This is a genomic window from Mediterraneibacter glycyrrhizinilyticus (genome assembly GCF_015560805.1).
Classification (GTDB): Bacteria; Bacillota; Clostridia; order Lachnospirales; family Lachnospiraceae; genus Schaedlerella; species Schaedlerella glycyrrhizinilytica_A.
On sequence record NZ_JADMSO010000017.1, the window covers coordinates 1 to 48,043 of the forward strand.

Here is a 48,043-nt window from a genome sequence, read left to right on the forward strand (position 1 = left end):
TTTAAGAAGTACCGCTTTATAGCGGACCAGTAACAATGCTTGCGATACCCGCCCTTTTGGGCGAGCATGTAACCGGCCCTTATTAGGGCCAATTCAAACCACCACTTGAAGTGGTGGTAATGACTTAGAGCTTGCATTTTCTGCGTTACGTTCTACAAACCAGATTTCGTCTCTCCTAAATATAGCCTGATCCATAATGGATGATTCATGTGTGGTAAACAATAGCTGCATACGCTGCTCATCATGTAACTGCATAAACAATTGCAAAAATCGCTCTGTCAGCTTCGGATGTAAGCTTCTCTCCAATTCATCCACAACATAAAGAACATCTTCTCGTTTATTCAACAGCATATCCATCAAATCAAATAATCTTCTTGTTCCATCTGATTCTTCATCAAATCCAAACTCATAAAATGACTTATTATGATGCAACCGGATTGTTGTGACCTTCGGTTCAGAATGTCCTTCAACTTCGATATTAAAGAAAGTTTCCTTCGACCTCATCGTCATTCTGAATGATGGTTCTTCCTGCTCTTCCATTCTATTTTTTACATGCTGCATCAGCTTATCAAATACTGATTTTGGCAATGCATTTGATAACTCATCCAATGTAATTTCTTCTATTTTCACCTGGCTGATACCCGTATCAAATGTTTTGATCAATTTGTTAATCAGCTTCAGCGAATTATCATCATAATAATATTCCAAATCAATCAATGGCGTATCCGGTGTGATAATCGAAATATGATTCTGAATCCAATCATATACATCTCGAAAGAACAATAATTTAGATCGTGTGCTATATTTTTTCCCGCGATTCATTTCTGTCAGGAACAAAGATGTTTCATTTCCTTCAAAATCATCTGCATAGGTTTCAAATTTATTTTTTTCTGTGTTTGTCAGCGTAATGCCATCATTTAACACCGGACGTTTGCTTCCTTCTCGTTCAAAGAGACATTTTGCTGAACCATTCTGATATAATTCATATAACCATTCTCCGGTTACTTTTCGTCTGCTTAAAACTGCAGAAAAACCATAGGCATAAAATTTGTCACCTACAGTAATCTGAATTTCAAAACTACTTTCTCGTTCCTTATTCTCTTTCCGATTCTTACAAAACATCTGTGTAGCTTCTATCGGAATACCATTGCAGACACTATCTTTAAAAAATTTAAAGAACAATGCCAGATTGGTCTTTCCAGATGCATTTGCTCCATAAACTACTGCATATTTTAATAACTGGGTACTTTTTATCTTTAACCTGTGATTTGCATTTGTTCGTATTTTATTTGAGGAAATCATTGTCAGCTCTGCTGCTTTATCAAAAGATTTAAAATTTTCAACACTTACTTTTACTAACATTCTTATACACCTCCACCTTTATTATATGTTTTACTCTTCTCTCAATCAATATATATTCTTATTTAGAGATTTTTTCGTTATATATTGTTTCTTTTTTCTATTTTTAACAATTTTATTTTGAGTTATGCATATAATATCAATGTATAAGTCAGCTTTTCGTAGCGACACTATTTTAATAATGCCGCTACATGAAATATTACAATAAATAAAAACTTCTAATTCTTTTTTCTTCTATCTCTCCCAATCCATCCTTCCTGTCATATTCAGCATCTTTCCATTAGTTCCACCGACAATGATATGATCCAGCAATTCTATTCCCAATAGCTGTCCACACTTCTGCCGCTTTCTCGTAACAATCATATCCTCTTTTGATGGTTTCACATTACCACTGGGATGATTATGAAGTCCGATAATTGCAGAAGCATTTGCCAGAATACTGCTCTTAAAAACTTCCATGGGAATTACTAATGATGCATTGATTGTTCCCACACTAACCAGATTCATATTGATTATCTGTCCATTATTTTTCATATTCAGGATACAAAATACTTCTCTGTCATATTGAGATAACTCCTTCGCCATCAATTCTACAACAGCCTGTGGACTATCCAATATCTGCTCCTCCAAGAGTGCTGCCGTCGAAAGTAAACTCAATCTGCACTTCCATTTTTCCCTTATCAGCAATAAATTCATAATCATTGGTAACTTCTTTTCCATCAATGAGCAGCTTTGTATTTTCTGCCTTAATCATCTGCCCGCCAGACAACTTATAGTTCGTACCGATTCCAATCCATCTAAAGTAACCGTATCCACAATTGTCAAATCTTTTCCAGCTTCGATTTCTTTCTTACCATTCTTATCAGTTGCTGTGGTATGAATCGAAATCTTTCGCTCCGAAATCAGTACTGTCTGTCATTCATCGTCAATGTCCTTATGTTCTACAATTCCTAATTCCCTTTTCATTTGCACACCTCCGCAACTTCTAATTTGTTTATTTCTGTCATTCTATCACATTCCCTAGCCTTTAGCATTACTTTTCTCAAAAATTTAAGGACATATTGTACTTACACAATATGCCCTCAATCACTCACAGCGTTCCCTTTCTATTTTAAACAACAAGCACATTCCTCGTTAAGAGGTTGGGTAAATTTCTTTACCCAATACCCTACCCAATCTGTACCCAAAATAGCACGATATTTTGTGAGATTTTACAGTAGTTTATAACACTTGTCAAAATAGCCAGAAACCGCTTAAATACGCTATTTAATTCGCTTTTTACCAGTCTTACGATTGATAAATTAGTTTCCCATCTGTGCAGCTACTTCTGCAGCAAAATCTTCCTGTTTCTTCTCCAGACCTTCGCCTGTCTCGAAACGAACGAATTTCTTAACTGTTACGTTTGCACCGTTCTCTTTTGCAACTTTCTCTACATATTTTGTAACTGTCAGATCGCTGTCCTGAACGTATGTCTGGTCTAACAGACAGATCTCTTTCATCTCTTTGTTCAGACGTCCGATGATCATCTTCTCGATGATGTTGTCCGGTTTCTCCGGATTCTCTTTCTTAGCCTGAGCAAGAAGAATCTCTTTCTCATGATCCATGTATTCCTGAGATACTTCTGCACGGGATACATACTTCGGATACATCGCCGCTACCTGCATAGCTACATTTCTTAAGCATCCTTTGATCTCATCATTCACTACGTCTGTCTCAGCTTCGATCAGAACACCGATACGTCCGCCGCCGTGGATGTAAGATACAACACATCCGTCTGTCACGATCTTCTCAAATCTTCTGATGCTCAAGTTCTCTCCGATCACTGCGATCTTCTCTACCAGAGCGTCTTTTACAGTCTTGCTCGGATCAGCTGCCCATACCTCTGCCATGAAAGCATCCATGTCTGCCGCATCGCTGTCTGCTGCCTGGTTAGCAACTTCCTCAACGAATCCCTGGAACTCTGCGTTCTTTGCTACGAAGTCTGTCTCAGAGTTAACTTCTACGATTGCTGCTACTTTATCATCTTTTACAACAGTTTTAACGATACCCTCTGCTGCGATTCTTCCAGCTTTTTTCTCAGCTTTTGCCTGTCCGTTCTTTCTCAGGTATTCAACTGCTGCATCCATATCTCCGTTTGTTTCGTTCAGAGCTTTTTTGCAGTCCATCATGCCTGCGCCTGTCATTTCTCTCAGTTCTTTTACCATGCTTGCTGTGATTGCCATGATTGTGTCCTCCTCAACATTTTTTCAGTTTCACATCAACTCAAAATAATCCCCACGGACTATTTTCGCATACATTCAACTAAAAATGCCCCAGCCTGTACCTTTAACAGGCTGAAGCATTCAAGTCGTTCTTACTCTTCTACAGCCTCTTCAGCTACTGCTTCCTCAGCATCTTCATAATATGCTTCTTCTGCTGCTCCCTGATTTGCTTCGATAACAGCATCAGCCATCTTAGAAACGATCAGTTTCACTGCTCTGATAGCGTCATCGTTACCCGGGATTACATAATCCAGTTCTTCCGGATCACAGTTTGTATCACAAATACCGATCAACGGAATTCCCAGTGTATGTGCTTCCTGAACACAGATTCTTTCTTTCTTCGGATCAACTACGAAGATTGCGTCCGGGATTCTCTTCATCTCTTTGATACCGCCAAGGTTCTTCTCAAGTTTATCCCATTCTTTTTTGATCTCGATAACTTCTTTCTTCGGCAGTACGTCAAATGTTCCGTCCTCAGCCATTCTCTCGATATCTTTCAGTCTCTGGATACGGCTCTGGATCGTCTTGAAGTTTGTCAGCATACCTCCAAGCCATCTCTCGTTAACATAGAACATTCCGCAGCGCTCAGCCTCTGTTCTGATCGCATCCTGTGCCTGTTTCTTTGTTCCTACGAACAGGATCGTGCCGCCCTCAGCTGCGATATCAGCAACTGCCTGGTATGCATTGTCAACCATTCCTACGGATTTCTGCAGATCGATGATGTAGATTCCGTTTCTCTCTGTGTAGATGTACGGAGCCATCTTAGGGTTCCATCTTCTTGTCTGATGTCCAAAATGAACACCGGCTTCCAACAGCTGTTTCATTGAAATAACGCTCATGTTTCTTCCTCCAATTGGTTTTAATCTTCCGCATACTGTTCCCTGTCTCCAAACCGTCCTGCCTCGCAGGATTAGGCACCTGTGGAGTTGCCTGTATGCGTGTTTTTTTGCAACGTTCACATTTTATCATAACCATCCTGTAATTGCAAGGCTTTTCCCTATAATTTTCTTGTGATAGAATGGATACGATTATCACAAACACTGCATTCAGCAACAAGATTGCAGAAAGGAGTACAGTCATGAACTTTACATTTGCACATAACAACCTGAACGTATTCGATCTCGACAGATCTCTCTCTTTTTACAAGGAAGCTTTGGGATTGACCGAGACAAGACGGAAAGATGCCGAAGACGGCAGTTTTACGCTCGTATATCTCGGAGACGGCGCAACGCCGCACCTTTTGGAACTCACATGGCTCAGAGACATGGATCGCCCGTATGAACTCGGAGACAATGAGATCCATCTCGCATTTGAGGTCGATGATTTTGACGCTGCCCTTGCGAAACACAAAGAGATGGGATGTGTCTGCTTCGAGAATCCGGCAATGGGAATTTATTTCATCGAAGATCCTGACGGATACTGGCTGGAGATCGTACCTGCGAAATAATCCATATACCATTCAAGTCTGTGATCAGATATCAACTATCAGCAAATCCAAAACAGCCGCTTCCCGAATCTCACGATCCAGGAAATGGCTGTCTCTTTTGTATTTCGCAAAGTCTTCTGTACTTTAAATATTCTTCTGTACGTTACATATTCTTTTGTACTTTATCTATGTAAAAAATCTTTAGTAGCGAACATAAATCATACCGCTCTGAACCGGTCCTACAATGACACCAACTCCATATGTGGCTGCATGGATCATCTGACCTCCGCCGATATAGATACCGCAGTGATCTGCATTTACACATACATCCCCCGGCTGCGGATCGCTTACCTGCGGCCATGTCAAAAATGTGTAGGTTGTCCCAAGTCTGCTATAAGCGCCTGTCAGACAGTAGGATACGAATCCCGAACAGTCAAACGCTCCCGGAGAGCACGCTCCCCATACATATTCCGCATTGCCGACCCAGCTATATGCCCGGTCTACGATCGCATTCCCTGTATTCACATCATAATTCGGCTGTGGTGCCGGATCCGGTTCCGGTGTCGGAGCTGTGTTTCCGCCTGCATCCGGCGTCGGAGTCTCTTCCGGTGCCGGAGTATTCGTTGTTCCGCCGCTGTTCGTTCCCGTACCACCGCCTGCCGGGTTATTATTATTCACCTGATTCTGCTTTGCCGCTTCCTCAGCCGCTTTCTGCTCTGCCGCCGCTTTTGCCTGTGATGCCTCCACAGCAACACGAGCCGCTTCCTGAATCATGGAATCCAGATTTGCGATCTCGGAACTTTTGGAATTGATCGTATTGTTCAATTCTTCCGACTGCGACTGATACTGGCTTTCCAGACTCTGCAGATTCGCACGATCCGTCTCCAATGTCTGTTTCAGTTCTGCGACCTCATTGACAGTCTCCTGATAAACTTCCAGCTGATCTCTGTCATACTCATGTACTTTCTGTACATACTCAGCCTGCGTTAAAACTTCTGCGATACTTCCGGAAGAAAGGATTCTCTCAAGTGCGGATCCTTCGCCTTCCTCATACATATATTTGATACGAAGCTTCAGATCTTCATACTGCTGCTGTTCTTTTTCTTCTGCCACCTGCAAATCTGCCTCAGCCTGTGTGATCTTCTGACCATTCTCGATCAACTGGGTCTCCAGTTCATTCATCTTCGTCATCAAAGAGTTCAGCTGATTCTGTAAAGCACTGACTTCTCCCTGTGCACTGGCTTTCTGAGATTCGAGATTTGCCTGGTTCGCTGCTGCCTGATCTGCCGCTGCTGTTGCCTCTTCTACGGTCGGTGCCGCCAGTACCGGCGTTACGATCATAGAACACGACAAAGCAAGTACAAGCAGGATACTGCGTACTTTCTTAAATTTCATTTTTCCACCTGTCCTTATACAATTAATTATCTATGTCCCCACATATCTGCTTCATCATACAACATTTCCCAAAACTTTTCAATCTTTTTACTAAAAAAAGCAAAATACGCGGGATTCTTATTATCACTGTTTACTATTCAAACAGCATTATACTAGAACTCCGCATATTTTGCAATAAGTTTTTAACATTTTTGTAACAGTTTTTAAAGCTGTTTTTGCAGCTTCTTCCAAGCATTTTGCAGTAGTTTATCTTCGCCCCTCTTTATTGCCATCCTGTCGGTTCGTCCGGCGGCTGTGGCGTCCGCTGCTCTTTTCCGATCCGGTTATCCGAACACTTTTGGATATTCACAAACACGACCGCTCCGACAAACGCACAGCCGATCACACCGAATGCAAGACGTCCCGGCGACATGCAAAGCCAGGTTAAAAGCCCTGCTTTTGTAGCGATAAGCGATACCATATTGATCGTAATATGAAGCAGCACCGACGCTTTCAAAGATCCGAATTTCTCATAGGCATAACACAGGAACATTCCAAGTGCGAGCGCATACACCATCTGGATCATATTGCCATGGATCATGGAGAAAAAGAGGGAAGACCAGATCGCCGCCCGGTAAAATCCCATTTGCTCCCGGCAGCGTCCAAACAGCACACCGCGGAACATCAATTCTTCCGCCAGCGGTGTGACAATTCCCAATCCTACGATCTGCACGGCAAATGCTGCCGAATAAAATACATCCGACGCCTGCTGATAGGATGGATCCACAAACGCAAGCTGGCTCATCGCGATCAGCATATTTGCCCCTATACAAAATACAACGCCAAATAATACGATCCACAGATATTTCGGCAAAGCTGCTTTTTCCTGATCGAACAACGGATTTTTAACGTCCGGCTTATGCCCTCTCCGAAACAGGAACCAAGTCAGCGGAATTGTGCAAAGGGCCGCAAATGTCATGATCTCCACCTGATACTGCATAAAGATCTCCACTGCTTTCATATACATCGGAAGCATAGCCTCCTGCATTTGTTCCTGCGACTCCCATTCCAGAGAACCGCCCCCCGCACTGACAATTTCCATTGCATGCGGGATCATCACAAAAAGTTCCCCGATCATTTGTGCCCCAAACTCTATGATCCAATACAAAAACAACGGTCCGGCGAAATACAGGAAACCTCGTCTCTGCGGTGATCTATTCATCTTTCAACATCCTCGCTTTCTTCTGTATCCACGCCCTCAATTCCTCTTCTTTTCCATGAAGAGTTCCTTGCACCATCTCCGGCTTTCCGCCGCCTCTTCCTCCAAATTCTGCATTCAGCTCCCGCACCAGTTCCCGCAGGGAGAACACACGGCTGCCGATCACATAACGGTATGCGCCCTCCTTGCCGCCGCAAAATACCGCGCACAGGGCGTGTCCCTGATCCAGTACCTGATTCATCAGCAGACGGGGAGCTTCTCCCTCCAGCTCTTCTTCAAACAGACAGACAAACTCCTCGTCATCCGCAATCTCTTTTACCTTATATTTCAGCAATTCCAACTGCTGCTTATGGAGCTTCTGTTTCAACTGTGCGCATTCTTCCTGTAAATGGGCAACTGCTTCCGCAGTCTCATCTTCTTTCGCACAGAGCGCCGCTCCGATCTGTTTCACTGCCGTCAGCTTCCGGTCATAATCCCGAAGCGCTCTGCTGCCACAAAGCATCGTCACACGGACGCCTCCTTTATACCGCTGTACATTGGTCAGCTTGATCAGTCCAATCTCACCGGTACGCTTCACATGCGGCGCGCAGCATGCACAGACATCATATCCGGGGACAACGACGATCCGCACCTGTCCCTCGATCTCAATCTTGCTCCGGTATTCCATCGCCGCAAGTTCTTTGTCCGACGGATAGAGGATCTGTACTTCCAGATTCTGAAACACCGCTTCATTTACGCATAATTCAATTTCATGGAGTTCTTCTTTTGTCAACTCTCCGTCGAAATCCATCGTACAGTTTTCACTTCCGAGATGAAATCCTACATTCTTATAATGAAATCTCTCATGCACAAGCCCGGATACGATATGCTCTCCGGAATGCTGCTGCATCTTCATAAAACGTTCCGCCCAGTCGATCTCACCCTCAACACAAGTTCCCGGTTCAATCGCATATTTTGTCTTGTGATAGATTTTCCCATCCTTTTCCTGCACATCCGTCACACAGATCTGATTTAAATGTCCGCGGTCTGCATATTGTCCTCCGCCCTCCGGGAAAAACGCTGTCCGGTCAAGGACGATCTGATACCCCTCCTCATCCGGACAGCATTCCAATACTTGTGCAGAAAATGTTTTCATAAAGCTGTCTTCATAAAATAACTTCTGCGTCATCTTCTTTTTTACATCCTCTCCGGCGCTTCAAATCCAAGCAGATCGATACAGGTCTCCAGCACCTCTTTTGTCAGCTTCAGAAGCGCGATATATCCGGCACGCTTTTTCTCATCCTCTTCCGTCAGGATCTTTGTCTCATGATAAAATTTGTTGAACGCGTTTGCCGTATCATAAATATACGCGCAGATTTTATGCGGCGCGGTTTCTTCATAAACGGTGTCGATCATATCGTTGAATTTCGCGGTCTCAAGCATCAGCGCTTTCTCAAAATCACTTCCCGCCTCGCAGATGGAGAGTCCGTCCAGAGAAGCGCCGCTCTCGACATATTTATTCAGGATCGACTTGATCCGCACGATCGTATACAGAATATACGGACCTGTATTTCCCTCAAAGGATGTGAAACGATCCACATCAAACACATAATCTTTGGACGCCTGATTGGAGAGATCTCCGTATTTGATCGCCGCAAGCCCGACTGTCTGCGCCGTCTTCTTCGCCTCTTCTTCGGATACCGTCCGGTTGTCGGTGATCTTTTTGAGCATCTCCTCGTTGATCTCACGGATCAGATTTTCCAGACGCATCACACCGCCCTCTCTTGTCTTGAACGGTTTGCCGTCTTTTCCGTTCATCGTACCGAATCCGAGGAATTTCAGATCCACATCCGGACGCACGATCCCGGTCTTCTTCGCACAGCGGAATACCTGCACAAAATGAAGTTCCTGCCGCTTGTCCACAACATAGATCACCTCATCCGGCTGATACAGTTCTTCTCTCTCTACGAGCGTCGCAAGATCCGTCGTATCATACAACGCGGCTCCGTCTGATTTCAGGATCATACACGGCGGCACTTCTTTTTTGTCCGTCTCTTCCTGAACATCCACAACAAGCGCGCCCTCATCATAATGAGCAAATCCTTTCTCTTTGAGCATCTCTACCATGCCCGGGATATATTTCTGCGCATCCGCCTCGCCTTTCCAGAGGTCGAATTCCACATTCAGATTCTGATAGTTCTTCTTCAGATCTTCCACAGACACATGCATGATGTGTTTCCAGATCGCCCGGTATCCACGGTGTCCGTTCTGCAGCAAATAGGTTGCTTGCAATGCTTTTTCCCTATATTCTTCATGCTCTTTCGCATATGCGCTTGCTGTCGGATAAATCTCTTCCAGCTCGCCGATCGTAAACGGGGCTTCTTCCGGATACTCTCCCGCAAAGTTTTCGTCAAAATACGGAAGTTCCGGCTGACGTTTCTGCAGTTCGGTGATGATCAGTCCCATCTGGTATCCCCAGTCTCCCAGATGGATATCTCCGATCACTTTATTCCCTTTCAGACGCGCGATCCGTTTGACACTCTCGCCGATGATCGCGGAACGTAAATGTCCGACATGAAGCGGCTTTGCCACGTTCGGTCCGCCGTAATCTACCATGATCGTCTTCGGGTTCACTTCTTTCTCCACGCCAAGCGCCGGATCCTGAGCCATCTCATTCAAATATGCCGCCACATACGCCGGACTTACTTTTAAATTGATAAATCCCGGGTTGACCGCCTCTGCTGTTTCAAAGCATTCGCATCCCTTTAAATGTTCTACTACATCGTTTGCTATCATGATCGGCGCCTTTTTATAAGCTTTTGCGGCTGCCATTGCACCATTACACTGGTACTCGCAAAGATCCGGTCGATTAGACAGAGTCACTTTCGCATAAGACGGATCATAGTCTGCCGCCTGAAACGCCTGCTCCATCTCCGCAGTAATAAGATTCAGCAATGTTTTCATATCTTCACTCCTTCTCAGAGAAATCGCTTCCAACTCTCTTTCTTAAATCTCTTCTTTTCCTTTGCTATTTTATCATCTATAATAGTTTCTAGCAAGTTGAAAAATATTGTTGAGGATGCCCCGTTCCGGAGTCTTGCTTTCCCCTTGATCCGGGGAATTTCCGGCACGAAAAGGCATCCGGAAAGGATACAGGATATGAAACCATTAAAAATCGGATCCCATGTCGGCATGAGCGGAAAAGAGATGCTGCTCGGCTCAGTCAAAGAAGCCGTCTCCTACGGTGCCAACACATTTATGTTTTATACCGGTGCACCGCAGAATACCCGCCGGAAAGAATTAAGTGAACTGAATATCGAACCGGCCTGGGAATATATGAAAGAACACGGCATCGATGAGATCGTCGTGCATGCCCCTTACATCATCAACCTTGGAAATTCCGTCAAACCGGAAACCTTTGAACTGGCAGTCGAATTTCTGAACAAAGAGATCCAGCGTACGGTCGCATGCAAAAGCCACACGTTGATCCTCCATCCGGGCGCACATGTGGGAGCCGGAGCAGAAGCCGGCACAAAGCAGATCATCAAAGGATTGAACGAAGTGCTGACTGCCGGCACAGACTGCTGTATCGCGCTGGAAACCATGGCCGGAAAGGGTTCTGAAATCGGACGGACTTTTGAGGAGCTGGCACGGATCTACGATGGCGTCGTTTACAACGACAAACTCCGCGTCTGTTTCGATACCTGCCACACGAACGACAGCGGCTACGATATTGTCCATCAGTTCGATGACGTCATCGGAGAATTCGACCGGATCCTCGGAAAAGATCAGATTGCCGTCTTCCATATCAACGACAGTAAAAATCCACGCGGTGCTGCCAAAGACCGTCATGCCAATATCGGCTTCGGAGAGATCGGTTTTGACGCGCTTCATTATATTGTGACACATAAAGACTTTGAAAATGTCCCGAAGATTCTGGAGACGCCGTATATCCCGGATCCCGAGAACAAGAAAAAGTCTTATGCGCCTTATAAATATGAAATCGAAATGCTGCGCAGCGGAACATTTTGCCCGGATCTCCCCGAACAGATTTTGCGCGCTTTCTCTTGACAAATCTGAGGAATGACCATATTATTGTATTATATAGTTAATACAGCTTTCTGTGAGAACTGCCGAGAAGCGCTCCAGTATGCACTGGAGCGCTTCCCGGCAGCAAGTCTCGCAGATGCGCAGATGCGGGACTTTAAATCGAACGAATTTTAGAAAATGAGGTGAATTTGATGCCATGGGATTTAGAAAATGACCGACCAATTTACCTGCAGCTTATGGAACGAATCCAGCAAGATATCATCAAGGGAGTTTATCAACCTGGCGGTAAGATCCCTTCCGTGCGCGAACTTGCGCTGGAAGCCGCCGTCAATCCAAATACAATGCAGAAAGCACTGTCCGAACTGGAACGCAGCGGACTCGTCTATTCTCAAAGAACAAGCGGACGTTTTATTACCGAAGACAAAAAGCTTCTGAGTCATATGAAAAGTGAACTGGCAAAAACACATATCCACGATTTCTTTACAAGCATGAGACAACTTGGTTTTTGCGATGAAGAAATCCTCGAACTTGTCACGGAAGCGATAAAAAAGGAGACAGAACAATGAATGAGAACGTAATACTTGAGTGTCAGTCTCTGACCAAAAAATACGGCAATTTTTATGCCTTATCCAATCTGGATCTGACACTGGAAAAAGGACAGATCGTAGGACTTTTAGGTCCCAACGGAAGCGGCAAGACCACACTGATCAAGCTCATCAACGGGCTGCTCACGCCGACTGCCGGTCAGGTCATGATCCGACAGATGGCGCCCTCTCCGGCAACGAAAAAGATCGTTTCCTATCTTCCTGAACGCAGTTACATCAATCCGCATATGAAAGTACAGGAGATGCTGACGTACTTTGCAGCATTTTATGATGATTTCAGTCTGGAAACAGCAACCGGCATGCTCCGCGACCTTGAGATTGATCCATCCATGAGACTTCGCGCGCTTTCCAAGGGGACAAAAGAAAAAGTACAGCTGATCCTCGTCATGAGCCGCGACGCCCAGCTTTACATTTTAGACGAGCCGATCGGCGGTGTCGATCCGGCTGCACGGGATTATATTCTAAGGATGATCCTGAAAAATTACAACGAAGACGCAACACTTTTGATTTCCACACATCTGATCACAGATATTGAAAATATCCTGGATCGGGTACTGTTTATCCAGAACGGACAGCTTGCGCTCAACGCTTCTGTCGATGAGATCCGTACCGACCGTGGAAAATCTGTGGACAGCCTGTTCCGGGAGGTGTTCAAATGTTAAAAAAACTGATCAAATACGACTTGAAATATGGTGCAAAAATCTTTATCGTCATCCATGCTCTGCTGTGGATCGCAGCGATCTTCGGACGTGTTTTCTTCCTGGATCGGATCGATTTTGACGCGCCTACCGAACAACTTGTATCCGTACTGGTTTTGTTCTTCTCCGCATTTGTCCTGTTATTCAGCGTAGTTTCTCTGGCAACCGCCCTGCTGATCGCCGCCAGGTTTTATAAAAATCTGTTTACGGACGAGGGCTACCTGACCTGGACGCTTCCGGCTTCCCCGGTACAGCAGCTTTGGGCAAAGATCCTCTCCGGATGCATCTGGAACATCCTGGATCTGATCCTGTTGTATTCGGCTACATATTTTATGTGGATTTCCCCGAACGTACAAAATGCCTATCGGATGATCGCAGCGGAATTTACAGCCTCCCTCGGCATGCCGCTTTCAAAATTTTTCCTGCTGATGGTCCTGTTATCCATCATCGGCGTCGGCAGCAATGTGTTGATGCTTTATGCCAGTATTTCCATCGGTCAGCTTTTTCCGGCGCATCGGCTTTTACTCAGCGTGATCGTCTACTTTATTTTTTACATGATCATTTACGCACTCAGCATGGGCGCGCTTATCATCTTCAAGCTGCTGCCCGGAATTGCCTTGTCCGCAAATACGGTCAATGAAGCCGCTTCCATGTCAACCTATTTAACCGGGACGTTTCTGATCAGTCTTGTGCTTTCAGCCGTCATGGCAGTCATACAATATGTGATCACCCATCTGATCCTGACAAGAAAGCTGAATCTGATCTGATCTTTCACACAAAGCAGTTCCTCAGATCCATTGACCGGACTGCTTTGTCACAACAGACAAAAGCTTCCGTAAAAGAGTTTTCTCATCCAATCCTCTTTTACGGAAGCTTTTTTGTTTCCCGCTTTTTATTTTTATGATCCGGACATATTAAAATACCGTCTGCACAAGAACCATATATAAAATCGTCCCGCCTCCGATACTCAGCAGATTGTTCCGTTTCCACAAATGCAGTGCCACTACCGTTCCTGCTGCGATCAACTCCGGCAGCCCATGCGGCGCCGTCATCACCGGCGTATCTTTCAGACAATACACGACCAACATTCCGATCACCGCCGGGGTCAGCACACTTCCAAGATATTCTATCGTCTTCGGAATCGCCTTTCCTTTTGGAAATACAAGGAACGGCAGCGCTCTCGTCGCAAACGTCGTTACCGCAACCGTCAGAATGATCGCCAAAGATACTCCCACACTTACCGGCATGTTTCCACCTCCAGACGTTTTCTCAATAAAAATAAAATCCCGATACATACGATCATCGTCGGCAGGACAAAACTTCCGCTTCCGAAGATCTGCAGGCATACGACCGCTGATACAACGCCGATCAACGCAGGAATCCGGTTCTTTTTCTCCATCCACTGTTCCAAAAAGATCACGATAAACAATGCGGTCATTGCAAACTCGATCCCCTCGGCATTAAACGGCAGAACACTTTTTAATACGCCGCCGATAAAAGAACCGATCACCCAATAACTCTGATCCAGGATCGCGATCGCAAACAAAAATTTTTCCTCATCCACTTCCTCCGGCACTTTTGTCGTACACAGAAGAGAATACGTTTCATCGGTCAGTCCGAAGATCATATACCAGCGCTTCTTCCCCATACGGTTGAATTTCCCAAGCAGCGATAAACCGTAAAACACATGACGGATATTCACCATCAATGTCATGAAGATCACCTGAAAAAACGAAATCCCCGGAACAAAGAACCGGACTGCCAGATACTGTCCCGAACCAGCATAGACAAGCAGACTCATAAGAACCGCCCACCATGCGGAATATCCTTTTTCCGCATACATCACTCCAAACGCAATCCCGATAAACAAGTATCCTGTCAGCACCGGGATCGTATACGGAAACGCCTTTTTAAATGCATTTTTATAACCGTGCAATTTCCTCGCCCCTCAACTTTTTATAAACTTTTCTCTTTATCACTTTTTCACTTCACAGAAGTAAAGTGTATGCGCATAAAAAATACACGTCTGGGCGGAGTCGAACCGCCGCACATGCCTCCGGAGGGCATCGCTCTATCCACTGAGCTACAGACGTATAATCTTTACCGTTCAAAAATCTTAACGATCACTGAACGCATCATTTATATTAGCACATACGCACCAAAAAGTAAAGAGGTTTTTTTATCAGTTTTTCAGTATCAGTTTTTCGGTCCCGGTTTTCGTGCCACAGATTTCCTACCGGGAATCTATAGCAAGATCCTGTTCCGAAAACAAGGCTTCCACCGCTGCCTCATAAGCATACAGCCGTTCGGATTTTTTGATCTTCTTGGCATATTTTTCATAGTGTGTAAATGCTGGCGCCAAAAATCCCCAGAACTCTTTCATTTTAAACAGGATCGTCTTATCTCCGCTCAGCACGTTCTGATATCCGAGATATACTTTGTCATGGTAAGCTTTCAATTCCTCTTTCCGAAGCTTTTCTCCCGTCTTGATCTGCCTTGTCAGCCCCGGATCCATCAAAAGCCCTCTCCCGATCATCACCGTGTCCACATCCGGGAATTGTTCCGTAAATGTTTTATAATCCGCGTAAGAAAACAGATCGCCGTTGTAGCAGATCGGATTTTTGCTGTTTTTCATCACCTCGGCAAACACCTCCAGATTCGGATGGTTTTTATAAAAATCCTGCTGTACCCGCGGATGGACGATCAGCTCTTTCATCGGATATCGATTGTAGATTTCCAGAATCTTTTCAAATTCTTCCGGCTGCTCTTTTCCGATCCGCGTCTTGACCGAGATTTCTGTCTCCGTTTCAGAAAAAATCTTATCCAGAAACCGGTCCAGTTCTTCCGGAAATGCCAAAAAACCGGATCCGCGTCCTTTTGTCACTACGGTCTTGGACGGACATCCCAGATTCAAATTGATCTCCGTGTATCCATACTGGGAAAGTTTTTTCGCCGTACGCAGAAAATCTTCCGCGCAGTTCGTCAAAATCTGCGGAACTGCGTACATCCCCTGATTATTTTCCGGCAGGATATCCTGCCGTTCCCTGCTGCTCAAATGTCCGTGCTGGTTCGGATTGATAAACGGGATAAAATATTTGTCCACACAGTCAAAACAACTGTGAAAGGCATTGCGGAACACATATCCTGTGATTCCCTCCAGTGGCGCGGCATATATTTTCATATGTTTCTCCTCTTCTTTACGACTCTTCTTTACAACTCTTCCTTACGACAAAATGAGATGGCTTACGCCATCTCATCATATAACTGCGCCACGTTCAGCGCGTAATCTCCGATCCGTTCAAAATCGGTCAGCATCTCAGAGAACATAATTCCGCACTCTGCTTTGCTTTCTCCTTTTTTCGCACGTTTGATCTGACGTTTCAGATACTTCTTCTGCATCTCGTCGATCTCTTTTTCACCCTCGGAAACCCGTGCGAGGATTTCTGCTGATTTCGTCTCGTCTTCCAGAGACAAGGCTTCCAACGTCTGGCGGCTGATCTCTTTCATCTTCACGATCTCTTCTTTTTCTTCTTCTGTAAGACGGATCTCCCATTTTTTCATAAACTGGGTGTATTCCGCAATATTGATCGCATGGTCTCCGATCCGTTCCACATTTCCGAGCATCAGATAATAGCTGTTGATACTCTTTGTGTCCCGTTCCGACATTTCCACTGACATCAGACTTACGATATAGCGGGCGATCTCACCGTTCAGATAATCGATATAATCTTCCCGCTCCTGTATCTCTTCCAGCCGTCCCGCGTCTCCTGCGAGCACCGCATCATAACTCTGCTCCACATTCTTTCTTGTTTTTTCGAGCATACGGTCGATCTCACGCTGGATCTGCGAGATCACCACTGCGGCATGTCCCACCGGATAGTTGCTCTCAAACGGACGGATATACATCAGTTTCTGGATCGTCTCTTCCTCTTTTTCATTGTCAGGAAGAATCTTCACGGCAATCTCTGCCAGTTTGTTTCCGAACGGCAGAAGCAATAATGTGGTCACGATGTTAAATGCCGTATGTGTATTGGCGATCTGCGCTACCGGATCTGCTGTGATAGATTCCATCAGCTGTACGAACGGCGTCACCATACATATGATCGTAAATACCGTCGTTCCGATGATATTGAACAGCAGATGGATCACTGTCGTACGTTTGGCATTCGTCTTTGTTCCGATCGAAGCGAGTACGGCTGTGATACAAGTTCCGATATTCTGACCAAACAGAATATACACCGCACTGGACAGCGGGATCATCCCCGTCGCGGCAAGCGCCTGCAAAATACCGACCGATGCGGAAGAAGACTGGATGATCGCGGTAAATACCGCGCCGACGAGAATTCCAAGCAGCGGGTTGGAAAAGCTTGTCATAAAGTCCATGAACATTGCCGAATCCCGGAGCGGCTGCATCGAACTGCTCATCATGTCCATTCCGATGAACAGCACACCGAGTCCCGCAAAAATCTCACTGATATGTCTCGCTTTTTCATTCTTCATAAACATGATGCAGGCAACGCCGAGAAATGCGATCAGCGGCGCGATCGCTCCGATATCAAGTGCGATCAACTGACCGGTGATCGTTGTACCGATGTTGGCTCCCATGATGATCCATACAGCCTGGTTCAGTGTCATCAGTCCCGAGTTTACAAATCCGACTACCATGACAGTCGTTGCGGAAGAAGACTGGATCACCGCCGTGATCACAGCTCCGACCAGAACCGCTTTGATACGGTTGGAAGTCAGTTTCTCGAGGATCTGCTTCATCTTGTTGCCGGCAGCCGTTTCCAGACCGTTGCTCATCATCTGCATTCCGTACAGGAACAACGCCAGTCCGCCAAGCAATGACAGTAAATCTTTCAATTCCATTTTCTCATTCTCCTAAAATCGAATTCTTTTCTCCTTTTTAAACCGGTGCGTTTCCCTTTGGAATCGACACCGGTTCACATTGTAACACGATTTTACAAGAACTTAAACTAGATTTTCGTTTATTTAACCATGATTTTACATAGATTTAACATTCCGCAAATATATACTTATTCAGTCTGTCAAATGCCTCTTCCACGAGCACACGCGGAAGCGCCAGATTCATCCGGATTCCGCACGGACTGTGGAACGGACGTCCGTCCTGCCAGATCACGCCGACTTCCACGCCTGCGCGCTGTACTTCGTCGATCGTCTTTTTATGTTCCTCACACCACTGTGTACAATCCAGAAGAAGCATGTAAGTTCCCTGTGGTCTGGAAACAGATACCCCTTTAAAATGTTCCCGGATATAATTCCAGGCATAGTCCACATTGCCGCTCAGCACTTTACAAAGTTCGTCCACCCATTCCTGTCCCTCCGGTTTGTACGCACCGATCAAGGCATGCATGGAAAGAACGTTCATCATATTATAATGAGACAATGACGATTCTTTCATCACCCGGTCGCGGATCTGTGGATTGTAAATAATATGATAACTTCCGATCAGACCTGCCAGATTAAATGTCTTCGACGGCGCATAAAGTGCAACCGTGCGCTGTTTGGCATCCTCCGAAACTGACTGTGTCGGGATATGCGTATATCCGTCCAGAATGATGTCTGACCAGATCTCATCGGACACGACCATCACGTCATATTTACGGTACAGCTCCATCACGCGCTCCAGTTCCCAACGCTCCCACACACGTCCGCATGGATTATGCGGGGAACAGAATACCGCGGCATGGATATGCTGTTCTTTTAATTTCTGTTCCATATCCTCAAAATCGATTCTCCAGATCCCGTCTTCATCCCGTTTCAGCGGACTGTGGACGATATCGTAACCGTTGTTCTCAAGCGCATGGGTAAACCCTACATAAGTCGGAGAATGCAGAAGCACTTTGTCTCCTCTGGAACAGAACACATTTAACGCGCTGACCACACCGCCCAGCACGCCATTTTCATATCCGATACATTCTTTTGTAAGTCCCTCGACATGATTTCGTGTCTTTTGCCAGTTAATAATTGCGTCATAGTACTCTTCTCTCGGCATAAAATATCCATATGCACGATGTTTGGTTCTCTCGATGATCGCTTCCGCCACGGTCGGGACCGTCTGGAAGTTCATATCCGCAACCCACATCGGGATCCGGTCAAATCCCTCTTTTACTTCCACGTTCTCAAATGGGATCTCGTCCACTGCGATCGCATCTTTTCCGCGCCGATCCATGATCGTTGTAAAATCATATTTCATCGGCTGCGTCTCCCTTTCCGCATCCCGTCCCGGTTCTGCGCAGACGCATTCCGGATTCTCAATATTTTGCTCTTCCAGAATAGCCTCCATAAATTTTTTCACCTTTTTCTTGCATTTACCACAGCTTTTTCCCGCTTTGGTCAACTTTTTCACTTCTTTAAATGAAGCTGCTCCATCTTTTACCGCATCTTCGATCTCCCCTGCCGTCACATGATGACAGGCACAGATCACTTTCTCCCGGTTCATAATTAAAGTACCAGAGACGGTGCGGAATATACCCGTGCGCCAAGTTCATTGTCCAGCATATACAAGCTCTTCGGATCTCCGCCGAACAGTTCGTATTTTTTCACGAGATTATCTGCGTTTGTCTCTTCCTCTCCCTGTTCTTTTACAAACCAGTCCAAAAACTGCATAGTGCGGAAATCTTTTACAGAATATGCCGCATCATAAATATTGTGGATCAGACCGGTGACATACTGCTCATGTTTGAGTCCCTCCGCCAACACTGCTTTTGCACTTGTCAGGTCGATCTGCGGTTTATCGATCGCTTCCAGTACGACCTGCTCACCGTTGTTCTGCAGATACTGGATAAACAGCATGGCATGATCCCGTTCTTCCTGTGCCTGGATCTTGTACCAGTTACCGAAACCATCCAGCCCCTCATTATAATAATAGTTGGAAAAATCCAGATACAGATATGCGGAATAAAACTCCTTGTTTACCTGCTGATTTAACAATTCTACTACCTTTTTATCTAACATCTTTCTTCCTCCTGTTCTTACACTTTTTTGTTTTTATCTTTCTTCTTTTTGCACTGCTCTTTCATTATACGCGTTTGTGATGCCAATGTCCATACTTCCGGAACGGAACCCCTCCAGATCAAGCGTGATATACCGGTATCCGATCATTTTTAACGTTTGGACTATCTCCAGCCTCCGCGCTTCCAATATGGGAAATGCTTCCGGATCCGCCTCGATCCGCACAAGATCTCCGTAAATCCGGAGCCGTACGTTGTAAAGTCCTAGCCCTCTGAGATATTCCTCTCCCTGCTCTGCTTTTCGCATTTCTCCATAAGAAAGCGTCGTACCGTAGGGAAAACGTGTCGCAAGACAGGGCATCGCCGGACGGTTGGAAACCGACAGTCCCAGTTCTTCCGCCCATGCGCGTACCTCTTCTTTTGTAAGTCCAAACTGCACCAGAGGACTGTGGATCCCCAATTCCCGTACCGCCAAAAATCCCGGACGGTATCCGTTCAGGTCTTCTGCATTTGTCCCCTCTAAAATCATGGATATACCATATTCCGCCGCTTTTTCTATCAGCTTTGTGAACAACAGTTTCTTACAACGGTAACACCGATCCACCGGATTTTGTTGCATTCCCGCCTCTGCCAGTTCATCCACAGGCGCGACCAAATGTCTCGCTCCGATTTCTTCCGCAACCTTTTTTGCGTGGGTGATCTCCGCCGCCGGATGTAATGTCGTCTGCATCGTCACTGCGTAAACATTCGTCTTACTTCCCTTTGCCGCGCCACAGACCAGTTTCAAAAGCAGGGCGCTGTCCACACCTCCGGAAAATGCCACCGCACAGTCTTCCTTTATCTCTTCCCGCAGCCACTGTTCCATTTCATTTCTTTTTGATGCAAGTGCTTCTCTCACTTTTGATTTCCCCTGCTTTCTTCCGCACTCTGCCTAATCTGACGATAAACTTCATCGTAGCTGATCCCCCGACGCTTTGCGATTTTTTTTACATCCTCATATTCCGGATAACAACGGTGCTTTCCATTCGGAAGCGTACACATCTTTACGCTTGCCTCCCCCAGTTCTGTCTTCATTTTCATCTGTTCCCGTTTTAAAACGGTTCGCTCCATCTCCATACGGCGGATCCCGATCGTCGTTGTTTCCTCAAAAATGATCTGCTCCATCTCCGGAATGTCACATTCCTCACATAAGACAACCAGTTCATATGCCGGTCGGTTCTTTTTCATAAACACCGGGATGTAATGAACATCTTTCGCTCCCGCTTTCATCAGCCGCTTCATCACATATCCCATTGCCTCGCCGCTGCAGTCGTCAATGTTCGTCTCCAAGCGGAAAATCCAGTCTTTGTCCGTTCCTGTCTCTTCGATCAGCATTGCCCGTAAGATCCCGGGGCTTTCATAGTCCCGCTTTCCCGCGCCGATCCCGATCTTTTTCACGTGAAAATGTTTCGGAAGCTGCTCATCCGTCCGCACGGCTGCCACGATCGCCGCTCCCGTCGGTGTCACCAGCTCCCCCTCCACTTCCGTCAAGTGGAGTTTCAGATCATGCGCCTGCGCAATGTTCACAACAGCCGGAACCGGAACCGGAATCACGCCGTGTTGACAGCGGATACAGCCGCGTCCCTCATACAGTTCCGGAACGATCACTTTCCGAATGGAGAGATCATCCAGACAGACGGATACGGCAAGAATATCAACGATCGAATCAACCGCCCCTACCTCGTGAAAATGTACTTCTTCCGCCGGAACGCCATGTGCCTTGGATTCTGCTTCAGCAAGAACCTGAAAAATCTTTTTTGCCGTCTCCTTTGCCGCTTTGGTCATATCCGCAGCGTCAATGATCTGCCGAATCTCGGAAAGCCCCCTGTGTACATGGGAATGCCCGTGGGCATGTGGATGCTCATGGTCGTGCGGATGCTCGTGATCGTGCGAATGTTCGTGGTCGTGCGGATGCTCGTGGTCGTGCAGATGCTCGTGGTCGTGCGGATGCTCGTGTCCATGCAGATATGTCATATCATGATCATGGTTTTCATGCGCCGCATCCAAGAGAACCCGGAAATCGCAGGCGTCCAGTCCCGATTTTTTCACCCGACCGATCTCAACTTCAAATCCATCTACCGGCAGACTTTTCAGCGCTTTTCTCAAAACCGTTTCATCCGCGCCCAGATCCAAAAGCGCCGCCACGGTCATGTCGCCGCTGATGCCGGAATAACATTCAAGATACAATGTATTTTCCATAAATAAAACTCCTTTCCAGCAATATCTGCTTCTTCTGATATGATAGTACATTTCCCCATTTTTGTCTATTCGCCGCACTTTACAAATCTGATAAAAAGTGGCATACTATGGTTTTAAAAAAGAAGGAGGTACCCATGAAAAAAGTCGCTTTATTTTTCCTGAAACCACTTTCGTTTCTGCCCGCACTTCTGATGATGTATCTCATCTTTCAGTTTTCAGCGCAAACGGGAGAACTTTCCGGAAACCTTAGTTACGAAGTCAGCTATAAAATTGTAGAAATTGGAAATGAGATCCTCGATAAAGGACTCGATGAATGGACGATCGGACAGTATGCTTATGAGATTGAATATCCGATCCGGAAACTCGCACATATGACAGAATATTTTCTGCTTGCCGTCGCAGTATCGTTTCCTTTTTATGTCTACGGACTCCGCGGTTTTCCGCTGATGCTCGTAGCCGGACTCATCTGCGTTGCATTTGCCTGCGGCGATGAATATCACCAGTCGTTCGTGGAGGGACGAGGTCCGTCTGTGAAAGATGTGTGCATCGACAGTATCGGCGCGTTCGGCGGAATCCTGACCGTCCGGCTGATCTGCTGGCTTTTCCTGACTCCCGCCCGCGTAGCAAAGCGTCAGGAAGCCTATGCCTACCGGAAAATGGAAGCAAGACGGCGCGCCCAGAGAGAACGCCGCCGCAGATATTAAATTCTATATAGATCAGATTCCAAAGTTACCCGATTCCGAAGATTTCCTAGGTGATCGCTTTTCCACCCGGAAGTTTTCGGATCAGCCAGACACTTAAGAATGATACTAAGAGGATCGAGACTGTCAGCATCGGCACTGCAATCCAAGCCGAGACAGCCTCCGCCTCTAAGTGTTTTTTGTAATTATCCAGAAATAAAATATGGATCAGATAAATTCCAAACGAACAGGAGCACAACGCGTCGATCCGCTTTTTCCATGGACTGCTTATCCGGATCTGTCCGTTTCCGGCACGCACCATCAGCAGAAAGAATGCTCCTGCACTCGCCATCACAAAAGGACATCCATATTCCAATGTCCGTTCCAGATGTTCTCCTGTTCCCACACTGACCATCGCCGTCAGGCAAATATTTATCACATTGCTTACAATGAAAATGATCCAGAGATTCCTCGTATGGATCCGAGGCGAGTCTTTATATTTCCATAAAATATACCCCAGCATAAAATAATACGCATAAATCCGGTCTCCGAAGAGCGGAACATCGTAGTAAGGTTCAATCCCGAAAAGTGACAGCACATACATCACGATCTCCACGCCTGTTCCCAGAACCGCAAGTAAATAAAACAGTTTATCGTTCATCCCCCGGAACATAGCCTGAAAAAACGGGAGTACGAGATAGATCGGGATCATCGCATATAAATACCAGAGGTGGGGTTCCGCCGGCACAGCTAAAATCTCCGAAAGTTCAAAATCACTTCCCATATAATATATATTGAACAGATAATATACAACACTCCAAAACAGAAGCGGCGGCAGAAACCGGATCAGTCTGTTCCAGTTTTTGGCTGCTGATTCTGTTCTCCCCAAAAGCATCGCTCCGCTGATCATAAAGAAACACGGAACGCTCACTCTCGCAAAAGTATCCAAGATCAGCGCAAACCCATATTCTCCCATATTGATCTTCCCAAATGCCCTGCAAAAATAATTCGTCACATGGATCACGATGACCAGAATAAAGGAAATGGTCCGGATCAACTCAATATTATAATTCTTCTCTCTCATTCTTTTCTCTCATTCATTTCTCTTGTTCTTATCTCTCGTTCTTTTTCTTCTTTCCGTCGTTCTTTCCGTCCGTCTTTTTCATCAGGCTTGCCTTTTTGACCGCATCGTTTCCATAACGCTTCCGGATCGCCTCCATCGCCGCATTCAGCCTTTGATGCTTCTCATCCGGCGGCTGCGGCAATTCCATATCAAACAATGTCATCTGTTCCGGTTCTGATTCCGCAGATAATTTCGCCGTCCGGATCCCAAGCAGACGAACCGGTTCTCCGCTCCATATCTCCTTGAACAACTGGCAGGCAGTCTCATAAAGAACCTGATCTTCATTGGTCGGTTTTAAAAGCTGTTTTTGATGGGAAGCTGTCCGAAAATCATAATATTTGATCTCCATGCTCACCATTCCGGCTCTCTGTCCTGCTTTTCGCAGTCTTGCCCCGACACTTTTTGCCAGCTTATAAAACACTTTCATTGCTTCTTCGACAGTGGCGGCATCTTCCGACAACGTCGTCGAATTTCCGACTCCCTTTGCCTCTGACTGCTCCGGCTGTACTTCCGAATGATCGATCCCGTTTGCAAATTCCCACAGCATTTTTCCATGGCTTTTCAAATGCAATTCGATCAGACCAAGATCTGCATTCGCCAGCTCTCCGATCGTATCGATCTCCAGCTTTTTCAACGCTTCCACACTGGATCTTCCCGCCATAAATAATTCTCCGATCGGAAGCGACCACATTTTCAGCGGAACTTCCTCCGGAAACAATGTGTGCACTTTGTCCGGTTTTTCAAAATCCGACGCCATTTTTGCCAAAAGTTTATTAGAAGAAATCCCGATATTTACCGTAAAGCCGAACTTTTCCCGGATGCTGTCTTTTATCTGAAATGCCGCAGAAACCGGCGAGGCGTATTGGGATGCGATTTCCGTGAAATCCATATAGCATTCATCCACGCTGACTTGCTCGATCTTCGTCGTAAAACTGCGCAGATATTCCATCAGCATCGCGCTTTTCTGCCGATACATTTTATGATCGGGAGGCTCCATCACAAGGTTCGGACACTTACGAAAGGCATTCGCCACCGGTTCCCCGGTACGAATGCCGTATTTTTTCGCAGGCACAGACTTCGCAAGTACGACGCCGTGGCGCGACTTCTGATCCCCTCCGATGATCGAGGGGATCTCGCGAAGATCCTGTGCTGCACCATTTTTTAGTTTTTCTGCCGCAGTCCAGCTTAAATACGCTGAATTTACATCAATATGAAAGATGACCGATGACATGAATCCGGAATCCTTTCTTATTTCTTTACACGCGGTTCCAGCTTACCGTCAACAACGTCGATCAAAATACAATCTCCCCGTCCGACGTCTCCGGCAAGGATCAGACGCGCCGCCTGCGTTTCCACATTCTTTTGCAGGTATCGTTTCAACGGACGTGCGCCGTACATCGGATCATAACCGCCCTCCACAACATAATTTTTCGCCGCTTCGGTCAGTTCAATGGAAAGCTCTTTTTCTTCCAACCGCTTGTTGACGTCTGCAACCAGCAAATCAATAATTGCATAAATATTGGATTTCGTCAATGGTTTAAACATAATGATTTCATCCAGACGATTTAAAAATTCCGGTCTGAAATGAGCGCGAAGCTCATTCATCACCATGTTCTGGTTCTGCTCGTCGATCGATCCGTCTTCCTCAATCCCGTCCAAAAGGTAATTGGCCCCGATGTTAGACGTCATGATCAGGATCGTATTTTTAAAGTCCACGGTTCTGCCTTGAGAATCGGTGATCCGTCCGTCATCCAGCACCTGCAGAAGCACATTGAACACATCCGGATGTGCCTTTTCCACCTCGTCGAACAGGACAACGGAATAGGGTTTTCTGCGGACTGCCTCGGTAAGCTGACCGCCCTCGTCATATCCCACATATCCCGGAGGCGCTCCGATCAGACGGGACACGGAATATTTCTCCATATATTCACTCATATCGATCCGCACCATATTGTTTTCATCGTCGAACAGACTTGCCGCAAGCGCTTTTGCCAGCTCCGTTTTTCCGACTCCGGTAGGTCCCAGGAACAAAAACGAACCGATCGGTTTGGTCGGATCTTTGATCCCTGCTTTGGAACGGATGATCGCTTCGGTTACAAGTTCCACTCCCTCATCCTGTCCGATCACACGTTTGTGCAGTTCTTCCGCCAGATGAAGCGTTTTATTCCTCTCACTCTCGTTGAGCTTTGCAACCGGGATCCCGGTCCATCTGGAGATAATCCGTGCGATTTCTTCATCCGTAACCGCTTCATGAACAAGGCTCATCTCTTTTTCTTTTACCCGCTCTTCTTCCTCTTCCAACTGTTTTTTCAGCTGCGGAAGCTGTCCGTACTGCAGCTCTGCCGCACGGTTCAAGTCGTATTCTCTCTGGGCTTTCTGAATATCTTTATTCACCTGTTCGATCTGTTCCCGGATCTTCTGTACCCGCTCAACCGATGATTTTTCATTATCCCACTGCGCTTTCTGTCCTGCGTACTCTTCCCGCAGTCCTGCCAGTTCTTCCTGCAGATGCACGAGCCGTTCCTGACTCAACCGATCGTCTTCTTTTTTCAGCGCTTCCTCTTCGATCTCAAGCTGCATGATCCGCCGGCTCAGTTCATCCAGCTCCGTCGGCATGGAATCCAGCTCTGTCTTGATCAGCGCACATGCTTCATCCACAAGATCGATCGCTTTATCCGGAAGAAAACGATCCGAAATATACCGGTTTGACAGCATTGCCGCTGCCACGAGCGCGCTGTCCGTGATCTTTACACCGTGGAACACTTCGTAGCGTTCTTTCAATCCACGCAGGATCGAAATCGCATCTTCCACCGTCGGTTCCTCCACCATAACCGGCTGGAACCGTCTCTCAAGCGCAGCGTCTTTCTCTATATACTGACGATACTCGTCCAAGGTCGTCGCGCCGATACAGTGCAGTTCGCCACGGGCAAGCATCGGTTTTAACATATTGCCTGCATCCATCGCGCCGTCTGTCTTCCCGGCTCCTACGATCGTATGAAGTTCATCGATGAACAGGATGATCTTTCCGTCACTGTTCTTCACTTCCTCCAATACAGCTTTCAGACGTTCCTCAAATTCACCACGGTACTTTGCCCCCGCAACAAGCGCGCCCATATCCAGTGAGAAGATCGTCTTATCTTTCAATCCCTCCGGCACATCGCCTTTGACGATCCGCTGGGCAAGTCCCTCGACCACGGCAGTCTTACCGACTCCCGGTTCACCGATCAATACCGGATTGTTCTTTGTCTTACGGGACAGGATCCGAATCACATTCCGGATTTCCTCATCTCTTCCGATGACCGGATCCAGTTTCTGATCTCTGGCACGCTCTACCAAATCCTGCCCATATTTATTCAATGTGTCATAAGTTGCTTCCGGGTTGTCGCTTGTCACCCGCTGATTACCCCGAACGGAAGACAGTGCCTGAAGAAATCCCTCCCGGCTGATCCCCATTTCCTGAAAAAATGCTTTCATCTCCCGGCTGGCATATTTCAAAAGTGCAAGGAACAGATGCTCCACAGAGACATACTCGTCGCCCATCTGCTTTGCTTCATCATCCGCATGGATCAGGACATTATTCAGATCCTGTCCAACATAGACCTGACCGCCCTGTACTTTCGGACGCTTCTTCAGCATCTCTTCCACACGATTGACAACGAGTGTTCCCTGATACCCCATTTTTTCAAGCAATTTTAAGATCAGACTGTCATTCTGTGTGACAAGTGCATATAAAAGATGCCCCTGAGCAATTTCCTGGTTTCCATAGTCATACGCAAGTTTCTCGCACCCCTGTACCGCCTGAAGTGAATTTTGTGTAAATTTGTTTATATTCATAGCAAAACCTCCTTTCACTACTTCCAGATTCCGGCTGGATCATTCTGCCGGATATCATTTTTGTTCTATCGACGATATAACAATAACACTATTTGTTAGCACTGTCAAGAGGCGAGTGCTAATTTGTTTTATTTTGCTTGCAGGCGCTTCCCCAACTTGTACACTGACGCTATACTTCCCCGTGAAAATGCCATCACAAAATCTCTATAAAATCCGACAATCTGCAGATCAATTCCGCCATTTCTTCATCACTTTCTTTCATTCCATTTTGAATCCATTTCACAGAAGTTTTATAAAGACCTCCCGCATAATAATCGAAGATATACTCTTTAAAAGCTTTAGGATGATATTCACTTCTGAAATATTTTTCAAACAGATCATTGATATAAATATCCACTTTTTGGGGAATCAGATAACTAATATTGGAACGGATGACTGTAATCCAAAATTGCTTATGTCTCCGCATATTCGAAAAATAAATTTTCGCGATGTCATATTTGGTGCACTTTTTCAGCCTCAAAAGTTCTGTCAGATATTCATCAAAAATACGATCTAGATATTTAATCAGTATATCTTCCTTTGAAGAATAATTACGATAATAAGACATCCGCGACACACCGGCTTTTTCCGTAATTTCAGTGATCGTAATATTATGAAATTCTTTCTTCTGCATCAACTGTATCAGTGCGGTAAAAATACTTTCCTGTACGATCTGATTTTCTGTATACAACCTGGTATTCAAATACAATTTCCTCCGTTTTGTAACACTTTCATGCCGTCTTCTTGTAGATGTTTTCTTTCTATACTATACTAGAAAAAGATATGTTACAAGTGTAATATAAATTTCATCGACAGGAGGAGAATAAAATGAAAGGATATGGAATGATCAAAGTTGGAGAACATGGATGGCTTGAAAAGGAAAAGCCGACATTTGGTCCTATGGACGCACTGGTAAGACCGATCGCAATTGCACCATGTTCTTCTGACACACATGCCATGCACGGCGGCTCCGGTCCAAAAGAAAATCTGATTCTCGGACACGAAGCTGTGGGCGAAGTCGTAGAAGTTGGTGCATTAGTACGGAATTTCAAACCGGGAGATGTAGTCGTAGTTCCCTGCTGTACACCGGACTGGAATGAATTAGGCGTACAACAACGGGGCGCAAACAATGCACACGATATGGGACCAATGAAAAGTTTCAAATTCCTGTCTTCCAAAGACGGAGTTTTCGCAGAATTCTTTTCTGTCAATAATGCAGATGCAAATCTGGTCCTGCTTCCGGAAGGCGTATCCGTAGATGCTGCGCTGATGACCGTTGATATGATGTCCACAGGATTTTACGGAGTAGAGATGGCAGATGTGCAATTGGGAGACAGTGTTGTCGTATTCGGAATCGGACCGGTCGGACTGATGGCAGTTGCCGGAGCCAAACTTCGCGGCGCCGGAAATATTTATGCCATCGGAACACGAAAAAATTGTGCGGAACTTGCCAAAGAATACGGCGCAACCGATATCATCAGTTACAAAGACGGGGATCTCGTTCAACAGATTCTTGAAAAAGAGGGCGGAAAAGTAGATTGTGCGATCATCGCCGGAGGAAGCGCCGAATCCATGAATCAGGCATTGATGCTGGTAAAAAACAACGGAACGATCGCCAATGTCAATTTCTATGATGTCACTGACACTTTCAATATTCCGACTTATTTGTGGGGTCTCGGTATGTCAGATATCACCATTCGCGGCGGTTTCTGTCCGGGCGGCGCATATCGTATCAAAAAAATGCTGAATCTGATCCAAGCCGGCAGAATCGCTCCGGAAAAATTATTGAATTACCAATATGAGGGATTTGATAAAATTCAGGACGCTTTTACTGTGATGGATGAAAAACCAAGAGATCTGATCAAACCGGTCGTTCATATTAAATGGGACTAAATCGAACCGATTCCGCGTTCCAACTTTTATAAAGACCGATGAACGGACGACGCTTTCCTGCCCGTCCTTTCACCGGTCTTTTTATTCTTTATTTCATCCCCCCGTGCAGAACCGTAAGAATCTTCCTTAGCTCTTCCACACCGATCTGTCCCGGAGCAGACGCCTTTTTCCCTGCGCCGAATGTCACAGCCGAACCAAATACTTCTCCACACAGACGGCTTACTATACCGTTTCCCGCCATAGACATCGTAATGATCGGACATACCGCTTTCTCTGATACTTCCGCCGTGGCTGCAAGTAATGTCAGCACATCCTGTCTGTCCTTTGGCATCACTGCGATCTTCGGAATATCTGCCCCCAGCTTCTGCATGTGCGTAAGTCGTTTCACAAGTTCCTCTTTTTCCGGCGTTTTTTCAAAATCATGATTGGAAACGATCACTTTCACACCACAGGCATGTGCCCCCGCGATGATCTTCTGTACCTTATCATCTCCTGTAAATAATTCTGCATCCACCAGATCCACATATCCACTCTCCGCCGCTTTTCGGTTCAGTTCGATATATGCTTCTGGTTCAATCGCTTTTTCCCCCCCCTCACGCGAAGTGCGAAAGGTAAACAACAGAGGGATCTCTCCTAATATTTTCCGTAGCCCTGTCAGTACCTCGTTCACCTGTTCCAAATTGAAGACCGACTCGAACCAGTCTGCTCTCCACTCTGCCAGATCGACCGGAAGTCCCGGTATCTCCTCTGCCTCTTTTAAAATCTGTTCTTTCGTATTTCCGACGATCGGCACACAGATTTTCGGTATTCCCTCTCCGATCGTTAAGTTTCTCACTGTCACTGGCTGCATATTTCTTCCTCCCATCTTCGCCCTCTCTGCTTCTTCTCTTCCCCTCTTCTTCCTCTTTTTTCTTTGCTTCTCTTTGTACGGTCTTTTTCCTTATGCTTCTTTAAAGCCCTCACCTACGACTTCATTGGACTCCATGATCACGATAAAGGCATTCTCGTCCACTTCTTTTACAAGCCGTTTGATCGTATACATCTGTTTATTATTGCAGGCGCACATCACAACCTCTTTATCCGCTCTTGTGTAGCTTCCCTCCGCTTTCAGAAGCGTCGCGCCGCGTCCGATATATTCGTCGATTTTCTCTGCCACCAGTTTCCCATGATCCGTCACGATCAGCGTCATCTTTCCCGCATCGATCCCGTACATAACTTTATCGATCACATAGGTCAAAAGGAATGTGATGATCAGACCATAAATCGTTGCGTCCACATCTTTGAAAATGATTCCGCCCAGCATTACGATAATGAAATCCAGCACAAATACGATCTTTCCAAGAGAAAGATGCGGATTTTTCACGCGGATCGCCACCGAAACAAAATCCATACCTCCGGTGGAAGAATTGTTCATGAAGATCAGCGCATATCCAAGTCCGGAAATAATTCCGGTACAGATCGCCGCCAACATCCGGTCACCGGAATAAACCGGAAACAGCGGTGCAATATAATCCGTAAACAGCGAAGTAATGATCAATGACCGCACAGAACGTACAAAAAACTCTCTTCCCAATGTCTTATAACAGCCAATCGCAATCGGAATATTCATCAGCATCGTTCCCCAGCCGATCGGAAGTCCGAATAGCCGGTAAAAGATCAATGCGATGCCGGAAATTCCGGCCAACGGAAATTCCGCATTTGCCGCAAAGTTGTAAATTCCGATTCCGATCAAAAGCCCACTTATCGAATCGATAAACAGATCATATACCAATCTTTTCCAGTTTATTTTTTTCATCATTTCACTCCTCAACGTACGAAGACGCCTAAAAAATATCTGTTTTATACTTCCACCCCATCAATCACCGGAAGTGCCTAAAGGCACATTCCGGGATTGTAAGCAGTCGCCAAGGTCTCGGGCAAGCCCGGACTTTGGCTCGTCGTCTATGCAAAAAAAGCATTTACAAATTATATCTCTTAAATATAATCCGCAAATGCTTTCCATTTATCCATTTTATTGAACAAAATAAACTTCGTCAACTATTTTCGCATATCGGTGCGGATGCTCCGATGCTGATACAGATAGATCCGTCAGGAACTTACGCATTACAGGATCTCGCTGTTTCCGCGCATATTCTTATATTCTGCCACCGAACGGTCAAAACCTTTGATATGGTTGTACAGCCAGTTGATGACATTTTCCTGAACCTGAGCTACGAACGCCTCCGTCGGTCCCTCCTGCTCTTCCAGCATCTCATGCAGTTCTTCTACGACTCTGCGAAGCTTCTCATGCTCTTTTTTGTGCTGCTTGATTCCCGGATAGGAGATGGATTCCTGCAGCTTTTCTTCTTCTCCGAAATGAAAATCCGTATAATCTGCAAGATAATCCAGCGTCTTGATCGCTGTCAGCTTGTCGTTTCCGACTTCACAACTATCCAACAGCTTATTGATCTTGTCGATCAGTTCCTTATGCTGTCCGTCGATCATCTCATTTCCTATTACCAGTGTCTCGTCAAATTCTGCTCTCATGTTTTTGCCTCCTGCTTTTTCTATTATTTTAGCGTCAGTGTACAAGGAGAACCAACGCTATTTATTATTTTACTTATTCTGAAAATTCTTTCATTTCATACTTAAAATGCCGGATCATCTCATTGGTCAAACTCTCTGTCGTCTCCATCTCCGGAATGTCTTTCCGGTCAAACCACTCTGCCAGCGCCAGTTCTTCTTCGTCAAGTGTGATCTGATCTGTCCCGTCCAGATCGCAGTAAAATCCCAAAAGTAAAGTGTCGCTGAAAGACCACGGCTGACTCTTGTAATACCGGATGTTCTTCACTTTCAATCCGACTTCTTCCATCACTTCGCGTTTTACCGTCTCTTCCACCGTCTCGCCAATCTCTGTAAATCCGGCGATCAGCGCATACTTCTTATAGGCTCTTCCCGCATATTTTGACATCAATATCCGGTTTCCGTCTGTCACACCGATGATCACCGCCGGACAGATCTTCGGATACTCCATATTTTTACAAGATTCACAGTACAACATCCGTTCTTTCGCATCCTGCTTCATACGCTTTCCGCAACGTCCGCAGTATCGGTGATTCTGATACCATTGATAAAGCTGATAACCTGTAATCCCCGCAAATGCAAGATGCCTCGGCTTCACATGCCGGAAAATCTCGGTATTTTCCAATGCAAAGGAAGAAGTTCCCGGAAGATTCAATTTCTCCACCAGATAATACCGCTGTTCGTCGATCGTAAATAAATACGTCCATTCTTCATAAATCTCTTCATTGTCCGCTTCCAGTTCTTCAAACCGCGGATATCGGATCGCCTCTGTTGTCCGTGCCATCAGACAGACATGATCTTCATAATAGAGCGCGATGCTGTCTTTGTCCGGCGCCTTCGGTTTATAGGCATTGTCATAGAGGTGCGGAGCAATCTCCTGTATCATCTTCTATCTCCTGCTTTCTTTGTTTCTTTGTGTCAATTCTTGTCTGCTCTACTAGAATACTATATAATAATAAAGATGTAAAGTACAAAAGCCCCCCTAAATCCGGAACAGTTCAGCCCGCGCCAGTCGTATGGCTGCACTGTTGCCTAAACCTGAAAACGAAAGGAGCGCTTCACATGAAACTTGTATTTCTTGACAAAAAGACGATCGGTGAAGATATTGATTTTTCACCGTTTCGGAAACTGGGAGACGTTGTGGAATATGATTTCACTCTTCCGGAGGAAGTCCCGGAACGTGCGGCAGATGCAGACGTTCTGATCGTCAACAAGATTCCTGTCAACGAACAGACGATCCACACGGCTTCTCATTTAAAACTGGTCTGTGTGACTGCCACCGGAACCAACAATCTGGACAAAGCTTATCTGGACCGCCGCGGCATTGCCTGGAGAAATGTTGCCGGATACTCCACCGATTCCGTTGCCCAGCATACATTTGCCATGCTGTTTTACTTACTGGAACATCTGCGTTACTATGATGAGTATGTAAAAGACCGCCGCTATCTGAATGATACGATGTTCACACATTTTGCGCGGCATTTTCATCAGATTTCCGGAATGACTTGGGGCATCATCGGACTCGGTGCGATCGGTCGGAAAGTTGCGGATCTTGCAGCAGCCTTCGGTGCAGACGTGCTGTATTATTCCGCTTCCGGACGTGATCCGCAGGACGGCTACCGACAAGTCGATCTTGACACATTGCTGTCACAGTCCGATATTATCTCGGTCCATGCGCCGCTCAATGAATATACTGAAAATCTGTTGGATTCTGCCGCTTTTCAAAAAATGAAATCCAATGCGATCCTGCTGAATCTGGGGCGCGGTCCGATCATCGACGAAACGGCGCTTGCAGACGCATTAAAAAACGGACAGATTGCCGCTGCCGGACTGGATGTGCTTTCAGAAGAACCGATGCGTGCTTCCTCACCTCTTCTTGAGATTTTAGATCATGACAATCTGCTGATCACACCACATATCGGTTGGGCAAGCGTGGAAGCCCGTACACGGCTGATGCAGATCATTGCAGAACAGATCCGTGAGTTTTTTGACTGAATACAGCCGCTTGCATATAAAACTGCCCCCATCCGAACTCTGCAAACACACAGATTCCCGATGGGGGCATTCTATTTCTTATGTTTATTTCTTCTTTCCACGAAGCTGTGCGATCACTGCCGCAATCACAACGAAAACGCTGCCGATTCCGATCAGAACATCTCCCAGATTAAAGGTGATCTTCGACAACTTCTCATGCCTGCATTTCACCGCAGCATAATCGATCACATACCCGCGGATCCAACGGTCAAATGTGTTGCTCCATGCTCCGGCTGTCATCAAAGACAGTCCCCATTTCTTCAAAATACACGCTTTTCTCCTGAGCAATGTGATCAACTGATAAATGGTAAGCAAAACCGCTGCAAACGCCGAACCGTATTTGACAACTTCCTGATGATCCTCCAGAAGATTCATGCACATGCCTTTGTTATAAACTTTTCTCAGAATCAGTTTCCCGCCGCATGCAGTCCGCTCTTCTTTCTGTGTCATGTATCCCTCGATCGTCGATTTCAGCGCAATGTCGATCAATGCCAGACATGCCGTAATGTTGATCAATACAAGAATTCCCATACGTCACCTCAGCTTTATTCTTCTCATACTTTTCTTATCTTTCTCTTATACTTCTCTTACTCTTCTTCTCCCCGAAGTTTTTCTGCTGCCTCTTTTGCTTTTTCCACAGTCTTCTCCGCCGCATTTTCCACGGTAACTGCTGCTTTTTCTGCCAGATCTTCCACTTTATCCGCTGTTCTTCCGCCAAAGTCTTCCACTTTATCCGCTGTTCTTCCGCCAAAGTCTTCCACTTTATCCGTTGCTTTTTTCGCCAGATCATCGACCTTTTCTGCCGCGTTTTCCACTGCGTTCGCCGCCTTTTCCGCCGCTTCTCCCGCTTTCGCTTTCACAGTGTCCGCCGCCTCTTCCGCTTTCGCTCTCATCACGTCCGCATAATCGATCACGTCCGCCTCTGCGTCTTTTGCTTGCCGATTCTCGTCTTCAGCTGTAGCTTCCGCCTCCATCTTCTCACCACAATACGGGCAATATGCCATCTTGTTGGAGATCGTCTTTCCGCAATTTTTACAGGAAAATTCTCCCCGAACTGCTATGATCCGCTTCTCGTAGTCCTCAATGCTCTGTTTTCTGCTCCGGATTGCCTCGCACAGCCCCTCTGCCTCACTGCCTACGAGATTGCCTGCCTCAAAATATTCGTACACCATCCGTCCAAGATCGATCAGATCTTCTTCCGTTCCGCGCTCCAGCGCACGGATCTGACTTTTCAGCTTCTGGATCTCCACTGCCTCGCCTGCTTTATTCGACATGGATTCCGCTGTTTCTCCGATCCGCTTGCTCAAATCTTCCCAAAATGTTCTCATAATTGTTTCTCCTTTCCTGTCTGCTTTTCATCTGAACGTTTTCTTTCTCTTTTTATGTTCTATTATACCCGATTCCAAACCATGTGAAAACGCTTTTGTGCACTTATTTTATTTTTTCACTTTTATTTCATTTTTATTTTAGATTTTAACGATGCCTGGGGCAAAAGGTCATAAACCACATTGTGCTTGCACATAAGTGGTTTTATGCCTTTATGCCCCGCCCCCAAATGAGGGTGCTGCGTGCCGGTGGCACGCGTTAAGCACCGACCGAAACGGAGTGGAGAAGAGAGTGGGGCGTATGCCTCGCGATATCCGAATTTGGGGTAGAATTGTGAGAGTGCATAGCACGAAACAATTCGTCAGGCATCTTTTGATTCAATCTATTTCAAAGATGCACTCATAATCTTACATCCTCCGCTCATAGACTGAAAAAAAGCAGGTTTTGCACTCTCATGATCGATCCATCCATATGCCGGGAGAGAATCCTCTCGGAAGATTTTTATGATTTTATACTAAATGACATAAGAACTCCATTTCTAACAGGGATCACGCAGGAGGATCTCTGCAGTCAGGATGCCGGATTCGGCTATCGCTGTCTCTATCTTTCCCGTCTGCAGTCCGATCCCCTCTCGCTGGATAAATTCACCTATCACTCAATCCCTCTATGCTATACGCCTACAAGTCTGGACACACTCAATCAAGCCGGGATACTTCCGCTGCAGAATTATCCCACATTACAGCTCACCGGAAAAGGGATCCTGATCGGTTTTTTGGACGGCGGCATCGACTATCAAAATCCGATTTTCCGAAATATTGACGGTTCTTCCCGTATTGTCGGTATTTGGGATCAGACCGTGCAGACCGGGACACCGCCCGCCGGGTTTGCTTATGGCTCTGAGTACGATCAGGACACGATCGACCAGGCGCTTAAACTGGATCAGCCTTTCGACCTCGTTCCTACTGTCGACGAGACCGGACACGGTACATTTACCGCAAGTCTTGCCTGCGGCGGCGGTGTACCCGAAGAATCTTTCCTAGGAGCCGCTCCGGACGCTGCCATCGCAGTCGTAAAGCTCAAATCCGCAAAACAATATTTAAAGGATTACTATTTCATACCTGACGGAGTTCCCTGCTATCAGGAAAATGACATTATACTTGGTCTGTATTATCTGGATCAGCTTGCAAAACGGTTGGATCTGCCTCTTGTATACTGTATCACGCTCGGAACAAGCGGCGGCGGCCATCTGGGCGACCGTCCGCTTCCGCTCGTCCTCAACGGATATGGTTCTCTTGCCAACCGCATTCCCGTGATCGGAACCGGAAATGAAGCGGATAAGCGCCATCATTTCTATAACGAAATTCCGGATCAACAGACATCCCAGACTGTCGAGATCCGGGTTGGCGAACAAGTAACCGGATTTACGATGGAACTTTGGACTTCCATTCCCAATATCTTATCGATCGCACTGACTTCCCCGTCCGGCGAAACGACAACGCGGATTCCGATCCGTGTCAACAGCCGGACTGATTTTGAATTTCTCTACGAGCGCACAAAAGTTACGATCGACTACCGTCTGATCGTGGAAAAAGGAACTGCCGAACTCATCTTCTTCCGGTTCGACCAGCCATCGCCCGGAATCTGGAAAATCGAAGTGGAACCGGTACGCATCATCGACGGCCGATACCACCTCTGGCTTCCTGTTTCCGAATTTTTAAGCGGTGAAGTCTATTTTTTGGATTCCAACCCGGACTACACGATCCTCAATCCGGGAAATTCCGCAAGCCCTGTCACAGTCTCTTACTACGATGGAGCCAACGGTGCTGTCGCACTTGCTTCCGGACGCGGGTACAGCCGGAATGACCGGATCGAACCCTCGATCACCGCTCCGGGAATCAACGTCAAAGGAGCGCTTCCCTCCGGACGTTTTGCCGTGCGCTCCGGCGCCAGTATATCCTGCGCCGTCACTGCCGGGGCCGTTGCTCTCTTGTTGGAATGGATTCTAAAGAAAATGGGAACTCCCGGCATCGATGCTTTTCAGATCCAGAGTATTCTGATTCTTGGAGCAGTGCGCGCTCCCGGAAAGGAATTTCCAAACCGTGAGTGGGGATACGGACAATTAAATCTCTTTAATACGTTCAACGAGATCCGGATGCTGTGAATGATAGTTTCCTATCATTAGATAAGATGTCGCACTCTTTTGCTTTCAAATAAATCAAGGCACAGCCATTGGATCAATATCGTTTGACTGTGCCTTGATTTTTTCAAGATTATAAAACAAGAGTCGAATCTAAACCTCTTCATTGTTTAGATTCGGTAATTTTCCTGCTTGTGATGCAAGCTTCTTTTCCTGTGTTTTAACTTTTCTTTCCAATTTTTTTATATCTTCGGAGGGTGGTAAATTTTCAGGCTTAATCCCCCTCTGTCCGAGCATATCTCTTATTGTAGAATTATTTTGCACATGTTCCACAGTAATAGAAGCTTCTCCTTGCAAATCTTTTTCTTCAACATTGTAATTTGTCATTTCAGTTGCCAAATTCTTCGCAGCAATAGTAAGTGTAGGGAGAAAGTCTGCAAGTGGCCTGTTGTCTTTCACGCCAAGTCTACTTTTCATTTCCTGAGTAGAATATCCACCGAACAATGCCCTATCTCCTTTAGAACGAATACGCCCAAATCCTGCATCATCAACACCACGTTCATAAATATTTTGAGATAATTTCTTTTCGGACTCTCTTAATCTTCCTCTGGCCTGTGTTCTTTCTATCAATGAAATGCGTTCTTCTATAAGTTCCTGCTTTCTTGTCTGAACAGCAAAATAACTTTGAGCAAAAGCAATTTCTTCTTTTTTAGGATCGCCATTTTGAGCAATAAGGTAACACGCATACCGAGTAAGCATATAGTCTTTGATTTTTCTTTTTGCACCGCTTCCCAATTCAACCATTTTCGTGACCTCACGAAAATGGTCTAAAATCTCTATTCCAGAGGTCTTACAAGATTCCATTGCCCGACACACCGCTTTGTCAAAATTCTCCCAACGGTTATACCCCAACAATTCCATAAGTTCTCTCGCATACCAAAATTCTACATCTGCTTCCTCATTAACATGCATCATCAAATCATATTTTTGACGAATTTGCTCTATCCTTTTTTTATCCATTTTGTTAACGCGCCTTTCGTCCGGCATTTTCCTAATGTTCTCATTTAACTCAGAAGCGGTACGCTCTGTCCTCTAAGCTGGATCAGCGGTCCGCCGGTACCCTCGATATAAGCCCGTGTGATCGTCACTTCTCCGATATTGTCGTCTTTCGGAATCTCATACATGATATCCAGCATAAATTCCTCGATGATCGCACGCAGCGCTCTCGCTCCGGTATCTTTTTCCATCGCTTTCTCCGCGATCGCTTCCAAAGCTCCCTCGTCAAAGTCCAGCTTCACTTCATCCAGCGCCAACAATTTCTGATACTGCTTCAGAATCGCATTCTTTGGCTCTTTCAGGATCTGGACGAGCATGTCTTTGTCCAGACCTTTCAGAGTAAAGATGATCGGCAGACGACCGATGAACTCCGGGATCATTCCGAATGTCCGCAGATCTTCCACCGTCACTTTGCTCAAAAGATCTTTGTCATTGTCATATTTATCTTTCAGCTCCGCGTTAAATCCCATGGAAGCTTTGTTTGTCAGACGCTCTTTGATGATGCCCTCCAGATCCGGAAATGCTCCGCCGCAAATAAAGAGAATGTTCTTCGTATTGACGGTTGTCAGCGGCACCATGGCATTTTTACTGTTGGCGCCAACCGGCACTTCCACTTCGCTTCCCTCCAGAAGCTTTAACATGCCCTGCTGTACGGACTCTCCGCTCACATCCCGCTGGCTGGAATTTCTCTTCTTCGCGATCTTGTCGATCTCATCGATAAAAATGATTCCCTGCTCGGCGCGCTCCACGTCATTGTCCGCCGCCGCAAGCAGTTTGGAAACAACGCTTTCAATATCGTCTCCTATGTATCCAGCCTCAGTCAGAGAGGTTGCGTCGGTGATCGCAAGCGGCACGTCCAGAAGCTTCGCCAGTGTCTTGACCAGATACGTCTTTCCGCTTCCTGTCGGTCCGATCATCAGCATATTGGATTTCTCGATCTCAATATGATCTGCGTTATCGGACAATACACGTTTATAATGGTTATATACCGCAACTGACATCGCCTTTTTCGCGTATTCCTGACCAACCACATAATCATCCAGCTGTGCTTTGATCTTATGCGGCGCCGGAATGTCTTTCAACGTCAGTTTCTTCACTTTTTTCTCTTCCGTCTGCTTTTTCTTCTTGATCTTCTGCCGCTTCGGAACCGTATTCTCCAGATCCGACAGATTCAAAAACTGGATCCCCGGCATATTTCCCATCATCTTGCTAAAATCGATCGGCGCATTGTTCATCGCGTCAAAACTCTTCTGCATACAGTCCTGACACACTGTAATATTATTCGGCAGCTCGATCATCTTTCCTGCCTTGCTCTCCGGTCTGCGGCAGATAAAGCAGACTTTTTCATATTCCTCCTCTTTCTCATCGTCCGTCTCTTCCGCCGTCACTACTTCCTGTACTTCCTGCTTCTCTTCCTCCGGCAGATCGGCTCCCGTATCCTGAGATTCTTTTTCATCAGAATCAATTATCGTAAAATCATAATCTGACATCTTGATTTCCTCCGTATAAAATCACTTTCCGTTATAGAACAACGTTCTTTTATTATAGCGAAATATTTTCAGATAGTAAAGAGCGTGCCCCCGCCCCTTTCGCGTATATCCTGTTAAATTTTTATGGATCTCATTAAATTTTTCTAAAAAGCCGGACTCCTATGATCTTTATTCTTCCCGCTCCAGCATCTGAAGAAAATCTTCTTCCGACAAGATCGGGATCCCGAGTTCTCTCGCCTTTTTATTTTTCGATGAAGTGGACTGTACATCATTGTTGATCAGATAATTTGTTTTGGACGTCACAGATCCTGTCACCTTTCCGCCCCGCGCTTCGATCACTTCTTTTACTTCCGCCCGATTTGCAAAATGAACCACGCTTCCGGTGATCACGAAATTCATTCCGGCAAATTTCTGTGCGTCTTCTTTCTCCTCTTCCGCCGGGATCTCCACCTCTTTCAGCAGGCGTTCAAACAGATCCCGATGTGTTTGATCGGAAAAATAGTCCACATATGCCTGCGCGATCACGCCGCCGACTCCCGGGATCTCGCTCAATTCTTCCACCGTTGCATGTAAGATCCGCATCGGATCATTTCCCAACGCACGGCAGATCATTTTCGCATTGGCAATACCGATATTGGCGATCCCCAGCGCATATAAAAGCCGCGGCAATGTTGTCACACGCGCGTTCTCCACCCGTTTCACCAGATTTTCGTAAGATTTTTCCCCAAATCCCTCCATCGTCTTGATTGCTTCCTCATGCTGTTCCAGATGGAAAATATCCGTAAAATCCCGGATAAATCCCTGCGCGATAAATTTCTCCAGCGTCGCCTCGGAAAGTCCTTCGATGTTCAGCGCATCCCTGCTTGCAAACAATGCGAATGCTTTCACCTGTTTCGCCTGACATTCCGGATTCGTGCAGTATAAAGTTTTCGTATCGTTTTCCATGGAAATACGGGTCGCGCCGCCGCAGACCGGGCACGTCTCCGGCGCATGACAGGTTCCGCTTCTTGTAAGATTTTCCGCGATCTGGGGAATGATCATATTCGCCTTATAAACCTGAACGGTATCTCCGATCCCCAGTTCCAGTTCTTCCATGATGCTGATATTGTGCACGCTGGCACGACTGACCGTCGTCCCCTCCAGTTCCACCGGCTCAAAAATTGCAACCGGATTGATCAGTCCCGTTCTCGACGGACTCCACTCGATCTCTGTAAGCGTCGTCTCCCGGATCTCATCCGCCCATTTAAACGCAAAAGAGTCCCGCGGGAATTTTGCCGTTGTACCAAGAGACTGTCCGTATGCGATATCGTCGTATGTCAGCACAAGACCGTCCGACGGGAAATCATTTTCCGCAATCTTTTCCGCAAACCACGCCACTTCGGATTCCACCGTATCCGCCGTCACCGGATGATGCTCCACAACGGCGAATCCCTGCTCTGCCAGCCAGTCGAACTGATTCAGCCTGGAATTTTCAAAATCAACATCCTCCGCGCGGACTAAAGAGAACGCAAAAAACTGTACGTTCCGTTTCGCCGTCACTTCGTTGCTCAGCTGACGGACGGAACCGCTGCACAGATTCCGCGGATTTTTATATTTTGCATCCACATCTTCGATCTCTTCGTTGATCCGCTCAAAATCACGGTATCCGATCACTGCTTCCCCGCGGAGGATCAGTTCTCCCTGATAAGAAATGTGGAGAGGAAGATTTTTAAATACTTTCGCATTGTTTGTGATGACCTCTCCTACTTCCCCGTTTCCCCGGGTAACCGCTTTCTCAAGCGTTCCGTTCTTATAAGTCAGAACGATCGTCAGTCCGTCCAGTTTCCATGAGATCACCGCTTTCTGACTCCCCAGGAATTCTTTCAGCCGCCCTACTTCTTTTGTCTTATCCAGAGAAAGCATCGGACGCTCATGCCGCTCTTTCGGCAATTCGCTCAACACTTCATACCCTACATTTACGGTGGGACTGGATCCAAGCGTTGTTCCCAACTCCTGTTCCAGTCCCAGTAATTCATCATATAACCGGTCGTATTCATAGTTGCTCATGATCTCCGTGTCTTCCTGCTCGTAAGCGCGTCTGGCACGGTTCAAAAGTTCTACCAGTTCCAGCATCCGTTGTTTTTTTGTATCTGCCATCTTCTCTCTACTCCCACACGCGTACCGGCTCATTGGAAGACTGACGGATCTGCTCATATAAAAGATTGAGCTCCTCGTCGGTCAGCCGCCGCACTGCGCCTTCTTTTAAATTTCCTAATTCAATGTTCATGATCCGGGTTCTCACCAGATCTTTCACCTGATACCCGAGCGCCTCGCACATCCGGCGGATCTGCCGGTTCAGCCCCTGAGTCAGAATGATCTGGAACGTATATTTTCCGATTTTTTTGATCTTACACGGTCTCGTCACCGTATCAAGGATCGGAACACCGCCTGCCATTTTTTCCAGAAATTCTTTCGTGATCTCTTTATCCACGGTCACTTTATATTCTTTTTCATGCAGATTCCCGGCGCGCATCATTTTGTTGATGATATCTCCATTGTTTGTCATCAGAAGAAGACCGCGGGAATCCTTATCCAGCCGTCCGATGTAAGTGACGCGGACCGGATAATCCAGATACCGCACGATACTGTTGCGCTCCCTCTTTTCCTCTGTACAGACGATCCCCACCGGTTTATTGACCGCAAGGACGATCATTTCATCCTGTCTGGAAACGACTTTTTTCCCGACGCGCACGACCTGCCCCGGCAGGATCCGCATCCCGGTCTCGGCACGTTTTCCGTCCACGCTGACCCGTCCGCTTTCAATCAGACGGTCCGCCTCTCTTCTGGAACAGACCCCGGCTTCACTTAAATATTTATTCAGACGGACGGGTTCTTTTTTCTGCTGAAATTCCTGTTCGATCTTATTGCTCACTGTCCAACACTCCACTAATATTATTGTCTTGAAAAAATGAATTTCCGCTGTATAAAAACATCGTATCGGTAATACGGTATGCATTCATCAGATCCTCGATCGTCCCTGAATAATATCGCGGATCCACCACGACGATCTCACGGAAATACGGCGTCAAAAACGGTACGAAACTATTTGCAAAGGAATCTTTTACAAGCAAAAGTCTTCTCTGGCTTTCCGAAACCGTCTTAATGTCGATCAGCGATGTGTTCCCCCCGAGGAAAACGCCGTACTGATCCCGCGTTTTTAATTTGGAAGAGTCGTAAATAGACGCGGTCTTTTCCTGCTCCTCCACATAATTCACGACCAGACCGCCGTCCTCTTCTTTCGACACATACATATCGATCACTTCCCGCTCGTTCAGGCGGAAACCGCTTGCCGACGCCAAAGTCCCGTTAAAAGTTTTTGATATCGGATAAGATACAAAATTGCTTCCCGCTTCCCCATCGATCTTCAATGTTTCCGCAGCCGCCTGAAATACATAGAAGGCCCCCAGACTTGTCCAGTGCGGATCTGTCTTATAGTATATCTTTTCACCGGCATGCTTATTCAGCACACTTTCCGCGTCGATCCATGTCACGGAGTCTCCCAGTTCCCGTTTCACCTGTGCGATCATCCGGCTCTGATCCGAAACAACAGCAAGAGACGGAAGCGTATCGTCCAGCACAGCCGCCGCATCAGGCACCAGCATCATATAAGTGGGGATCTCATCATTCTGCTCGGCAAACTGACGGATCGCCGTCAGATTTGCTTTCAGCGTCGTCTGATCCGGTACTTCTATCTCTTCCAGAAGCTGTCCCTGCCTTCCAAGCAGCACGCCATTCTCATCTTTGTTACCGCCAAAACGCCCAAGCGTCACTTTTATGTTTCTTAAGAAATCTCTCCCTGCAAACTGATCTGCCAGATAGCTCTCATATTTTTCCATATAATCTCCGGACAATACACTGCTCACGGAAAGTTTCGGTTTTGAAGCGAGCATCCGGTTCTCCTGTTCCGACATTTCATGATCCGGCCAAAATAGATTGATTGCTGCCAATCCCAGAATACAGATGCCGAATCCCACTGCCAAAATACTCTCTGACGGAAATCCTTTGTTATTCTTTCCTTTTCTTGTTCTTCTTTTCTGCATAGCTTCCCCTAAAATCTAAAATACAAAAATGGATGAAAACTTTCTGTCACAAGGAACGCAAGGCTTACAAGGAACATACCGATGTAAACCACACACGCCGCGATCTGTCTGATCCGTCTGCTCTCGTAAGAACCGGTCAAAAGCCGCAGGATATTCATTCCGCGAAGAGACGATCCGATCGCACAGAGCAGGAACAACAGCCAATGGGTCAGCAGAAAATAGAATCCCTGCCGGTCGATCCATGCGCTGGCGCCCGCGCCGAACATCACGCCGAGATAATCCATAGCCGCCCCAAGCGACGGACTGAAGAAAAATACCCAGCCGATCAGTACAAGTACAAACGTATAAATATGCTGTACAAATACCGGAAGTCTTCCGAGCGCTCTTCCCCATACGTATCTTTCCAAAATCAATATCACGCCATAATATAAGCCCCATACGAGGAAGTTCCACTGCGCGCCATGCCACAGTCCGGTGAGCGCCCAGACGATCAGCAGATTCAACAGATGTCTGGATGCCGGACATTTATTTCCTCCCAGCGGAATATAGACATATTCCCGAAACCATGTTCCGAGAGAGATATGCCATCTCCTCCAGAACTCCCCGATATTTTTCGCAATGTACGGATATTGGAAATTCTTTCGGAACTCAAATCCGAACATCTTTCCGAGTCCGATCGCCATATCGGAATATCCGCTGAAATCAAAGTAAATCTGGAACGCAAATGCCAGACACCCTACCCATGCGGTCAAAACCGAAAAACTTCCGATCGAAAGCGCCGTGATCTGCTCGTAGAGAGCGCCGATGGAATCGGCAAGCACTACTTTTTTTGCAAATCCCACGATAAAATACATAACGCCCTGTCCGAATTTCCGCATAGACATGACCCGGTTCAGCAGTTGTGCTTCGATATCCACATAGCGCACGATCGGTCCCGCGATCAGCTGAGGGAACATACTGATGTACAGTGCAAACGGAAGCAGACGTTGCTGCGGTTTTGCATTTCCGCGGTAAATGTCGATCAGATACGATAATTCCTGAAACGTGTAAAAGGAAATCCCGATCGGAAGCGCCAGTTCCCGGTAAGGAATCTCATACGGAAACAAAACGTTCAACGTCTCCATCAGCAATCCGTAATATTTAAAAAATCCGAGGATCAATACGTTCATCACCACTGCAAAAATCAGACTTCGCTTTGCCCGCACCGGATCCGCCCTCTTTTCCCCGATGTCTTTCCCACAGAAAAAATTCAACAGGATCGACAAGATCATCAACACAACATAAACCGGCTCTCCCCATGCATAAAAAAACAGGCTGGCGATCAGAAGCACAAGATTCCTCGTCTTCTGCGGCACAAGATAATAGATCAGTACCGTAACCGGCAAAAATAGAAATAAAAATGTAATACTGCTAAATAGCATCCTCTAATCCTCTTTTCTTCCTGCTTCTCACAGACTTTTTACAAATGCAGTCCGATATTGTTCCGCGTCCGGCGACACTGCCATAAAGACAAACCGCCCGCGCACAAGAACCTGCGCATTCTCCAAAAGCTGCACTTGTTCCGGCGCATAACCATCGAAATCATTTCTCCGCTGTTCGATCCGCCGCTCCACAGCCTCTCGGATCTCCGCCGTCTGCGCTTCATTTTTCGCTTCGATCAAAAGCACTTCTTCTACGGAAATACTCGCATCGGAAGAATACAGCATCGCCCCTTTATAATCTGCGCTGTTCAGTCCGTAATACCGCTTGAGCGCCTGCCCGCTTTGTTTGGACAGACTTCCCGAATCCAGACTTGCCTCCACTCTCCTGGCAACTTCATCAAACGGCTTGCTGCTGCCCCCGGTAAATAGCAGGATCACCGCCACATATCCCAAGATCAAAACCGCGATCACATATTTCATCACTTCCGCAGTCCCAACCGAACGGCTTCGACCTTTTCTTCCCGTTCTGCCTGCGTTATTTGCTTCTGTATATTGTTCCATCTTTATCTCCTTTTGCACGCAGTCTGCCCTATAATGCGGCAAATTCCGCCATTCTTCTCGCCCAGACCGGATAGAAATCCGCCTTAAAATGCATCCCGTCCGCTTCATAATATCGATCCGTCACCAGTTCTGTGTTGTCCACATATGCAATCTGCAGCTTATCGCACATTGCCCGAAGCGCTTCATTATATTCCGCAATGTGTTCAAATAGCGGTTCTTCCTCCACTCTCCACTTCTGCACCGGGAAAATAGAATTGATAAAAATCTTCGTCTCCGGCAGCTTTTTCTGAATCTTTTCGATCAGAGCCTTGTACTGCTCGATATACGCTTTTTCGTCTCCTTTGGTCGCCAGAATGTCATTCGCCCCGAACGTCAAAAAGACGACCTGCGGATTTACTTTTACAAGCTGCTCCACCTGCTCGTCCAACTCATCCAGTTCTACGCCGATCTTGGAGATAACGCTGGAAGTATTCAGCACGTCAAACTCTGCAAATCCCTCCGAAATCGAATCTCCCATCACGACTGTACTGCCGAAAATCTCCTTCAGGCTTCTCGTATCTTCCTGCCCCTGGGAATCTTTGGCTTCCAACTGACCGATCTTTGTCTCGATCGCCGTCACATCGGCAGATTCCGCCTGCTCGATGATCTTTAATCCCTCCGAGACATCTGTTTTCTTCTTTTTCATCCCGCTGACGCCCTCCGCGATCATGATCGCGGCGATCAGAACAACCGCAAGCGCGATTCCTCCGATCACCAGCGTCCGTTTATTGATTTCTTTTTTCTCTATCTTCACAATAATACCTTTCTAATTTACCGAATACCGATGCTAACATCATTGTACAAGGGGAATTTTCCCCTTGTACATCGATGCTAAGACGTGTTTTGACCACAGCATCATTTATATGATATAATAATACTGATTTCGCGCTTAAAAGTCAATCTTTAGGAGGATAGTTGAATGATCGCCTTAAAATTACCGAACAACAAACAATTTATGTCCCACCTTTTACTTTCCGAAACCTTTGACCACTTTCTTGTCATTGACGGGGAGATCACGACATTTAACACATTTACGATCAACGGATTCTTGCAGAAAGAATTTTACCCTCCGGAAGAACGGGATACGCTTCCCGAATATTCCTATTGGAAGCAGCTCCGTGAACTTTGCTTTACAATGATCCGCGGGAAGCAGACACCGCTTGGCTTCAAATTCGTATTCAGCCTTGCGCCCCATAATATCGAAAAATTATTAATCCAAAAACAACTGGATTTCCGCCCGGAAGACGTTCAGGGACTTTACTTAAACATCCGCTTCAATCAAGACGGGCTTTTCTGTATCACTGGAACTTCTTTAAAAACATTTTCCATGGACAAATCTTTAGAGCAGGCATGGGATGAGATGGTTCAGAAATTTTTCACAAAAAAACAGATCGACTGGGAACTGTGCTGACGATATGCTGACGATTCCAATTTCCGTCAAGAAAAAGAACGCCCCGACGCCCCGCAGAGACCTCTTCTGCATGAGCGCCGAAGCGTTCTTTTTTATTTCTATAAATGAGCAAATTTAAAAAATTGCACAAAACTACACTGCGAATTTCATAAATGAATCAAAATCATTACTTTCC

General features: G+C 46.3%; 44 protein-coding genes, 1 tRNA gene and 1 pseudogene. 10 read left to right on the forward strand and 36 right to left on the reverse strand.

The annotated features are described in order from the left end of the window. Nucleotides 1-93: 93 nt before the first annotated feature. The 5 genes and pseudogenes from I2H87_RS12830 to rpsB all read right to left on the reverse strand — a co-directional run bounded on the left by I2H87_RS12830 (nucleotide 94) and on the right by rpsB (nucleotide 4,459). The gene (locus I2H87_RS12830; protein ID WP_243273937.1) at nucleotides 94-1,362 is read right to left on the reverse strand and encodes an AAA family ATPase; all 1,269 of its coding nucleotides are present in this window, start codon (nucleotides 1,360-1,362) and stop codon (nucleotides 94-96) included. A gap of 231 nt (nucleotides 1,363-1,593) precedes the next feature. Then, nucleotides 1,594-1,974: a JAB domain-containing protein gene (locus tag I2H87_RS12835; protein WP_243273938.1), complete on the reverse strand. Its 381-nt coding sequence runs from the start codon at nucleotides 1,972-1,974 to the stop codon at nucleotides 1,594-1,596. Continuing rightward, nucleotides 1,973-2,307: pseudogene (locus I2H87_RS12840) on the reverse strand (VaFE repeat-containing surface-anchored protein); the annotation flags it as partial. The gene I2H87_RS12835 and the pseudogene I2H87_RS12840, both read right to left, overlap by 2 nt. A gap of 353 nt (nucleotides 2,308-2,660) precedes the next feature. Then, nucleotides 2,661-3,581 (reverse strand): translation elongation factor Ts, encoded by a 921-nt coding sequence (tsf, locus tag I2H87_RS12845; RefSeq protein ID WP_195610227.1) that lies wholly within the window; start codon nucleotides 3,579-3,581, stop codon nucleotides 2,661-2,663. Nucleotides 3,582-3,712: 131 nt separating this feature from the next. Beyond that, complete coding sequence (rpsB, locus tag I2H87_RS12850; RefSeq protein ID WP_117551661.1) at nucleotides 3,713-4,459, reverse strand: 30S ribosomal protein S2; 747 nt, start codon at nucleotides 4,457-4,459, stop codon at nucleotides 3,713-3,715. A 239-nt stretch (nucleotides 4,460-4,698) separates the two neighbouring features. Here rpsB and I2H87_RS12855 point away from each other — a divergent pair, with 239 nt between their 5' ends. After that, on the forward strand, nucleotides 4,699-5,067 hold the full coding sequence (locus tag I2H87_RS12855; protein ID WP_009268671.1) for a VOC family protein: 369 nt from the start codon (nucleotides 4,699-4,701) through the stop codon (nucleotides 5,065-5,067). A gap of 180 nt (nucleotides 5,068-5,247) precedes the next feature. Here I2H87_RS12855 and I2H87_RS12860 read toward each other — a convergent pair whose 3' ends face one another. The 4 genes from I2H87_RS12860 to argS form a co-directional block, all read right to left on the reverse strand. After that, entirely contained in the window at nucleotides 5,248-6,441 is a 1,194-nt protein-coding gene (locus I2H87_RS12860; protein ID WP_009268672.1) for a coiled-coil domain-containing protein, read from the reverse strand. A 262-nt stretch (nucleotides 6,442-6,703) separates the two neighbouring features. Then, a complete protein-coding gene (locus tag I2H87_RS12865) occupies nucleotides 6,704-7,642 on the reverse strand; it encodes a CPBP family intramembrane glutamic endopeptidase (RefSeq protein WP_009268673.1) in 939 nt (312 codons plus the stop codon). Next, nucleotides 7,635-8,807, reverse strand: a complete 1,173-nt coding sequence (locus I2H87_RS12870) for an alanyl-tRNA editing protein (protein ID WP_195610228.1) — start codon at nucleotides 8,805-8,807, stop codon at nucleotides 7,635-7,637. Before I2H87_RS12870 ends, I2H87_RS12865 begins: the two co-directional genes overlap by 8 nt. Before the next feature lie 8 nt (nucleotides 8,808-8,815). Continuing rightward, nucleotides 8,816-10,582, reverse strand: coding sequence for an arginine--tRNA ligase (gene argS, locus I2H87_RS12875; RefSeq protein ID WP_022151734.1), 1,767 nt, complete (start codon nucleotides 10,580-10,582; stop codon nucleotides 8,816-8,818). A gap of 195 nt (nucleotides 10,583-10,777) precedes the next feature. Between argS and I2H87_RS12880 the strand changes: the two genes are divergently transcribed. The 4 genes from I2H87_RS12880 (at nucleotide 10,778) to I2H87_RS12895 (ending at nucleotide 13,738) form a co-directional block, all read left to right on the forward strand. Continuing rightward, nucleotides 10,778-11,689, forward strand: a complete 912-nt coding sequence (locus I2H87_RS12880) for a deoxyribonuclease IV (protein ID WP_009268676.1) — start codon at nucleotides 10,778-10,780, stop codon at nucleotides 11,687-11,689. A 170-nt stretch (nucleotides 11,690-11,859) separates the two neighbouring features. After that, entirely contained in the window at nucleotides 11,860-12,234 is a 375-nt protein-coding gene (locus tag I2H87_RS12885; protein WP_009268677.1) for a GntR family transcriptional regulator, read from the forward strand. Continuing rightward, nucleotides 12,231-12,935 carry an ABC transporter ATP-binding protein gene (locus I2H87_RS12890; RefSeq protein WP_009268678.1) on the forward strand — a complete coding sequence of 235 codons (705 nt, stop codon included), beginning with the start codon at nucleotides 12,231-12,233 and terminating at the stop codon, nucleotides 12,933-12,935. The genes I2H87_RS12885 and I2H87_RS12890 overlap by 4 nt, the downstream gene beginning before the upstream one ends. After that, nucleotides 12,929-13,738: a hypothetical protein gene (locus tag I2H87_RS12895; protein ID WP_009268679.1), complete on the forward strand. Its 810-nt coding sequence runs from the start codon at nucleotides 12,929-12,931 to the stop codon at nucleotides 13,736-13,738. Before I2H87_RS12890 ends, I2H87_RS12895 begins: the two co-directional genes overlap by 7 nt. A gap of 147 nt (nucleotides 13,739-13,885) precedes the next feature. On the opposite strand, the gene I2H87_RS12900 is transcribed toward I2H87_RS12895, so the two are convergent. The 9 genes from I2H87_RS12900 to larC all read right to left on the reverse strand — a co-directional run bounded on the left by I2H87_RS12900 (nucleotide 13,886) and on the right by larC (nucleotide 22,183). Beyond that, complete coding sequence (locus I2H87_RS12900; protein WP_009268680.1) at nucleotides 13,886-14,218, reverse strand: branched-chain amino acid transporter permease; 333 nt, start codon at nucleotides 14,216-14,218, stop codon at nucleotides 13,886-13,888. Beyond that, entirely contained in the window at nucleotides 14,209-14,907 is a 699-nt protein-coding gene (locus tag I2H87_RS12905; RefSeq protein ID WP_009268681.1) for an AzlC family ABC transporter permease, read from the reverse strand. The genes I2H87_RS12900 and I2H87_RS12905 overlap by 10 nt, the downstream gene beginning before the upstream one ends. 85 nt (nucleotides 14,908-14,992) lie before the next feature. Next, nucleotides 14,993-15,064 (reverse strand) — tRNA-Arg (locus tag I2H87_RS12910). A 140-nt stretch (nucleotides 15,065-15,204) separates the two neighbouring features. Further along, the gene (locus I2H87_RS12915; RefSeq protein ID WP_054702914.1) at nucleotides 15,205-16,152 is read right to left on the reverse strand and encodes a tRNA dihydrouridine synthase; all 948 of its coding nucleotides are present in this window, start codon (nucleotides 16,150-16,152) and stop codon (nucleotides 15,205-15,207) included. A 62-nt stretch (nucleotides 16,153-16,214) separates the two neighbouring features. Continuing rightward, a complete protein-coding gene (locus I2H87_RS12920) occupies nucleotides 16,215-17,840 on the reverse strand; it encodes a Na/Pi cotransporter family protein (protein ID WP_009268683.1) in 1,626 nt (541 codons plus the stop codon). Between the two features lie 145 nt (nucleotides 17,841-17,985). Next, nucleotides 17,986-19,434 carry an aminotransferase class I/II-fold pyridoxal phosphate-dependent enzyme gene (locus I2H87_RS12925; RefSeq protein ID WP_083460707.1) on the reverse strand — a complete coding sequence of 483 codons (1,449 nt, stop codon included), beginning with the start codon at nucleotides 19,432-19,434 and terminating at the stop codon, nucleotides 17,986-17,988. A gap of 2 nt (nucleotides 19,435-19,436) precedes the next feature. Further along, nucleotides 19,437-19,949, reverse strand: a complete 513-nt coding sequence (locus I2H87_RS12930; protein ID WP_022151737.1) for a ferritin — start codon at nucleotides 19,947-19,949, stop codon at nucleotides 19,437-19,439. Between the two features lie 33 nt (nucleotides 19,950-19,982). Beyond that, a complete protein-coding gene (larE, locus tag I2H87_RS12935; RefSeq protein WP_022151738.1) occupies nucleotides 19,983-20,843 on the reverse strand; it encodes an ATP-dependent sacrificial sulfur transferase LarE in 861 nt (286 codons plus the stop codon). After that, nucleotides 20,840-22,183, reverse strand: coding sequence for a nickel pincer cofactor biosynthesis protein LarC (gene larC, locus I2H87_RS12940; RefSeq protein WP_009268687.1), 1,344 nt, complete (start codon nucleotides 22,181-22,183; stop codon nucleotides 20,840-20,842). The genes larE and larC overlap by 4 nt, the downstream gene beginning before the upstream one ends. A gap of 134 nt (nucleotides 22,184-22,317) precedes the next feature. Here larC and I2H87_RS12945 point away from each other — a divergent pair, with 134 nt between their 5' ends. After that, complete coding sequence (locus I2H87_RS12945) at nucleotides 22,318-22,887, forward strand: VanZ family protein (protein WP_054702912.1); 570 nt, start codon at nucleotides 22,318-22,320, stop codon at nucleotides 22,885-22,887. 46 nt (nucleotides 22,888-22,933) lie between these two features. Here I2H87_RS12945 and I2H87_RS12950 read toward each other — a convergent pair whose 3' ends face one another. The 4 genes from I2H87_RS12950 to I2H87_RS12965 form a co-directional block, all read right to left on the reverse strand. After that, nucleotides 22,934-23,947, reverse strand: coding sequence for an acyltransferase (locus I2H87_RS12950; RefSeq protein WP_009268689.1), 1,014 nt, complete (start codon nucleotides 23,945-23,947; stop codon nucleotides 22,934-22,936). Between the two features lie 28 nt (nucleotides 23,948-23,975). Beyond that, nucleotides 23,976-25,217 carry a DNA polymerase Y family protein gene (locus I2H87_RS12955; protein WP_022151740.1) on the reverse strand — a complete coding sequence of 414 codons (1,242 nt, stop codon included), beginning with the start codon at nucleotides 25,215-25,217 and terminating at the stop codon, nucleotides 23,976-23,978. Nucleotides 25,218-25,234: 17 nt separating this feature from the next. Further along, a complete protein-coding gene (gene clpB / locus I2H87_RS12960; RefSeq protein WP_195610229.1) occupies nucleotides 25,235-27,820 on the reverse strand; it encodes an ATP-dependent chaperone ClpB in 2,586 nt (861 codons plus the stop codon). Between the two features lie 193 nt (nucleotides 27,821-28,013). Next, a complete protein-coding gene (locus I2H87_RS12965; RefSeq protein WP_022151742.1) occupies nucleotides 28,014-28,562 on the reverse strand; it encodes a TetR/AcrR family transcriptional regulator in 549 nt (182 codons plus the stop codon). A 125-nt stretch (nucleotides 28,563-28,687) separates the two neighbouring features. Here I2H87_RS12965 and I2H87_RS12970 point away from each other — a divergent pair, with 125 nt between their 5' ends. After that, the gene (locus tag I2H87_RS12970) at nucleotides 28,688-29,752 is read left to right on the forward strand and encodes a zinc-binding dehydrogenase (RefSeq protein WP_022151743.1); all 1,065 of its coding nucleotides are present in this window, start codon (nucleotides 28,688-28,690) and stop codon (nucleotides 29,750-29,752) included. Nucleotides 29,753-29,840: 88 nt separating this feature from the next. Here the strand turns inward: I2H87_RS12970 and aroD are convergent, their stop codons facing one another. The 4 genes from aroD to nudC form a co-directional block, all read right to left on the reverse strand. Then, nucleotides 29,841-30,602 (reverse strand): type I 3-dehydroquinate dehydratase, encoded by a 762-nt coding sequence (gene aroD / locus I2H87_RS12975; protein WP_195610230.1) that lies wholly within the window; start codon nucleotides 30,600-30,602, stop codon nucleotides 29,841-29,843. A 90-nt stretch (nucleotides 30,603-30,692) separates the two neighbouring features. Continuing rightward, the gene (locus I2H87_RS12980) at nucleotides 30,693-31,547 is read right to left on the reverse strand and encodes a YitT family protein (protein WP_022151745.1); all 855 of its coding nucleotides are present in this window, start codon (nucleotides 31,545-31,547) and stop codon (nucleotides 30,693-30,695) included. 308 nt (nucleotides 31,548-31,855) lie between these two features. Then, a complete protein-coding gene (locus I2H87_RS12985) occupies nucleotides 31,856-32,278 on the reverse strand; it encodes a bacteriohemerythrin (protein ID WP_195610231.1) in 423 nt (140 codons plus the stop codon). 73 nt (nucleotides 32,279-32,351) lie between these two features. After that, nucleotides 32,352-33,200, reverse strand: a complete 849-nt coding sequence (gene nudC / locus I2H87_RS12990; RefSeq protein ID WP_009268695.1) for an NAD(+) diphosphatase — start codon at nucleotides 33,198-33,200, stop codon at nucleotides 32,352-32,354. Between the two features lie 176 nt (nucleotides 33,201-33,376). Here nudC and I2H87_RS12995 point away from each other — a divergent pair, with 176 nt between their 5' ends. Continuing rightward, the gene (locus I2H87_RS12995; protein ID WP_195610232.1) at nucleotides 33,377-34,309 is read left to right on the forward strand and encodes a D-2-hydroxyacid dehydrogenase; all 933 of its coding nucleotides are present in this window, start codon (nucleotides 33,377-33,379) and stop codon (nucleotides 34,307-34,309) included. Nucleotides 34,310-34,393: 84 nt separating this feature from the next. Here the strand turns inward: I2H87_RS12995 and I2H87_RS13000 are convergent, their stop codons facing one another. Further along, a complete protein-coding gene (locus I2H87_RS13000; protein WP_009268697.1) occupies nucleotides 34,394-34,879 on the reverse strand; it encodes a signal peptidase II in 486 nt (161 codons plus the stop codon). A gap of 56 nt (nucleotides 34,880-34,935) precedes the next feature. Continuing rightward, on the reverse strand, nucleotides 34,936-35,676 hold the full coding sequence (locus I2H87_RS13005) for a zinc ribbon domain-containing protein (protein WP_195610234.1): 741 nt from the start codon (nucleotides 35,674-35,676) through the stop codon (nucleotides 34,936-34,938). A gap of 452 nt (nucleotides 35,677-36,128) precedes the next feature. Between I2H87_RS13005 and I2H87_RS13010 the strand changes: the two genes are divergently transcribed. After that, complete coding sequence (locus tag I2H87_RS13010) at nucleotides 36,129-37,835, forward strand: S8 family peptidase (RefSeq protein ID WP_195610235.1); 1,707 nt, start codon at nucleotides 36,129-36,131, stop codon at nucleotides 37,833-37,835. A gap of 129 nt (nucleotides 37,836-37,964) precedes the next feature. Here I2H87_RS13010 and dinD read toward each other — a convergent pair whose 3' ends face one another. The 8 genes from dinD to I2H87_RS13050 form a co-directional block, all read right to left on the reverse strand. Then, on the reverse strand, nucleotides 37,965-38,831 hold the full coding sequence (gene dinD, locus I2H87_RS13015) for a DNA damage-inducible protein D (protein ID WP_195610237.1): 867 nt from the start codon (nucleotides 38,829-38,831) through the stop codon (nucleotides 37,965-37,967). A 44-nt stretch (nucleotides 38,832-38,875) separates the two neighbouring features. Beyond that, a complete protein-coding gene (clpX, locus tag I2H87_RS13020; protein WP_009267950.1) occupies nucleotides 38,876-40,357 on the reverse strand; it encodes an ATP-dependent Clp protease ATP-binding subunit ClpX in 1,482 nt (493 codons plus the stop codon). 168 nt (nucleotides 40,358-40,525) lie between these two features. After that, on the reverse strand, nucleotides 40,526-42,493 hold the full coding sequence (gene ligA, locus I2H87_RS13025; RefSeq protein WP_195610240.1) for an NAD-dependent DNA ligase LigA: 1,968 nt from the start codon (nucleotides 42,491-42,493) through the stop codon (nucleotides 40,526-40,528). A gap of 7 nt (nucleotides 42,494-42,500) precedes the next feature. Then, on the reverse strand, nucleotides 42,501-43,268 hold the full coding sequence (locus tag I2H87_RS13030; protein WP_009267952.1) for a pseudouridine synthase: 768 nt from the start codon (nucleotides 43,266-43,268) through the stop codon (nucleotides 42,501-42,503). Then, nucleotides 43,258-44,436: a DHHW family protein gene (locus I2H87_RS13035; RefSeq protein WP_009267953.1), complete on the reverse strand. Its 1,179-nt coding sequence runs from the start codon at nucleotides 44,434-44,436 to the stop codon at nucleotides 43,258-43,260. Before I2H87_RS13035 ends, I2H87_RS13030 begins: the two co-directional genes overlap by 11 nt. An 8-nt stretch (nucleotides 44,437-44,444) precedes the next feature. Then, nucleotides 44,445-45,857 carry an MBOAT family O-acyltransferase gene (locus I2H87_RS13040; protein ID WP_009267954.1) on the reverse strand — a complete coding sequence of 471 codons (1,413 nt, stop codon included), beginning with the start codon at nucleotides 45,855-45,857 and terminating at the stop codon, nucleotides 44,445-44,447. Nucleotides 45,858-45,884: 27 nt separating this feature from the next. Beyond that, nucleotides 45,885-46,418, reverse strand: a complete 534-nt coding sequence (locus tag I2H87_RS13045; protein ID WP_009267955.1) for a DUF4358 domain-containing protein — start codon at nucleotides 46,416-46,418, stop codon at nucleotides 45,885-45,887. 28 nt (nucleotides 46,419-46,446) lie between these two features. Continuing rightward, nucleotides 46,447-47,211, reverse strand: coding sequence for an SGNH/GDSL hydrolase family protein (locus I2H87_RS13050; protein ID WP_022151755.1), 765 nt, complete (start codon nucleotides 47,209-47,211; stop codon nucleotides 46,447-46,449). 165 nt (nucleotides 47,212-47,376) lie between these two features. Between I2H87_RS13050 and I2H87_RS13055 the strand changes: the two genes are divergently transcribed. Next, on the forward strand, nucleotides 47,377-47,868 hold the full coding sequence (locus I2H87_RS13055; RefSeq protein ID WP_022151756.1) for a DUF5721 family protein: 492 nt from the start codon (nucleotides 47,377-47,379) through the stop codon (nucleotides 47,866-47,868). Nucleotides 47,869-48,043: the final 175 nt, after the last annotated feature.

What these genes read in the sequence shown, in the direction of transcription:
- I2H87_RS12980 (WP_022151745.1), bottom strand. Translation starts at nt 31,547, where the DNA reads ATGAAAAAAATAAACTGGAAAAGATTGGTATATGATCTGTTTATCGAT.
- I2H87_RS12950 (WP_009268689.1), bottom strand. Translation starts at nt 23,947, where the DNA reads ATGAGAGAGAAGAATTATAATATTGAGTTGATCCGGACCATTTCCTTT.
- I2H87_RS12925 (WP_083460707.1), bottom strand. Translation starts at nt 19,434, where the DNA reads ATGAACCGGGAGAAAGTGATCTGTGCCTGTCATCATGTGACGGCAGGG.
- I2H87_RS12900 (WP_009268680.1), bottom strand. Translation starts at nt 14,218, where the DNA reads ATGCCGGTAAGTGTGGGAGTATCTTTGGCGATCATTCTGACGGTTGCG.
- ligA (WP_195610240.1), bottom strand. Translation starts at nt 42,493, where the DNA reads ATGGCAGATACAAAAAAACAACGGATGCTGGAACTGGTAGAACTTTTG.
- I2H87_RS12995 (WP_195610232.1), top strand. Translation starts at nt 33,377, where the DNA reads ATGAAACTTGTATTTCTTGACAAAAAGACGATCGGTGAAGATATTGAT.
- I2H87_RS12915 (WP_054702914.1), bottom strand. Translation starts at nt 16,152, where the DNA reads ATGAAAATATATGCCGCGCCACTGGAGGGAATCACAGGATATGTGTTC.
- I2H87_RS12930 (WP_022151737.1), bottom strand. Translation starts at nt 19,949, where the DNA reads ATGTTAGATAAAAAGGTAGTAGAATTGTTAAATCAGCAGGTAAACAAG.
- I2H87_RS12985 (WP_195610231.1), bottom strand. Translation starts at nt 32,278, where the DNA reads ATGAGAGCAGAATTTGACGAGACACTGGTAATAGGAAATGAGATGATC.
- clpB (WP_195610229.1), bottom strand. Translation starts at nt 27,820, where the DNA reads ATGAATATAAACAAATTTACACAAAATTCACTTCAGGCGGTACAGGGG.
- argS (WP_022151734.1), bottom strand. Translation starts at nt 10,582, where the DNA reads ATGAAAACATTGCTGAATCTTATTACTGCGGAGATGGAGCAGGCGTTT.
- I2H87_RS13055 (WP_022151756.1), top strand. Translation starts at nt 47,377, where the DNA reads ATGATCGCCTTAAAATTACCGAACAACAAACAATTTATGTCCCACCTT.
- I2H87_RS12955 (WP_022151740.1), bottom strand. Translation starts at nt 25,217, where the DNA reads ATGTCATCGGTCATCTTTCATATTGATGTAAATTCAGCGTATTTAAGC.
- I2H87_RS12870 (WP_195610228.1), bottom strand. Translation starts at nt 8,807, where the DNA reads ATGACGCAGAAGTTATTTTATGAAGACAGCTTTATGAAAACATTTTCT.
- I2H87_RS12895 (WP_009268679.1), top strand. Translation starts at nt 12,929, where the DNA reads ATGTTAAAAAAACTGATCAAATACGACTTGAAATATGGTGCAAAAATC.
- dinD (WP_195610237.1), bottom strand. Translation starts at nt 38,831, where the DNA reads ATGGATAAAAAAAGGATAGAGCAAATTCGTCAAAAATATGATTTGATG.
- I2H87_RS12860 (WP_009268672.1), bottom strand. Translation starts at nt 6,441, where the DNA reads ATGAAATTTAAGAAAGTACGCAGTATCCTGCTTGTACTTGCTTTGTCG.
- I2H87_RS13040 (WP_009267954.1), bottom strand. Translation starts at nt 45,857, where the DNA reads ATGCTATTTAGCAGTATTACATTTTTATTTCTATTTTTGCCGGTTACG.
- tsf (WP_195610227.1), bottom strand. Translation starts at nt 3,581, where the DNA reads ATGGCAATCACAGCAAGCATGGTAAAAGAACTGAGAGAAATGACAGGC.
- I2H87_RS13045 (WP_009267955.1), bottom strand. Translation starts at nt 46,418, where the DNA reads ATGGAACAATATACAGAAGCAAATAACGCAGGCAGAACGGGAAGAAAA.
- I2H87_RS13005 (WP_195610234.1), bottom strand. Translation starts at nt 35,676, where the DNA reads ATGAGAACATTTTGGGAAGATTTGAGCAAGCGGATCGGAGAAACAGCG.
- nudC (WP_009268695.1), bottom strand. Translation starts at nt 33,200, where the DNA reads ATGATACAGGAGATTGCTCCGCACCTCTATGACAATGCCTATAAACCG.
- I2H87_RS12880 (WP_009268676.1), top strand. Translation starts at nt 10,778, where the DNA reads ATGAAACCATTAAAAATCGGATCCCATGTCGGCATGAGCGGAAAAGAG.
- rpsB (WP_117551661.1), bottom strand. Translation starts at nt 4,459, where the DNA reads ATGAGCGTTATTTCAATGAAACAGCTGTTGGAAGCCGGTGTTCATTTT.
- I2H87_RS12920 (WP_009268683.1), bottom strand. Translation starts at nt 17,840, where the DNA reads ATGGAATTGAAAGATTTACTGTCATTGCTTGGCGGACTGGCGTTGTTC.
- I2H87_RS12830 (WP_243273937.1), bottom strand. Translation starts at nt 1,362, where the DNA reads ATGTTAGTAAAAGTAAGTGTTGAAAATTTTAAATCTTTTGATAAAGCA.
- larC (WP_009268687.1), bottom strand. Translation starts at nt 22,183, where the DNA reads ATGGAAAATACATTGTATCTTGAATGTTATTCCGGCATCAGCGGCGAC.
- I2H87_RS12855 (WP_009268671.1), top strand. Translation starts at nt 4,699, where the DNA reads ATGAACTTTACATTTGCACATAACAACCTGAACGTATTCGATCTCGAC.
- I2H87_RS12970 (WP_022151743.1), top strand. Translation starts at nt 28,688, where the DNA reads ATGAAAGGATATGGAATGATCAAAGTTGGAGAACATGGATGGCTTGAA.
- I2H87_RS13010 (WP_195610235.1), top strand. Translation starts at nt 36,129, where the DNA reads ATGATCGATCCATCCATATGCCGGGAGAGAATCCTCTCGGAAGATTTT.
- I2H87_RS12890 (WP_009268678.1), top strand. Translation starts at nt 12,231, where the DNA reads ATGAATGAGAACGTAATACTTGAGTGTCAGTCTCTGACCAAAAAATAC.
- I2H87_RS13035 (WP_009267953.1), bottom strand. Translation starts at nt 44,436, where the DNA reads ATGCAGAAAAGAAGAACAAGAAAAGGAAAGAATAACAAAGGATTTCCG.
- I2H87_RS12945 (WP_054702912.1), top strand. Translation starts at nt 22,318, where the DNA reads ATGAAAAAAGTCGCTTTATTTTTCCTGAAACCACTTTCGTTTCTGCCC.
- clpX (WP_009267950.1), bottom strand. Translation starts at nt 40,357, where the DNA reads ATGTCAGATTATGATTTTACGATAATTGATTCTGATGAAAAAGAATCT.
- I2H87_RS13000 (WP_009268697.1), bottom strand. Translation starts at nt 34,879, where the DNA reads ATGGGAATTCTTGTATTGATCAACATTACGGCATGTCTGGCATTGATC.
- I2H87_RS12865 (WP_009268673.1), bottom strand. Translation starts at nt 7,642, where the DNA reads ATGAATAGATCACCGCAGAGACGAGGTTTCCTGTATTTCGCCGGACCG.
- aroD (WP_195610230.1), bottom strand. Translation starts at nt 30,602, where the DNA reads ATGCAGCCAGTGACAGTGAGAAACTTAACGATCGGAGAGGGAATACCG.
- I2H87_RS12885 (WP_009268677.1), top strand. Translation starts at nt 11,860, where the DNA reads ATGCCATGGGATTTAGAAAATGACCGACCAATTTACCTGCAGCTTATG.